This window comes from Oleiharenicola lentus (assembly GCF_004118375.1).
Lineage (GTDB): Bacteria > Verrucomicrobiota > Verrucomicrobiia > Opitutales > Opitutaceae > Lacunisphaera > Lacunisphaera lenta.
The window spans coordinates 1,490,654-1,547,399 of record NZ_SDHX01000001.1 but is presented as its reverse complement, the minus strand read 5'-3'; the positions used below and the strand labels follow the sequence as shown (position 1 = coordinate 1,547,399).

General features: G+C 64.3%; 52 protein-coding genes and 4 tRNA genes (2 of these 56 cut by a window edge). 27 read left to right on the top strand and 29 right to left on the bottom strand.

Annotated features, from left to right (window positions below):
* From tkt to rpsP, 4 genes are all read right to left on the bottom strand, one after another.
* On the bottom strand, positions 1–1,223 hold the 5' portion of the coding sequence (gene tkt, locus ESB00_RS06475; RefSeq protein WP_129046898.1) for a transketolase. Its footprint begins 766 nt before the window's first position; the window shows 1,223 of its 1,989 coding nt (coding positions 1–1,223); the start codon lies at positions 1,221–1,223; its stop codon lies off the left edge, out of view.
* A 148-nt stretch (positions 1,224–1,371) separates the two neighbouring features.
* A complete protein-coding gene (rplS, locus tag ESB00_RS06470; RefSeq protein ID WP_129046897.1) occupies positions 1,372–1,737 on the bottom strand; it encodes a 50S ribosomal protein L19 in 366 nt (121 codons plus the stop codon).
* The gene (gene trmD / locus ESB00_RS06465; RefSeq protein ID WP_129046896.1) at positions 1,734–2,411 is read right to left on the bottom strand and encodes a tRNA (guanosine(37)-N1)-methyltransferase TrmD; all 678 of its coding nucleotides are present in this window, start codon (positions 2,409–2,411) and stop codon (positions 1,734–1,736) included. The genes rplS and trmD overlap by 4 nt, the downstream gene beginning before the upstream one ends.
* A gap of 68 nt (positions 2,412–2,479) precedes the next feature.
* On the bottom strand, positions 2,480–2,737 hold the full coding sequence (gene rpsP, locus ESB00_RS06460; protein WP_129046895.1) for a 30S ribosomal protein S16: 258 nt from the start codon (positions 2,735–2,737) through the stop codon (positions 2,480–2,482).
* Positions 2,738–2,865: 128 nt separating this feature from the next.
* Between rpsP and ychF the strand changes: the two genes are divergently transcribed.
* The 3 genes from ychF (at position 2,866) to ESB00_RS06445 (ending at position 8,558) form a co-directional block, all read left to right on the top strand.
* Complete coding sequence (gene ychF, locus ESB00_RS06455; protein ID WP_129046894.1) at positions 2,866–3,969, top strand: redox-regulated ATPase YchF; 1,104 nt, start codon at positions 2,866–2,868, stop codon at positions 3,967–3,969.
* A gap of 244 nt (positions 3,970–4,213) precedes the next feature.
* Positions 4,214–6,127, top strand: a complete 1,914-nt coding sequence (locus ESB00_RS06450) for an autotransporter-associated beta strand repeat-containing protein (RefSeq protein WP_164976073.1) — start codon at positions 4,214–4,216, stop codon at positions 6,125–6,127.
* Between the two features lie 112 nt (positions 6,128–6,239).
* Positions 6,240–8,558 (top strand): beta strand repeat-containing protein, encoded by a 2,319-nt coding sequence (locus tag ESB00_RS06445; RefSeq protein ID WP_129046892.1) that lies wholly within the window; start codon positions 6,240–6,242, stop codon positions 8,556–8,558.
* Here ESB00_RS06445 and ESB00_RS06440 read toward each other — a convergent pair.
* Genes ESB00_RS06440 through pxpB form a run of 3 tightly spaced genes read right to left on the bottom strand, consistent with a single transcriptional unit; the run spans position 8,539 to position 10,994 of the window.
* Positions 8,539–9,288, bottom strand: a complete 750-nt coding sequence (locus tag ESB00_RS06440) for a 5-oxoprolinase subunit PxpA (RefSeq protein WP_129046891.1) — start codon at positions 9,286–9,288, stop codon at positions 8,539–8,541. The two genes, ESB00_RS06445 and ESB00_RS06440, sit on opposite strands and share 20 nt — an antisense overlap.
* Positions 9,289–9,294: 6 nt before the next feature.
* Positions 9,295–10,287, bottom strand: a complete 993-nt coding sequence (locus tag ESB00_RS06435) for a 5-oxoprolinase subunit C family protein (RefSeq protein ID WP_129046890.1) — start codon at positions 10,285–10,287, stop codon at positions 9,295–9,297.
* Positions 10,284–10,994, bottom strand: coding sequence for a 5-oxoprolinase subunit PxpB (pxpB, locus tag ESB00_RS06430; RefSeq protein ID WP_129046889.1), 711 nt, complete (start codon positions 10,992–10,994; stop codon positions 10,284–10,286). The genes ESB00_RS06435 and pxpB overlap by 4 nt, the downstream gene beginning before the upstream one ends.
* Positions 10,995–11,121: 127 nt before the next feature.
* On the opposite strand from pxpB, the gene ESB00_RS06425 reads away from it, so the two are divergent.
* The 3 genes from ESB00_RS06425 (at position 11,122) to ESB00_RS06415 (ending at position 15,069) form a co-directional block, all read left to right on the top strand.
* A complete protein-coding gene (locus tag ESB00_RS06425; RefSeq protein ID WP_129046888.1) occupies positions 11,122–11,778 on the top strand; it encodes a hypothetical protein in 657 nt (218 codons plus the stop codon).
* A 2-nt stretch (positions 11,779–11,780) separates the two neighbouring features.
* Complete coding sequence (locus tag ESB00_RS06420) at positions 11,781–12,956, top strand: cytochrome c biogenesis ResB family protein (protein ID WP_129046887.1); 1,176 nt, start codon at positions 11,781–11,783, stop codon at positions 12,954–12,956.
* A 196-nt stretch (positions 12,957–13,152) separates the two neighbouring features.
* Complete coding sequence (locus ESB00_RS06415; RefSeq protein ID WP_129046886.1) at positions 13,153–15,069, top strand: cytochrome c biogenesis protein; 1,917 nt, start codon at positions 13,153–13,155, stop codon at positions 15,067–15,069.
* 269 nt (positions 15,070–15,338) lie between these two features.
* Here the strand turns inward: ESB00_RS06415 and ESB00_RS06410 are convergent, their stop codons facing one another.
* Both ESB00_RS06410 and ESB00_RS06405 read right to left on the bottom strand, forming a co-directional pair.
* A complete protein-coding gene (locus ESB00_RS06410) occupies positions 15,339–16,259 on the bottom strand; it encodes a ThuA domain-containing protein (protein ID WP_129046885.1) in 921 nt (306 codons plus the stop codon).
* 326 nt (positions 16,260–16,585) lie between these two features.
* Positions 16,586–18,757: a cytochrome b/b6 domain-containing protein gene (locus ESB00_RS06405; RefSeq protein WP_129046884.1), complete on the bottom strand. Its 2,172-nt coding sequence runs from the start codon at positions 18,755–18,757 to the stop codon at positions 16,586–16,588.
* A gap of 248 nt (positions 18,758–19,005) precedes the next feature.
* On the opposite strand from ESB00_RS06405, the gene ESB00_RS06400 reads away from it, so the two are divergent.
* Both ESB00_RS06400 and ESB00_RS06395 read left to right on the top strand, forming a co-directional pair.
* A complete protein-coding gene (locus tag ESB00_RS06400; RefSeq protein WP_129046883.1) occupies positions 19,006–19,221 on the top strand; it encodes a hypothetical protein in 216 nt (71 codons plus the stop codon).
* On the top strand, positions 19,218–19,517 hold the full coding sequence (locus ESB00_RS06395; RefSeq protein ID WP_129046882.1) for a type II toxin-antitoxin system RelE/ParE family toxin: 300 nt from the start codon (positions 19,218–19,220) through the stop codon (positions 19,515–19,517). The genes ESB00_RS06400 and ESB00_RS06395 overlap by 4 nt, the downstream gene beginning before the upstream one ends.
* 81 nt (positions 19,518–19,598) lie before the next feature.
* Here ESB00_RS06395 and ESB00_RS06390 read toward each other — a convergent pair whose 3' ends face one another.
* From ESB00_RS06390 to recN, 8 genes are all read right to left on the bottom strand, one after another.
* Positions 19,599–21,788, bottom strand: coding sequence for a cytochrome b/b6 domain-containing protein (locus tag ESB00_RS06390; protein ID WP_129046881.1), 2,190 nt, complete (start codon positions 21,786–21,788; stop codon positions 19,599–19,601).
* Between the two features lie 267 nt (positions 21,789–22,055).
* Positions 22,056–23,552, bottom strand: a complete 1,497-nt coding sequence (locus tag ESB00_RS06385; RefSeq protein WP_129046880.1) for a NapC/NirT family cytochrome c — start codon at positions 23,550–23,552, stop codon at positions 22,056–22,058.
* Between the two features lie 214 nt (positions 23,553–23,766).
* Positions 23,767–24,105, bottom strand: a complete 339-nt coding sequence (locus tag ESB00_RS06380; RefSeq protein ID WP_129046879.1) for a c-type cytochrome — start codon at positions 24,103–24,105, stop codon at positions 23,767–23,769.
* A gap of 28 nt (positions 24,106–24,133) precedes the next feature.
* Positions 24,134–26,236 carry a TonB-dependent receptor gene (locus ESB00_RS06375; protein WP_129046878.1) on the bottom strand — a complete coding sequence of 701 codons (2,103 nt, stop codon included), beginning with the start codon at positions 26,234–26,236 and terminating at the stop codon, positions 24,134–24,136.
* 27 nt (positions 26,237–26,263) lie between these two features.
* Positions 26,264–27,043, bottom strand: a complete 780-nt coding sequence (locus tag ESB00_RS06370; protein ID WP_218938691.1) for a cytochrome c3 family protein — start codon at positions 27,041–27,043, stop codon at positions 26,264–26,266.
* 270 nt (positions 27,044–27,313) lie between these two features.
* Entirely contained in the window at positions 27,314–28,222 is a 909-nt protein-coding gene (locus ESB00_RS06365; protein ID WP_129046877.1) for a hydroxypyruvate isomerase family protein, read from the bottom strand.
* Between the two features lie 47 nt (positions 28,223–28,269).
* On the bottom strand, positions 28,270–29,451 hold the full coding sequence (locus ESB00_RS06360; RefSeq protein WP_246026418.1) for an aminotransferase-like domain-containing protein: 1,182 nt from the start codon (positions 29,449–29,451) through the stop codon (positions 28,270–28,272).
* Between the two features lie 206 nt (positions 29,452–29,657).
* On the bottom strand, positions 29,658–31,325 hold the full coding sequence (gene recN / locus ESB00_RS06355) for a DNA repair protein RecN (protein ID WP_129046876.1): 1,668 nt from the start codon (positions 31,323–31,325) through the stop codon (positions 29,658–29,660).
* Between the two features lie 139 nt (positions 31,326–31,464).
* On the opposite strand from recN, the gene ESB00_RS06350 reads away from it, so the two are divergent.
* The 9 genes from ESB00_RS06350 to ESB00_RS06300 all read left to right on the top strand — a co-directional run bounded on the left by ESB00_RS06350 (position 31,465) and on the right by ESB00_RS06300 (position 39,138).
* Positions 31,465–31,541, top strand: a tRNA-Val gene (locus ESB00_RS06350).
* A gap of 496 nt (positions 31,542–32,037) precedes the next feature.
* Positions 32,038–33,906 (top strand): ATP-binding protein, encoded by a 1,869-nt coding sequence (locus ESB00_RS06340; protein WP_129046875.1) that lies wholly within the window; start codon positions 32,038–32,040, stop codon positions 33,904–33,906.
* A 45-nt stretch (positions 33,907–33,951) separates the two neighbouring features.
* Positions 33,952–34,578, top strand: a complete 627-nt coding sequence (gene pyrR / locus ESB00_RS06335) for a bifunctional pyr operon transcriptional regulator/uracil phosphoribosyltransferase PyrR (protein WP_246026417.1) — start codon at positions 33,952–33,954, stop codon at positions 34,576–34,578.
* Positions 34,579–34,589: 11 nt separating this feature from the next.
* Positions 34,590–35,537 carry an aspartate carbamoyltransferase catalytic subunit gene (locus ESB00_RS06330; protein ID WP_129046874.1) on the top strand — a complete coding sequence of 316 codons (948 nt, stop codon included), beginning with the start codon at positions 34,590–34,592 and terminating at the stop codon, positions 35,535–35,537.
* Positions 35,538–35,639: 102 nt separating this feature from the next.
* Positions 35,640–36,929, top strand: a complete 1,290-nt coding sequence (locus tag ESB00_RS06325) for a dihydroorotase (RefSeq protein WP_129046873.1) — start codon at positions 35,640–35,642, stop codon at positions 36,927–36,929.
* Between the two features lie 237 nt (positions 36,930–37,166).
* Entirely contained in the window at positions 37,167–37,403 is a 237-nt protein-coding gene (locus tag ESB00_RS06315; RefSeq protein ID WP_129046872.1) for a type II toxin-antitoxin system HicB family antitoxin, read from the top strand.
* 16 nt (positions 37,404–37,419) lie between these two features.
* Positions 37,420–38,058: a hypothetical protein gene (locus ESB00_RS06310; protein ID WP_129046871.1), complete on the top strand. Its 639-nt coding sequence runs from the start codon at positions 37,420–37,422 to the stop codon at positions 38,056–38,058.
* A 38-nt stretch (positions 38,059–38,096) separates the two neighbouring features.
* Positions 38,097–38,450 (top strand): VOC family protein, encoded by a 354-nt coding sequence (locus tag ESB00_RS06305; RefSeq protein WP_246026416.1) that lies wholly within the window; start codon positions 38,097–38,099, stop codon positions 38,448–38,450.
* 70 nt (positions 38,451–38,520) lie between these two features.
* A complete protein-coding gene (locus tag ESB00_RS06300) occupies positions 38,521–39,138 on the top strand; it encodes an energy transducer TonB (RefSeq protein ID WP_129046869.1) in 618 nt (205 codons plus the stop codon).
* A gap of 212 nt (positions 39,139–39,350) precedes the next feature.
* Here the strand turns inward: ESB00_RS06300 and ESB00_RS06295 are convergent, their stop codons facing one another.
* From ESB00_RS06295 to ESB00_RS06285, 3 genes are all read right to left on the bottom strand, one after another.
* Positions 39,351–39,728, bottom strand: a complete 378-nt coding sequence (locus ESB00_RS06295; protein WP_129046868.1) for a hypothetical protein — start codon at positions 39,726–39,728, stop codon at positions 39,351–39,353.
* A gap of 70 nt (positions 39,729–39,798) precedes the next feature.
* Entirely contained in the window at positions 39,799–42,357 is a 2,559-nt protein-coding gene (locus ESB00_RS06290; protein WP_129046867.1) for a M16 family metallopeptidase, read from the bottom strand.
* A 22-nt stretch (positions 42,358–42,379) separates the two neighbouring features.
* Positions 42,380–42,808, bottom strand: coding sequence for a Minf_1886 family protein (locus ESB00_RS06285; protein ID WP_129046866.1), 429 nt, complete (start codon positions 42,806–42,808; stop codon positions 42,380–42,382).
* A gap of 159 nt (positions 42,809–42,967) precedes the next feature.
* Between ESB00_RS06285 and ESB00_RS06280 the strand changes: the two genes are divergently transcribed.
* On the top strand, positions 42,968–43,510 hold the full coding sequence (locus tag ESB00_RS06280) for a Fur family transcriptional regulator (protein WP_129046865.1): 543 nt from the start codon (positions 42,968–42,970) through the stop codon (positions 43,508–43,510).
* On the opposite strand, the gene ESB00_RS06275 is transcribed toward ESB00_RS06280, so the two are convergent.
* Together ESB00_RS06275 and ESB00_RS06270 are read right to left on the bottom strand one after the other, a co-directional pair.
* The gene (locus ESB00_RS06275; protein ID WP_129046864.1) at positions 43,493–43,852 is read right to left on the bottom strand and encodes a (2Fe-2S) ferredoxin domain-containing protein; all 360 of its coding nucleotides are present in this window, start codon (positions 43,850–43,852) and stop codon (positions 43,493–43,495) included. The two genes, ESB00_RS06280 and ESB00_RS06275, sit on opposite strands and share 18 nt — an antisense overlap.
* Before the next feature lie 9 nt (positions 43,853–43,861).
* A complete protein-coding gene (locus ESB00_RS06270) occupies positions 43,862–44,593 on the bottom strand; it encodes a superoxide dismutase (protein WP_129046863.1) in 732 nt (243 codons plus the stop codon).
* Positions 44,594–44,693: 100 nt separating this feature from the next.
* Here ESB00_RS06270 and ESB00_RS06265 point away from each other — a divergent pair, with 100 nt between their 5' ends.
* Both ESB00_RS06265 and ESB00_RS06260 read left to right on the top strand, forming a co-directional pair.
* Complete coding sequence (locus tag ESB00_RS06265; protein ID WP_164976072.1) at positions 44,694–45,431, top strand: PilZ domain-containing protein; 738 nt, start codon at positions 44,694–44,696, stop codon at positions 45,429–45,431.
* Positions 45,432–45,443: 12 nt separating this feature from the next.
* Positions 45,444–46,199 (top strand): PilZ domain-containing protein, encoded by a 756-nt coding sequence (locus tag ESB00_RS06260; protein WP_129046861.1) that lies wholly within the window; start codon positions 45,444–45,446, stop codon positions 46,197–46,199.
* 5 nt (positions 46,200–46,204) lie between these two features.
* Here ESB00_RS06260 and gatB read toward each other — a convergent pair whose 3' ends face one another.
* The 3 genes from gatB to gatC are packed head-to-tail and all read right to left on the bottom strand — an operon-like array spanning position 46,205 to position 49,413.
* Positions 46,205–47,650 (bottom strand): Asp-tRNA(Asn)/Glu-tRNA(Gln) amidotransferase subunit GatB, encoded by a 1,446-nt coding sequence (gatB, locus tag ESB00_RS06255; RefSeq protein ID WP_129046860.1) that lies wholly within the window; start codon positions 47,648–47,650, stop codon positions 46,205–46,207.
* Positions 47,650–49,119, bottom strand: a complete 1,470-nt coding sequence (gatA, locus tag ESB00_RS06250) for an Asp-tRNA(Asn)/Glu-tRNA(Gln) amidotransferase subunit GatA (protein ID WP_129046859.1) — start codon at positions 49,117–49,119, stop codon at positions 47,650–47,652. The genes gatB and gatA overlap by 1 nt, the downstream gene beginning before the upstream one ends.
* A gap of 3 nt (positions 49,120–49,122) precedes the next feature.
* Entirely contained in the window at positions 49,123–49,413 is a 291-nt protein-coding gene (gene gatC / locus ESB00_RS06245) for an Asp-tRNA(Asn)/Glu-tRNA(Gln) amidotransferase subunit GatC (protein ID WP_129046858.1), read from the bottom strand.
* A 126-nt stretch (positions 49,414–49,539) separates the two neighbouring features.
* Here gatC and ESB00_RS06240 point away from each other — a divergent pair, with 126 nt between their 5' ends.
* Positions 49,540–50,295: a PilZ domain-containing protein gene (locus ESB00_RS06240; protein ID WP_129046857.1), complete on the top strand. Its 756-nt coding sequence runs from the start codon at positions 49,540–49,542 to the stop codon at positions 50,293–50,295.
* A 76-nt stretch (positions 50,296–50,371) separates the two neighbouring features.
* Here the strand turns inward: ESB00_RS06240 and pheT are convergent, their stop codons facing one another.
* The 4 genes from pheT to rpmI all read right to left on the bottom strand — a co-directional run bounded on the left by pheT (position 50,372) and on the right by rpmI (position 54,654).
* A complete protein-coding gene (gene pheT, locus ESB00_RS06235; RefSeq protein ID WP_129046856.1) occupies positions 50,372–52,837 on the bottom strand; it encodes a phenylalanine--tRNA ligase subunit beta in 2,466 nt (821 codons plus the stop codon).
* Between the two features lie 8 nt (positions 52,838–52,845).
* Positions 52,846–53,889: a phenylalanine--tRNA ligase subunit alpha gene (pheS, locus tag ESB00_RS06230; protein ID WP_129046855.1), complete on the bottom strand. Its 1,044-nt coding sequence runs from the start codon at positions 53,887–53,889 to the stop codon at positions 52,846–52,848.
* Between the two features lie 96 nt (positions 53,890–53,985).
* The gene (rplT, locus tag ESB00_RS06225) at positions 53,986–54,372 is read right to left on the bottom strand and encodes a 50S ribosomal protein L20 (RefSeq protein WP_129046854.1); all 387 of its coding nucleotides are present in this window, start codon (positions 54,370–54,372) and stop codon (positions 53,986–53,988) included.
* Positions 54,373–54,459: 87 nt separating this feature from the next.
* Positions 54,460–54,654, bottom strand: coding sequence for a 50S ribosomal protein L35 (gene rpmI, locus ESB00_RS06220; RefSeq protein WP_129046853.1), 195 nt, complete (start codon positions 54,652–54,654; stop codon positions 54,460–54,462).
* Positions 54,655–54,918: 264 nt separating this feature from the next.
* On the opposite strand from rpmI, the gene ESB00_RS06215 reads away from it, so the two are divergent.
* The 6 genes from ESB00_RS06215 to ESB00_RS06190 all read left to right on the top strand — a co-directional run.
* Positions 54,919–54,993: transfer RNA gene (locus tag ESB00_RS06215), tRNA-Lys, on the top strand.
* A gap of 52 nt (positions 54,994–55,045) precedes the next feature.
* A tRNA-Thr gene (locus tag ESB00_RS06210) sits at positions 55,046–55,120 on the top strand.
* 73 nt (positions 55,121–55,193) lie between these two features.
* A tRNA-Gln gene (locus tag ESB00_RS06205) sits at positions 55,194–55,267 on the top strand.
* A 259-nt stretch (positions 55,268–55,526) separates the two neighbouring features.
* Entirely contained in the window at positions 55,527–56,177 is a 651-nt protein-coding gene (locus ESB00_RS06200) for a MotA/TolQ/ExbB proton channel family protein (RefSeq protein ID WP_246026415.1), read from the top strand.
* 48 nt (positions 56,178–56,225) lie between these two features.
* Positions 56,226–56,654: an ExbD/TolR family protein gene (locus tag ESB00_RS06195; RefSeq protein WP_129046852.1), complete on the top strand. Its 429-nt coding sequence runs from the start codon at positions 56,226–56,228 to the stop codon at positions 56,652–56,654.
* 58 nt (positions 56,655–56,712) lie between these two features.
* Positions 56,713–56,746 carry the beginning of an ExbD/TolR family protein gene (locus ESB00_RS06190; protein WP_129046851.1) on the top strand. Its footprint extends 398 nt past the window's final position, so 34 of the gene's 432 nt are visible here — the first part of the coding sequence; it begins with the start codon at positions 56,713–56,715; the stop codon falls past the right edge of the window.

Here is a 56,746-nt window from a genome sequence, read left to right as displayed (position 1 = left end):
TAGCGCAGGTTGCGGCCGGCGCGGTTGGCCTTGTCGAAATCCTTGTCGGAGGCGATGTAGTTGAGCGTCGAGCCGTGAAGGTCGGCGGAACCGGAGATGAGCAGCGGCAGCGCGGCGGCGACGGGCTGGAGCACGTCCTTGCCCGCGGCACGGGTGGCGAGCTTGGCATCGGCGGCAAAGGCCGGGATCTTGGCCAGCAGGTCGGCGGCGTTGAGCTTGTCGTTGCGCGAGTCGAGCAGCGCGGCCTTTTCCGGGTTCGCGGCGCGCCAGGCCTCGTAGGTCTTGCGCCACTTGCCATAGGCACGCTTCAGGCGGGTCTTGTGCGCCTTGAAATACTCGCGCACCTCGGGGCTGACATAGAAGTGCTCGGCGGGGAGACCGAGGCCCTTGCGGGCGCCCTCGGAGAACTTCGCGCCGCCCTCGCCGTGGCCCTTCGAGGTGCCCTGCACCTCGGGAATGCCCTTGCCGATGATGGTCTTGGCGATGATGAGCTGCGGCTTGCCGGTCTTGGTCTTCTTGGCCTTGTTGATCGCCTTGGAAATGGCGGCGAGATCGTGGCCGTCGGCGAGCGTCTGCACGTCCCAACCGATGGACTTGAAGCGCACGGCGACGTTCTCGCTCTGGGTCTTGTCGGCCATGGCGTCGAGGGTAACGTCGTTGGCGTCGTAGATGAGGATCAGGTTGTCGAGGCCCTGGTGGCCCGCGAAGGCGATGGCTTCCATCGCGACGCCTTCCTGCATGCAGCCGTCACCGGCGAGGCAGACCACATGGTGGTCGAAGATGGCGTGCTCGGCGGTGTTGAAGCGCGCCTCGGCCATCTTGCCGGAGAGGGCGAAACCGACGGCGTTGCCGATACCCTGACCGAGCGGGCCGGTGGTGCACTCGACACCGGGCGTCTCGTGGAACTCCGGGTGGCCGGGGGTCTTGCTGTGGAGGACGCGGAAGTTCTTCACCTCGTCGAGGGAGAGGTCGTAGCCGCTCAGGTGGAGCCAGCTGTAGAGGAACATGGAGCCGTGGCCGGCGGAGAGCACGAAGCGGTCGCGGTTGAGCCAGCGGGGTTCGTCGGGGTTGTGGACCAGCGCGTGGCCGTAGAGGACGGCGCCGATCTCGGCGGCGCCGAGCGGCAGGCCGAGGTGGCCGGAGGAGCACTTGTGCACGGCGTCGATGGCGAGGCCGCGGGCCTGGTTGGCAGCTTGGGAGAGAATCTCAGGGTTCAGTTTCATGAAAGTCGCAGGTGGGAGTGGAGTTCTGAGTAAACGGGCGCAGCGCCGTCGCTGCAAAGCCGAATTTGCGTCACAAGTTAGCGCAGGGAGGCGGACATAAAAAAAGCGAACCCGGTGGGTTCGCTTGATAGGTTCATTGCTGCAATGCTCAGGCCCTCGTATCCTCGAGACGCTTTTCTTTGACGGCCATGGCGGCCTTGCCGGAGCGGTCGCGGAGGTAGTAGAGGCGGGCCTTGCCCGGCTCGGACTCCTTCTCGACCTCGATCTTCTCGACGTTGGGCGAGTTGACGGGGAACACGCGCTCGACGCCCTCGCCGTAGCTGATGCGGCGGACGGTAAAGGTCTCGTGGATACCGCTGCCTTTGTGGGCGATGACGACACCGGCGAAGATCTGGGTGCGCTCCTTGTCACCTTCGCGCACCTTCGTGTGCACGCGGACACCATCGCCCACCTTGAAGGGGGCGGCGGCGGTTTTCACCTGAGCGGCGGTGATGTCTTTGATGATCTGGTTCATGGCTGTTTGTTGAGTAAATCGGGTCGAATTTTCGCTGTTTTTGCCAACTGCTGCGCGTGCCGCCACTTCTCGATTTTGCCGTGGTCGCCCTGAAGGAGCACTTCCGGCACGGACATGCCGCGGTAAACGGCGGGACGCGTGTAATTGGGAAAGTCGAGCAAGTTGCGGGTGAAACTTTCGCTGGTCAACGACTTTTCTTCTCCGAGCACGCCGGGAATGAAACGCGCCAGCGCATCAATGACCACGGCGGCGGCCAGCGTGCCGTTGGTGAGCACGTAATCGCCGATGCTGATCTCCTCATCGATGATCGCGTCGCGGACGCGCTGGTCGATGCCCTCATAGTGGCCGCTGACAAAGATAAGGTGTTGCTGCTTCGACAGCTCCTCGGCCTTGGCGGTTGTAAAAGGCGCCCCGTCTGGGGTCAGGTAGATGCGACGGCAACCCGGCGTCTGGAGTTCCTCGACCGCCGCGAACAGCGGCTCGCACTTCATCAGCATCCCCGCCCCACCCCCGAACGGACGGTCGTCGGTCGTCTTGTGCTTGTCGGTCGCCCAGTCGCGGGTGTTGCGGACGTTGATCTCGAGCAATTTCGCCTCACGCGCCCGGCCGAGCATGCTCTCGGAGAGGAAGCCGTCGAGCATGGCGGGAAACAGCGTGAGAACGTCGATGCGCACGGGGCGAGTTTCCAATAAAAAAGGTCCGGCGCGAGCCGAACCTCGGGAAATCAGGACTGGCGGGATGCTCAGGCCTTGGCGGCTGCGGAGCGCTTGGCACGCTTGATCAGCGCGTGGAGCGTGTCGCTGGGCTTCGCACCCTTGGAAAGCCAGTAGTCCACGCGGTCGAGCTTGATGGTCAGCTGGTTGCCCTTGGCGCGCGGGTTGTAGGCGCCGAGCTGCTCGACGGCGTCGCCATCGCGGCGGGAACGGGCCTCGGCGACGACCACGCGATAGTGGGGCTCGTTCTTGGTGCCGAAGCGGGAGAGGCGGATTTTAAGGGCCATTGGATGTGTCTGTTTACGAAACGGGAAGCGGTTCTAAGTTGGAAAAGGGGCAGAATGGACGGAACAACTTTGCCCTTGTCAAGCCCCCAGTGCCACCGCTGCATCCGACCCTTAACGCACCCAATTTTATGCTCAAAGCCGGTATCGTCGGTCTGCCCAATGTGGGCAAATCCACCCTCTTCAACGCCCTCACCCGCTCCCGCAAGGCCGAGGCCGCCAACTATCCGTTCTGCACCATCGACCCGAACGTCGGGGTCGTGATCGTGCCCGATGACCGCGCCTATGTGCTGAAGGACATCGCCAAGACCAGCGTCGTGGTGCCCGCCGCGATCGAGTTCGTGGACATCGCCGGCCTCGTGGCCGGCGCCAGCAAGGGCGAGGGTCTCGGCAACCAGTTCCTCGCCAATATCCGCGAGGTGGACGCTATCGTGCAGGTCGTGCGCTGCTTCGAAGACAGCGACGTCGTTCACACCATGGGCGGCGTGGACCCTGTGCGCGACATCGAGGTCATCACCACCGAGCTCGTGCTCGCCGACCTTGACGCCGTCGCCAAGCGCATGCCCAAGACTCAGAAAAGCGCGAAAGCTGGCGACAAAGAGGCCATTATCGAACTCGCGCTCCTGCAGAAACTCGAACCCCACCTCAACGCCGGCAAGACCGCCAACACGCTCCCGGCCTCCGACGACGAGAAGGCCCTGATGAAACTCTTCCAGCTGCTCACGGCCAAGCCCGTGCTCTTCGCCTGCAATGTCGCCGAGTCCGACCTCGCCACCGCCGAGCAAAACAAATTCGTCCAGAAGGTCGCCGAATTCGTCCGCACGCACCACGACGCCGCCTACGTGCCGATCAGCGCCAAGATCGAGGCCGAACTCATCGACCTCCCGCCCGAGGAAGCCAAGGCGTTCCTCAAGGATCTCGGCGTGGACGACTCCGGCGTGTCTTCTCTCATCCGCGGTGCATATTCGCTGCTCGGCCTGCAAACCTACTTCACCGCGGGCGAGAAGGAAGTCCGAGCCTGGACCATCAAGAAAGGCTGGAAGGCCCCGCAGGCCGCCGGCGTCATCCACACGGATTTCGAGAAGGGTTTCATCAAGGCCGAGATTGTCAGCTACGAGGACCTGACCCGCCTTGGCTCGGTGGCTGCCGCCCGCGACGCCGGCAAATACCGCTTGGAAGGCAAAGAATACGTCTTCCGGGACGGGGATGTGGCGCTGTTTCGATTCAATAACTGATTAACTGGAGGGGGATTGTGACGTTCCATGGTTAGTGGGTTGCAAATTAGGGTGTTTTACCTAGTTTCACTCAGTAATCATGGCAGTTCCGCTCATCCCATTCCGCTCATCCGGCAGACTACTCAACCGGGTAGTAGCGGCTGCGGTCTGCTTGCTCGCTGCGACGCTTCAGGCCCAAGTCGTGTGGGACAACGGGAATGGTAACAATCAGTGGGGCACTGGCGCAAACTGGAGTACCAACGCCGTGCCCACGGCCGCTTCCAACGTCCAGTTCAATGCGACCGACGACAACGCCACGGTGAGCAACATTTCACTCGGGGGCAACCGGGTGGCCAACAGCCTGACCTTTAACAGCGTTAACGATAATTTCAGCCTGCTCAATGGCAGCGGCTCACGCACACTTACCCTAACCTCCGGCGACATCACCCGGACCGCCGGCAGCAGCGGCACGCAGACGCTCGCGTTCACCACGCTCGCCCTGGGTGGAGACGCCGCCATGAACATCAATGGCACGGGCAGCCTTGTCATCACTTCAACGGTGGCAAACAGCGGCGGCACACGCTCCCTCACCAAAAGCGGCACGGGCGAACTGGTCCTCTCCGGTGCCAACACCTTCTCTGGCGGCACCACCCTTTCTGCCGGCACCCTCTCCGTCGGTAACAACAGCGCATTGGGCAGCGGTGCCTTGACAATCAACGGCGGCACCCTGTCCGCCACGGGTGGTAGCCGCACCGTTGCCAACAGTGTCAGCGTCGGCGGAGATTTTGTCATCGGAGGCGCCTCCGCCCTCACCCTGACGGGGAATATCAACCTCGGTGGCGGCACCCGCACCATCACCGTCAACAACACGGCAACGACGACCTTCTCGGGCAACATCACCGAACCGTGGTATAGCGGCATCACCAAGGCGGGTTCGGGCGAGTTGGTGCTCAGCGGCACCAACACCTTCACCGCCCCCACCACGGTGAGCGCCGGCACCCTGACCCTGGCGAGCAACTCCGCTTTGGGCGCCAGCAACTGGGGCAACACCGTCGCCTCGGGCGCCACGCTGGCCCTGACCAACAACATCACGGTGACGGAAGGCCAGTTTTCGATCGAAGGCACCGGCGTGGCCGGCAACGGGGCCGTCCGAAACATTTCCGGCGACAACACCCTCAACGCCGCCCTCGGCCTCGACGGCAACGCCACTCTCAATTCGACCGCCGGGTCGCTGACCGCCACGGGACAGCTCGGCTTGGGCAGCAACACCCTGACCGTGACCGGCGCGGGTAACACCAACCTGTTGGGCCAGATCAACGACAGCGGTGGCATCACCAAAACCGGCACCGGCTCCCTGACTCTCGGAGGCACGGCGGACAATTCCTTCTCCGGCACCCTCGCGGTCAACGACGGCACCGTCGCCCTCGCGAAGACCGCAGGTACCAACGCCATTGGCGGCGGCACGGTGAACATCGGCGACAACTCCGGTGCCGCCGGCTCCGCGGTACTGCGTCTCGACGCTTCCAACCAGATCGCCGACTACGCCGGCCTCATCACCCTCAACTCCGACGGCGTGCTGCAGCTGAACAATTTCACCGAAAACATCAACACGCTCGCCGGCACGGGCCTGATCGACCTCTCCACCAGCGGCTACCTCGGCGTGGGTGTTAACTCCGGCTCCTCCACCTTCGGCGGCGACCTCACCGGCAGCGGCACGTTTGCCAAACTCGGCTCCGGCAACCTCACCCTGACGGACGATATCAACTTCGACGGCACCTTCCAGCTGGCCGGCGGCACGCTCACCCTGAGCAGCCTGACACTCTCAGCCGACACCCTTTTGGTGAGCGCCAACTCCATCATCGATTTCGGCGGCGCCGCCTCGATCCTGGATTTCACCAACCTCACCATCGCCGACGGCGTCACCCTCACGATCCAAAACTGGACCGATGCCACCGATTTCTTTTACGCCCAAAACTGGACCGGCGCCTCCTTCAGCGTTTCTGGCACTGCACCCATGAACCAGGTCGTTTTCTCCGGCTTCAGCGGCAACGACACGAAATGGCAAAGCTACGACCGGCAGATCACCCCGGTGCCGGAGCCGTCCACTTATGGCGCCCTGCTGATCGGCGGCCTGGCGGCGGTCACCGCCTTGCGTCGCCGCCTGCAACGCAAGTGCTGAAGGCCTCCGGTCGCCTCCGATTGCGTCCTTGTCTGGCTGCCTCGGCCCGGGTATAGTTCCCTTACAAGGGGACATGCACGCAATGGGCCGACAATTTTCTCCAGGCTGCGTCTTGTCCGGTGAATTTCACCGGGCGTGGCGGCGCTCCTTGCTCTTCCTCAGCGTCGTGAGCTTCGGCCTGACCACGACAGCGCAGGTCTGGACCGGCGGCGTCTCCACCACCTGGTCCAACGCCAGCAATTGGAGCGGGGGCGTGCCCGGCGGCGCGGCCACCGCCACGTTCAACAGCAACACGGCCCGCGACCCCAACCTGACCGCCGCCGCCACGGCAGGCCGCCTGTTCTTCGATGTCGGCGCCGACGCGGAGATTTTCACCGGGTCCGCGCTCACGCTGAACGGCATCGCGGACAGCGGCATTCTGAACCAATCCGGCCTCACCCAGACTTTCAGCAACACGGTGGTGGTCGGGGGCGCCCAGACCTGGGATGCCGACAACGGCGACCTGAGCTTCGCCGCCGTCACCCTTAACAACACCCTCACGCTGACCGGCGCCTCGGCCTTCCTCTTCAACGGCACCCTCACCAACAGCGGCGGCAACCGCACCCTGACCAACAACGCCACCGGCAGCGTCACCTTCTCCGGTGCGGTCAGCCTCTCCAACAACAACACCGGCCGCACCCTCACTTTCGGCGGAACCGGTGACACGCTCGTCAGCGGCGCCATCGGCAACGGTGGCACGGGCGCCGGCAACATCATCAAGACCGGCTCCGGCACCCTCACGCTCAGCGGCGCCAACACCTACACCGGCACCACCACCGTCGGCAGCTCCGGCGGCGCGAGCGGCGGCACCCTCCGCACCGGGGCTTCCAACAATCTGTCCAACAACACCTTCACCGTCTTCGCCGGCACCCTCGACCTGAACGGCTTCAACGATACGATCGGGGCGCTCAATCTGGGCGGAGGTGCCGCCGGCACGAGCGCCACCGTCTCCACCGGTGCAGGTACTCTCACCCTCGGCGGGAATGTCACCTACACCGCCACCAACAACCCCGACGGCGCCACCATCAGCGGAAACCTCAATCTCGGCTCCGCCAACCGCACGTTCACGGTCAACAACAGCACCGCCGCGGACCCCGATCTCACCGTGAGCGCCACCATCACGGGCGCCAACCGCAACCTCACGGTCAACGGCGCGGGCAACACGCTCATTTCGGGCGACATCGCCACCGGCTCCGGCACGCTTACCAAGCAGGCGGCCGGCACCCTCACCCTCTCGGGGGCCAATTCCTACACCGGGCTCACCACCGTCTCTGGCGGCGTACTGAACATCCAACACTCCTCCGCCCTCGGCACCACGGCCTCCGGCACCACCGTGGCCTCCGGAGCCGCCCTGCAACTCGAAGGTGGCATCGCGGTCGGCGCGGAGGCGCTCACGCTCAGCGGCACGGGCATCGGTGGCACGGGCGCGCTGCTGAATGCGGCGGGCGCAAATTCCCTGGCCGGCAACATCACCCTCAACGCCAACACCACGATCGGCTCCGCCGCCGGCACTCTCAACCTCGCCGGCGGTATCTCCGGCAACACCCGCACGCTCACGGTGACGGGCGACGGCGACACCACGATCGGGGGCGCCATCACCACCACGACCGGCGGCCTTATCAAGAACGGAGCCGGCACTCTCACGCTCGCGGGCTCCAACACCTACACCGGCGCCACGACCGTCAACACCGGCACCCTCCTGCTCGGCGCTTCCGACGCCATTTCCAACTCTTCCGCCCTTACCGTCGCCAGCGGCGCTACCTTCGATCTCAATGGTTTCAGCGACGCCGTCGCCTCGCTCGCCGGGGCCGGCACCGTGCTGCTCGAGGGCAGCGGCTCGCTCACCACCGTCGGCAACGCTTCCACCACGTTCTCGGGCGTTCTCTCCGGCGACGGCACCTTCACCAAGCAGGGCACCGGCATCCTCACCCTCGACAACACGACGGACTTCGATTTCGACGGCACCTTCAACCTGGCCGGCGGCACCCTGCGCCTCAGCGACCTCGCACTGACCCTCGGCACGCTCAACATCACCGCCGATAGCATCATCGACTTCGCCGGCGTCTCCGCGCTGAACGTCACGAACTTCAGCATCAGCGGCGGTGTCACCCTTACCGTGCAAAACTGGACCGACGCCTCGGACTATTTCTTCACCCAGTTCTGGACCGGGGCGAGTTTCGACGCGACCGGCGTGAATCCGATGAACCAGGTGACCTTCACCGGTTTCGACGCCAACGACACCAAGTGGCTGAGCTACGAGGACAATCCCGGCACCGGCTTCCACCAGATCACCCCCGTGCCCGAGCCGTCCACCTATGGTGCACTTCTGCTGACCGCCACCGGCGGTCTGCTCGCCTGGCGCCGCCGCCGCCTCAGCCGCCAACGCAACTGATTTCGACCCCGACCGCGGCCAGCTCACGGCGCAAACGCTGCGCAAACGCCACCGGATGCGCGCCGTCGCCGTGCAGGCAAATCGTGTCGGCCCGGATCGGCACCCGGCTGCCGTCCTTCGCCGTCACCTGGCCTTCACGCACCATCTGGAGCACCTGGGCGACCGCCACCGCCTCATCGTGAATCAGCGCATTCGCACGCGAGCGCGGCGTCAGCGAGCCGTCGGGCTGGTAGGTGCGGTCGGAGAAGACCTCGCTCTTCACGATAAAATCGGGACGGGCGTGCGCAACACGTTCGAGTTCGCTTCCAGCCAGCGCATAGAGAATCGGATTATCCGCGGCAACCCGGAGAGCCTGCACAACGGCTTCGGCGAGCTGCCGGTCCCGCGACACCATGTTGTAGAGCGCGCCGTGCAGTTTCACATGATGCATCTGCGCTCCGCAACCAGCCGCAATTTCCTGGAATCTCCGTACCTGCTTCAGGACCAGTTCGGCGACCTGCGGCGGCGTCACGTCCAGTTCCCTGCGGCCAAAGTTTTCGCGATCCGCAAAACCCGGGTGCGCACCGATGGCCACGCCGTGCTTCAAGGCCAGCGCAATCGTTGCCCGCATGGTGGTCTCGTCACCCGCGTGCCCGCCGCACGCGATGTTGGCCGACGTGATCAGCGGCATCAGCGCGGCATCGTGCGCGCCGCCCTCGCCCAGATCACAGTTGAGATCCACGCGCCGCATCGCGCCTCAGCCGGTCAGCCGCGCCAGACCCATGCGTACGCGGCCGAGGTCGCGTTCGCGCTGCAGCTGGAGCTTGAAGGCCACCGCCAGCGGCATGCGCTCGAAGCGCACCTTCTCGCCGGGCCGCAATTGGGTGAAGCGGCCCACGTCCACCGAAGCCACGGCGGCGATGCGCGGGTAACCGCCCACCGACTGGCGGCTGGGCAAAAGCACGATGGGCTGACCCGAAGGCGGCACCTGCACGATGCCGGTGTTCACGGCCGAGGAAATCATCTCGCGCGGCTTGTGCAGGGCCAGCTCCGGCCCGTGCAGCCGCACGCCCATGCGGTCGGCTTCGCGCGTGGCTTCCCACTCGGAGGCAAAAAGAGCTTTCTGCGCATCGTTGTTGAACCAGTCCCACTCAGGTCCAATCACGGCGCGCACCGTGCCGGCCGGAGCCTGCGGACCGAGGGTCTCCGGGCGCACCGTCCACACGGTCGCCCGCGCCTCTCGCTGCCCGAGCGAGGCCAGCACCGTTGTCGCCCACTCGCCGGGCGCGAACGCCTGCAGCCGGTCGCCGGCCGCCAGCGGACGGCCGTTGTTGTGACCGCCCAGTCCGGCGCGGCGGTAGGTCGAGCGGCTGCCCATCACCAGCGGCACATCAAGTCCGCCGGCCACCGCCAGCCACGCCCGCAGACCGCGCCGTGCCACGCCGAAGCTCAACGTCTCTCCCGGCTCGACCCGCACCGCGCGGTCGCGCAACAGCGGACGCCCCCCGATCGTGGCCTCGAAGTCTCCTCCGTTCCACGCGACGAGCGCCGCCCGCTCGAACTGCAAATCGGGTCCGGTCTGCGCCATTTCGAGGAGCGCAGCGTTGTCGTCGTTGCCGACGATCAGGTTCGCCACGCGCGCGGCAAAGGCGTCGAGCGCCCCGCCCACGACCACGCCGTATTGCTGGTAGCCGGGCCGGCCGAGATCCTGGACCGTCGTGAGCAGACCGGGTTTGAGCACACGGATCATCGCGCCTCCTCCTCCAGCCGCTTGAATTCCTCCGGCGTGATCGCCTTGAAGCGCACCTCGTCGCCCGCCTGCAGCAGCACCGGCGGATTCAGGTCGGGCCGGAACAGTTTCAAGGACGTGCAACCGATGAGATTCCAGCCGCCCGGCGTGACCTGCGGGTAAATGCCGGTCTGTTCGCCACCGATCGCCACCGTGCCGGGAGGCACGGCCATGCGCGGCTTCGCGTGGCGCGGCGTGATGAGTTCCTTCGGCAAGCCGCCGAGATACGGAAACCCCGGCGCGAAACCGATGAGATGCACGAGATACTTCGCCGCACTGTGCCGCTTCACGACCTCCTCCGGGAACAGCCGCGCCTGCGCCGCCACGCGCCCGAGGTCGGGCCCGTATTCGCCACCGTAGCACACCGGAATCTCGACGGTGCGCGGCTTGCCCGCCTTCGCGCTCTTCGGCGGATTCTTCAGCCGCTCGCGGACCCGGGCCGTCAGCCACTCGACGACCTCGTCCTCCGGCGCACCGGCCGCGACCACGCGGGCAGTGTCGAAAAACACCGTGACCGTCGTGTAGGCGGGCGTCACCTCGCTCACGCCGGGCAGGGGCTCGGCACTAAGAGACCGCCATGCCGCCTGCACCTGGCGATGGGTGGACTCGTTGATCGAGTCTCCCAACGTCAGCGTGAGTGCGCTGTCTCCAAGCGGTGTGATTTGCATGCGTCCAAGATGAACAGGGAGAGCGGCTTCGCAGTCAAAATTTCTCTGCTAATCGGCCCTGGCCGTCGCGCTCATAATTTCCGGTTAGGGTTGCTGTTCAACGCGGAATCTTATGCTAAATGAGGCCATGTCCCCACGCCCCCTCGCTTGCGCACTCCTGCTCGCCCCGCTGCTTTTCACCGCCTGCAAGGACCGACAGATCACCGCTTACCGGGCGCCCAAGGACCCGGCGCCGGCCGTCGTCCCACCCGCTGCGACCGGAGCCCTGCCCGACGGCCACCCGCCCGTGGCCGGCAATTCCGGCGGCACCGCCCCGGCTCCCGCCGGCGACATGGCCACCATGGCCAACACCGCGGTGCCCACCGCCGGCGGCTCCGATCTCAAATGGACCGCCCCCTCCTCCTGGACGGCCAAGGCCGGCTCCTCGATGCGCAAAGGCAGCTTCGCCGTGAAGCGCGACGGGGCTGAGGCCGACTTCGCCATCACCGCCTTCCCGGGCGACACCGGCGGACTGCACGCCAATCTCAACCGCTGGCGCGGCCAGGTCGGCTTGCCCAATGCAGCTCCGGCCGAGCTCGACGCCTCCATCCAGCACCTGGACGGCCAGGGCGGCATGCATTTTGACGTCGTGGACCTTGTCGGTCCTTCCGGCACCCGGATGCTCGGCGCCATTACCAGCTACAACGGCAACAGTTGGTTCTTCAAACTGATGGGGCCCGACGCCCTGGTCGCCGGCGAAAAGCAGGCGTTCATCGATTTTCTGCACACCGTCAAGACCCCCTGAGCATGCACCCCCTCCTCCGCCAATTCCGCGACTTCTTCGTCTCGCTCCAGCTCACGGTGGTGCTGCTCATCCTGTCCCTGCTGCTCGTCTTCGTGGCGACGCTGGACCAGGTGAACCTCGGCATCTGGGCCGTGCAGGAAAAATACTTCCGCAGCTTCTTCGTGCTCTGGCGGCCGCCGGGCACCGACATACCGATACCTGTTTTTCCCGGCGGCTACTTCATTGGCGGCCTGCTCCTCATCAACCTCGTCGCCGCGCATATTTACCGCTTCGCCTTCACCTGGCGGAAGCTCGGCATCCAGCTCGCCCACGGCGGCCTCATCCTCCTGCTCGTCGGCGAACTGATCACCGGCATCATGCAACAGGACAGCTCCATGCGCCTGGAGGAAGGTCAGACCAAGTCCTACGCCGAGAGCTTCCGCGAGCACGAGCTGGCGATCATTGACCGCAGCAATCCGGAATACGACGAGGTCGTCGCCATCCCGGAGGCCGTGCTGGCCGACCAGAAGTCGCTCCAGCACCCGAAGCTGCCCTTCCAGGTTACGGTGAAAGCCTACTTCGCCAACGCCACGCTCCAGATGGGCGATCCCGCCGCCCGCCCCGGTCTGCCCGTGGCCACCCAAGGCATCGGCACCCGCGTGCAGGTCATCCCCCTGCCCCTCACCTACAAGCCCGATGAGAACAACCTGCCCGCCGCCTTTGTCGAGATCACCGGCCCTTCCGGCTCGCTCGGCACCTGGGCCGTGTCACCCGCTGTCGGCATGCCGCAGACCTTCAACTTCGAGGGTCGCACCTGGGAGGTCGTCATGCGACTCAAGCGCCACTATATGCCGTTCTCCATCACGCTGCACCAGGTGACCCATGAGAAATACCCGGGCACGGAGATCCCCAAGAACTTCGCCAGCCGCGTGCAGCTCAAGGACCCGACCGCCGGTGAGGACCGCGAGGTCGTCATCTTCATGAACAACCCGCTACGCCACGGCGGCCAGACCTTCTACCAATACCAGATGAACGCCGCCGGCAAGATGTCCGCCTTCCAGGTCGTCAACAACCCCGGCTGGCTCTTCCCCTACATCGCCTGCATCCTGATGGGCATCGGCCTCACCTGGCAGTTCTGCCTTAGCCTCCTCAACTTCATCCGCAAGCGGAAGGCCGCTGCTCCCGCGGCAAACGCCTGAACCACCCAGAGACTACCCGGATGAACACGGTTCAACTCATTCCCGCGTGTCATTCTGAGCGTAGCGAAGAATCCAAGTTCACGCGTGCGGCTGGATCCTTCGCTTCACTCTGGAAGACAGCTTCGGTCCCTTTGGCCCATTTCCGTGTATTCCGTGTGTTCCGTGGGCACTCCCTCCCCGCTTAAAATTCTCCCCCATGAAACGTTTTCTCCCTCTCGTCATCCTCCTGCTCGGTGCCGCCTACCTGCTGTCCACGCTGCGGCCGGAGAAGAACACCACGCAGTTCGACCTCGCCGGCTTCGGCGAGGTGCCCGTGCTCGTCAACGGCCGCATCAAGCCCCTCGACACCGTCGCCCGCACCTCCCTCCTCACCCTGCAGGGGCGCCAGCGCGTCAGCTCGCCCGAGACCGGCACCCTCGTCGATTCTCCGGCCGAGTGGCTGGCCACCGTGTTCTTCAACCCGACCAAGGCCGACGACCTGCCCACCATCAAGATCGAGTCCCCCGAGGTGCTCACCCTGCTCGGCCTCGAGGAGAAGGACACTCGCATCGACTACGACAGCACGGTCAAGAAGACCTTCGCCGTCCTCGGCTTCCTGCCGTCGTCGAAGTCCCGTTTCTCCTACAACCAGCTCAAGGCTAAACTCCCCGAGCTCGACCGCCAGGGCCGACTCGCCGAACCGGTCGAGGCCCAGCTCCGCACGCCGTTCCAGAAACAGGTCATCACCGTCCGCAACCGCGTCATCCTCTACCTCCAGCTGCGCCTCGCCGTGCAGATGCCGGAGTCCACGAGTTTCCTGACAGAGCTTGAACTCTTCGAGCGCGCCCTGCCCGCCGGCGTCGCGGCCGTGCTCGCCCGCCAGAAGAACGAGGCCCACGACGAAAACGCCCTCAAGGTCATGAAGGAGATGGCCGACCGCTTCGCCTACATGGAGCAGCTCGGCCACCTGCGCCTCGTGCCGCCCGCCGCCGGAGACTCCGATCCGACCCACTGGGAGCTGACCGGCACCAAGCTGCTCGAATCCTTCGGCACCGGGAAGATCGACCCGACCGTCATGAACTACGCCCGACTCGGCGAGGCCTGGCGCAAGGGCGACACCGCCACCTTCAACCGGATCGTCGGCACGCTGCACGACGAGATCACCCCGCGCTACCCCGAGGCCATGCGCAAGAGCGACATCGAGTCGCGCTTCAACGCCGCGGGCCCGTTCTACAGCAGCATGACGCTCTACGTCTGGGCCTTCTTGCTCGCGATCATCTCTTGGCTCAAGTGGCCGCAGGAACTTGGCCGCGGCGCCATGTGGCTGCTCAGCCTCGCTTTTGTCGCGACGAGCGCCGGCATCTTCGCCCGCATGTGGCTGGAGGGCCGCCCACCGGTCACCAACCTCTACTCCTCCGCCCTCTTCGTCGGCTGGGGCGCCGTGTTCCTCTGCCTCATCCTGGAGTGGGTGTTCAAGAACGCCATCGGCAGCGTGGCCGGCGGCCTCATCGGCTTTGCCACCCTGCTCATCGCCCACCACCTTTCTTTCAGCGGTGACACGATGGAAATGATGCGCGCCGTGCTCGACTCCAACTTCTGGTTGGCGACGCACGTCATCATCATCACCATTGGCTACTCGGCCACCTTCCTCGCCGGCTTCCTTGCCGCGATCTACATCCTCCGCGGCCTGTTCACCAAAACGCTCGACAAGGCCACGGCCGACGCCCTCACCCGCATGGTCTATGGCATCGTGTGCTTCGCCACGCTCTTCAGCCTCGTGGGCACCGTGCTCGGCGGCATCTGGGCCGACCAGAGCTGGGGCCGCTTCTGGGGCTGGGACCCGAAGGAAAACGGCGCCCTGCTCATCGTGATCTGGAACGCCGTCATTCTCCACGCCCGCTGGGGCGGCCTCGTGAAGCAGCGCGGCCTCATGGGCCTGGCCATCTTCGGCAACATCGTCACGAGCTGGAGCTGGTTCGGCACCAACATGCTCGGCGTCGGCCTCCACAGCTACGGCTTCATGGACGCCGCCTTCTATTGGCTCATCGCCTTCGTCGCCAGCCAGGTGCTCATCATCGCCCTGGCCGTCATCCCGCAGGAGAAGTGGCGGAGTTTCCGCAACGCGGTCGCCTGACCTCCCCTCTGTAGCAACAAGGGTCGGACCTTGGGCCGATCTCATGCACGAAAATAGCGCAGGCCGAGAGCGCGGACGAGGTCGTCGCAAGCGACGACCCTACAAATCAAATGGAGGGCCGGTCTCAGCACCGGCCGCGGTTGGTCAGCAAATCAACCCTCCAAGTTATCGAAGGGCCCGCGTCTCTGCGGGCCGGCTTGGTCCCCTTGGTGGAGGGCACATCTCCCGATGTGCCGTGGCCCAGCGTGAGCTAGGCCCTCCAGAACAGATCACTGCTTCACTTCCGCCGGCGGCGCCTGGATCGTCGCGTGCTGCGGTGCGACCTTCTCCAGGTTCGGCGTCACGTCGGCTTCGGCGCGATTGCCGGCCCACTTGAGCATGCCGGCGAGCATGGACTGGAAATACGCGCTGTCCCACACGTCCTCCCGGTGGCCCATGGCATTGTAGGCCACGCGGCCCTTGCCGTGCGGCCGGGCCCAGGCCAGCGGATACGGCGGACGCGCATAATCGCCACCCTCCATCCCGGCCGTCTGCATCACCAGCAGCACGCGCAAATCGGGCATGAAGTCCTTCAGCGTATACCACTCCTCGTTCACCTTAAGCTCGTCGCCGAAGCCGTCGAAGCCGGGGAACTTCCGGTCCGTGATCGTGGCGATTGCCACCTGTTGCGGGCCGTGGCGGATGAATTCGCCGCCGAGCATCTTCACGAAGGGATCGGCCGCCGCGCCGTAGTTGCGGTAGCGCTGGAGCCGGCGCGGGTTGTTGCCGCCGCCACGCTCCATCGTGTGGAAGGTGTCGCTGCACGCGTGGAGGCCGACGAAGCCGCCGCCGTTGGCCACGAAGTCAAAGAGCGCGCTCAGGCCGGCGGTCGTGATGCCGGGATGACGGTCGTTGCCCGTGCTGGTCAGGTCGCCGCTCGTGTAGAACAGCAGCACGTCGAACTGCGCCAGGTATTCCGGGGAGAACTTGGACCCGTCCTTGCTGGTCGTGAACACGATGTCCTCACGCTCGCCGAGCTTCGTGAGGATTTTCTCCGAGTAGCTCGGGTTGCCGTTGTCCTGCTTGATCACGCTGTGCTCGTAGCCCGAGGACTTCGTGAAATAGAGCACGCGCAGCGGGGCGGCCGAAGCCGACACGGCACACGCCAGCAATGACAGAATAACCAATGACCGGGGGTAGCGGAGTTTCATGTTCGTTGAATGAAGTCGCTCACCCCCGCAACGCAACCGACAATCCACCCCTCGAACGAGGGGGCGCAAGCTGCTGGTTAGGAAATCGAAAATCGCACTGAATTCTGAGACTCACGACCAAGACGAAGCCTGATTGGGTGGGTCCTCCCAAAGACGTCCCTACCGTCATCCTGAGCCGTGCGAAGGATCCAGCAGCATAACCGCCAGCGGACATCATCTTGGATCCTTCACTCCGTTCAGGATGACAAACAGCGTGTCATTCTGAGCGCAGCGAAGAATCCAGTCCGCCCAGCCACACCATTCCCTTCCGGCACCGACCTGACCAATCAATGCCCCAGCCGCGAGACCATCGCATACACGATTAGCGCCAGCAGCACGAGGCCGGTGCCGAAGAAGATGAAGCCCCAGGCCTTGGCGATGTTCTTGCGGCCTTCCCAGTCGTCGGACTTCACGCGATAGACCTGAAGTTTGCCGGCGGCGACCAAGCGGTCATACCAGCGCTTCCGCTCGTGCAGCATCTCGGTCTTCGAGATCCGGCCCGAGAAGATCACCGTGTCCATCGGGAACTTCTCGATGCGGAAATGCGTGTTGAAGAAGTGGAATGAGAAGATGAAGCCGGCCGCGAGCAGCGCTTCGTCGGAGTGCACCACGAGCGCGATGTTGATCACCCAGCCGGGGAGGAACTGCGTGAAGAAGCCCGGGAACCACATGATCAGGCCCGAGAAGCCGATGATCGCCACGCCCCAAAACACGGCGAAGTAGTCGAAGCGCTCCCAGTAGGTCCAGCGGTCGAACTGCGGGCGCGGTCCCTTGCCGAAGAACCATTTCTGGTGAGCGATAAAGTCGCGCCAGTCCTGCGGCGACGGCACCATGGAGTCGGGATGGAAGATGAGGTCCAAGAGCCGCTTGAAGGTGAACTTGCCCGTGACCGGATCCTTCAGGCCGCCGCGGTTGCGCCAGAAGCCGCGCACCAACGCCGCGAGATGCAGGAAGAAATAGGCAAAGGTGACGACTGCCGCGTAGTGGTGCAGCGTGCGTGCCACTTCGGCATTGCCCAGCAGGCGGAACATCAGCTTCGCCCAGTCGGTGTAGTAGAACTTCAGCGGCATGCCGGTGATCACCAGCGCGAGGAAACTGGTCACCATCATCAGGTGCAGGAAGCGCTCGAACGGCGTGAAGCGGGTGTAGTTCTCGTCGTCGGTGTGGGTCTGCACCACCGCGGCGCGGAACGATTTCGTGTCGTGCAGGTAGAGGTAGATCGACCGGAAGAGCCAGAAGGCCGTGTGCAGGCCGAAGAAGCCGAACACGCCGATCAGCAGCGAGGTCATGAACCAGAACACCTTGTTCAGGATCGGGTAGTTGACCTCGTCGAGCGGGTTGGCGTGCGGCTGGTATTGGGTGAACTTCGGCCCGACGCCCGGGTGGCACTGCTGGCAGGTGGCGAGGATCTTGTCCTTCGACAACCGCGAGCGCTCGTCGCTCACCGGGAACACGTCGTGATGGCCGTGGCAGTCATAGCACGCAGCCACATCCGACGCCACGTTCGGCTGGCCGAGGGCCATGGCCTTGCCGTGATAGGTTTCGCGGTAGTGCTCGAGCCGGTCCTCGTGGCACTTGCCGCAGCTCTGGTCGCTGTTGGCCTTGAAGTGCGCGTTCGTGGGTTTCTCGATGTCGTGCGCGCTGTGGCAGTCGGTGCAGACCGGCCCCTTGCCGTCGCCCTTGCGCAGCAGCTGCCCGTGCACGCTGGCGTTGTAGGTTTCCTCGATGCCGAGGTGGCAGGCGCCGCAGGACTTCGCGATGTTGGCGTGGTGGGTGTGCGATTCCTTGTCCACGCTGCGCTTGATGTCGTGGACGCCGTGGCAGTCGTTGCAGCTCGGGGCGACGATCAGGCCCATCTGCGTGAGCGCGCGGCCGTGAATGCTGTCGAGGTAGTGGCCCGCGGCCTTCGTCTGGCCCATGCGGTAGTCCTTGGTGATCTTGTCGTCGTCGTGGCAGGTGCCGCAGGTCTTCGCCAGGTTGAACTTGAAGACGGGCGAATCGGCCTGTTTCACCGGCACCAAGTAGTGCGTGCCGTGACAGCTCGCGCAGGATGCGGCGTCGGACGAGCCCATCTCGTGGCTCATGCCGTGAATGCTCTTGGCGAACTGGTTGACCGCCTTGTCGTGGCAACTCGCGCACTGCGCCGGTGGCAGCTTCGAAGGGTGCTCGGGCTCGGTGATCGTGTTGTGACAGTCCACGCAGTTTAGCTTCCCGTGGACGGACTTCGTGAACAGTTCCGGGCGCACACCGATCCATTCCTTGGGCTGGCCCTTCTTGCGCGGTTTGAACTCCGCCTCGTGGCAGTCCAGGCACTCGCTGTTCGGCACAACGGTCGGCGCGGCCATCTCCGCTGGCTTCAGCACCGCTTCCTCGGCGGCACTCAATGCGGATGACGCAAGTCCCCAAACGCCGGCCAACAACAGGACGACGCGGGTGAGCGATGACGATACCTTGCCCATGCAATTTCCAGCCTACCGCAAACCCTGCACACCCGCTCCGCAGTCCTTGCACGCCCGTAGGCGTTAATTGCGGGCATCAGCCACGCACCTGCTAAACAGTGCGAGCGGGCTTACCCCGCGATGCCTGATTCTATCGCGGCATAAAGCCGCTCCTGCCCTACACAAACCGATGCAAGATCACAAGGGTATCGGCCCCGGCGATTGAAACCGGGGTTGATTTTCCGGCCGGATCAGGCGATGTTAGCCGCGTGAAAGCCGCCGAGATCATCGCCGAGATCAAGGGTCTGCCCCCGGAGGGCTTGGCCGAGGTTTCCGCCTTCATGCTGAAGGCCGAGCGCGAGGATCCGGCCCTGCAGGTCGCCCTGCAACGCAAGCACCAATCAGCCACGGGCCAAGTGGTCAGCCGTCCCTATGCCGAGGCACTCGCCTCCGCTCGGGCCGCGCTTGACCGGGCCCGTGAATGAGAATCGTCCTGCACCCGGAGGCGGATCGGGAATTCGCCGAAGCCGCCCTTTACTACGAAACCAAACGTCCAGGCTTGGGCGCAGACTTTATCCTGGCCGTGGATGAGGCGGTCGCCGATCTCCGGGACTTTCCGTATCGCTGGCGGATCATCGAGGACGGCGTGCGGCGCGGACTCATCCGCCGCTTTCCCTACGCCTTCTACTACTGGGAAAAACTGGCCGGCGAAGAACTGGAAATCCTGTCCATCAGCCACAGCAAACGTCACCCACTCCACTGGCTTGGTCGATACGTGTAGTTCACAGATACTTTCACCACAAAGACACAAAGAGAGGGATATCTCCGAATCTTGGTGCCTTTGTGGTTCAAAGATTCAGGGCTACTGCGTGGGCGGTCCGGGTGGCGGCTTGGCTGCCCGCTTCTGCGCCTGCTTCATCTCTTCCAACTGCAACGGATGCTCCTCCAGCATCTCGGCTTCGGACATCCGGCCGGTGAGCCAGGCGAGGTTCATCGGATAGACGTCGGGGTTGAAGATCACGAAGTAGAAATGCCAGAAGATGATCGCGAGCGTGGCGAGGATGGCCTCGTAGTAGTGGATCGTGCGCGAGACGTCGAAGCCGAGCTTCGAGAAGAGGTTGATCGAGGTGTTGTCGAACCAGAGGAGGGCGCCGGTCACGCCCATGAGCAGCGTGCCCCAGACCATCGCCCAGTATTCGACCTTCTCGATGTAGCTGAAGCGTCCGAAGGCCGGCTTGGTCGGCGCGAGGCCGAGGTTGTATTTCAGCACGCGCCATGGATCGAGCACATCGCGCCAGCGCGGGAGCAAGTCGAGGAAGAGCTTCCGCCCGGCCGGAGCGAAGGCGAGGTAGCCGATGTGCCAGGCGCCGGCCACGAGCATGACGACGCCCGCCACGCGGTGGATCAGGCTCCGCCATTCGAAGGCCCGGTCACTGACGCCGCGCAGCGCCACCACCCACCACGCCTCGGGGAAACGCAGCATGAAGCCGGTGATGACCAGCACGACGAAGCTCACGACGAGCGCCCCGTGCTGCCACCGCTCGTGCGCCGTCATGCGCAGGTAGAGCCGGTGCGCGACGTGTGGCTCTTCGATCTCGCCCTTCTGAATGGCCAGCTTTCGCCGGATCTTCTTCAGGAAATCCAGCCCGTTGTGCACCAGCATGCCGCCGATGGTCACGGTGATCAGAATGAGATAGAACGTCGCGATCCAGTAGAGGATCGGCGAATCGGCCTTCTGCTCGTCGCTGGAGTGGACCGCGCCGATGGTGAAACGCTCCCCCGCCCCCGGATGACACTCGCCGCAGGTCTGCATGAGGTTGGCCTTGTGGACGCTGGAGCTCGGGTCGTCCTGCGACTTGATCACATGGCTGCCGTGGCAGCTCGCGCAGTTTACCACACTCACCGCCCCACCCCGCACGGCGAGGCCGTGGTAGCTGTCGCTGAAGGTCTTGAAGGTGTCGCTGGCGAGCCCGTAGCGACGCGTGAGCCGCACCGAAGCGTGGCACTCGGCGCAAACCTGCTGCGCGAGGTTGGTCTTGTGCACCGGCGAGGAGGGATCGGTGTGCGGCTTGATGTCGTGCTCGCCGTGGCAGTCCGTGCAACCCGCGGAATCAAGGTTGCCCTGCCCCAGCGCGACGGCGTGCACGCTCTGCCGGTAGCCGTCGGCCTCCTTCTCGTGGCAGCGCGCACAGGTGTCGGTGAGGTGCAGCCGGTTGACCGACGCGGTGCCGACCGCGGCCTTGTTCATCGCATGCGCCCCGTGGCAGTCCACACAGGAGGCGGAGTTCTCCTTGCCCGCCAGCAGGGCCGAGCCGTGCACGGAGTGGTTGAAACCGGCGACAAACTTCGCGCCGAGGAGCGTGCGCTGCACGACCTCCTCTTTCCTCACGTGGCAGGATTCACATTGCTGCACCTGGGCCAGCTTCAGCTCCACCGGCAGGCAGCCGGGGCCAACGCTGGCCACGCGTTCACGGTGGCAGGAGAGGCAGTCGGGCTCGACGGAAAGCGTGGTGCTGCTGCGCAGCGCATGCGCCGAAGCGAGGTAGCCGTCGCGGGCCTTTTCGTGGCAGCGACCGCAGGCTTGGGTCTGGCTTTCGCGGCGGAAGGCAAAGGCGGCATCCTTGACCGGCAGCATCTCGTGAGGGTCGTGGCACTGCGCGCAGGCCGTGTCGTCGCCCGCCGGCACGGGCGCCTCGGCCAGTCGCGGGTGGAAGGCGTGCTTGGCCGCGGTGTCCTGGTGGCAGGCAGCGCAGTCCACCGCTGGCAGCTTTGACGGGTGCTCGGGCTCGGTGATCGCCGTGTGGCACTCGATGCACGCCAGGTCCTTGTGCGCCGAGTGCGCATAGGGCTCCGGTTTGATGCCGATCCACTCCTTGGGTTGACCCTTCTTCCGCGATTTGAACTCGGCCTCGTGGCAGTCCATGCACTCGCTGTTCGGCACAACCGGCGGACCGGCGGGCTTCCTGTAACCGGACGGCTCCGCCGCGCGGGCCGCAGTCAGGATGACCAGCAGGCCAGCGATCACCCAACGGGGTGCACGCAGGAGTTTCATCGTCCGACTGCATCATCGCACCAAGGCCAGCTGCGCGCTCCGCAGGCGTTGGCGGGGGCGGAGCGTAGATTGTGCGGGAGGCGACGATGTAGGCCTGAATCTCCGAGCTGCGCCTGTCTGTGTAGGGTCGCTGCTTGCGGCGACTTCGCGCGTTAGGTCGGCGCAAGCGCCGACCCTACAGGCCATTCAGGGTGGAGGTGGAGCCCGCGCTCCGTCGCGGCCTGGTGCGGAAACCCGCGCGGAGCGCGGGTTCCACCTGTAAACCGATTACTTCCCCTGGATGCCGCCGTTGTGGCAGTCGGCGCAGGTCAGCTCCTCATCGTAGGGGCCGCTGGGGTGCTCGAACTCCAGGCCGGAGGCGCTGATGCTGGCGAGCTGCTCGCCCTTGCCCTGCGCGAGGATGGTGTGGCAGGAGTTGCAGTCGCTGGCGCGGACGGTCTCGCCCTTCTCGGTCTTGTGCTTGTCGTCGTGGCAGCGGAAGCAGCCAAGCCAGTCCTTGTGGCCGATGTTGTTGGGATAGACGCGCCAGTCGGCCTTGCGCTCGGGGAAGATGGTCTTCGCGTAGATTTCCTGGGTGGCCGCGATGGTGGCCGGAAGGTCGGCGTGGTCCTTGTATTTGGCCCGGAGGAACTCGGCGATCTTGCCGGGCGCCTCGGCGCTGGTGGCGATGTCCTCCTGCAGGAGGGCCTGGACCACGGTCCGCTTCACGTTGGGCAGCTTGCCGCTGATCGTGCCGAGCGCCATGGCGTGCTCGACCGACTCGTTGGCGGTCGGGAAGACGTGGGCGGGGCGGTTGTGGCAGTCCATGCAGTCCATCGTGCGGACCGTGCCGGCGGGCGGCTCGCCCTTGAAGGTCTCGTTGCGGAAAATCTTCACGGTGCCGTCCTTCTTGTCGGTCACGCGCATCCACACGATGTCCTGTCGCTTTTCGTCGGCGGCGTAATACTCGACCGAGCTGTCCGGGCTGACGTGCCAGTGGATGCCGCCGAGCGGACTGCCGGGACGCCCGGAGTTCACGTGCATGAGCATGCGCACGGTGTGGCTGTCGTTCTTCCGGTTGGACAGGTAGTGATCGAAGACCATCTCGACGTTGCCGTGGAATTTCTCGGGCCAGTGGCACTTCTCGCAGGTCTCGCGCGCCGGGCGGAGGTTGTGCACGGGCGTGGGGATCGGTCGCTGGTAGTTGTCGAGGGTGAAGCCGATGAGCTGGCGCGTGCCGTTGAGCTTGGCCTCGATGAAGGCCTGCGCGCCGGAGCCGACGTGGCACTCGACGCAGTCCACGCGGGCGTGCGCGCCGCGCTGGTAGGTCTGGTATTCGGGATTCATCGCCGTGTGACAGACCTGGCCGCAGAACTGGTTGGACTCGGCGTAGTGGTAGGACTGGTAGCTGCCGAAGGCGCTGAGGAGCAGAAACACCACGCCGCCGCAGCCAAACAGGATGAGCAGTCGCCGCTGCGCCCGGTTGTTGAAGTCGAGCCGCCACTTGTCGGGCTGGGTCGTGTGCTTGAGCATCCAGCGGCGCTGCGCCCAGGCCCCGAAGAAGGCCATCGCGATGCCGGCGATCAGGAAGCCGGGGGCGACGATGTAGCTGAAGATGCCGAGATAGGGATTCTGGTTGGAACCGGTCAGGTCCATCCAGGTGAGCAGCGCGAACGAGAACAGCGCACCGATGGCGAGGACCGCGCCCAGGGCGCTGATCCAGTTGTTGAAATGCGAGCGCGGCCGCAGGGGCGCGACGGATTCGGACGGGGATTCGTCACTCATGGCGTGGAATGGTGGTGGAGGTGATTCGTCCTGATATCTTGGTCAGCGCGAGGATCCCCCTTTCGCCGGGGGACAAAGCAATCCGACTGGATCGTCACGGTCCGCGCTGCGGACCTCGCGATGACATGGCCTTGAATTTGCGGGACGCTGAAACAAAAAGCTCCGGCGCGAAGGGGCAGGTTTTCACGCCGGAGCAGGGGTAGATGTCTGCCGCTCAGGCCTTCAGCTTGCGGATGAAGGCGACGAGGTCCTTGGCCTCCTGGTCGGGATTCTCGAGCTCTTCCTTGAAACCCTTCATGCGCTCCTTGCCGTTCTCCTTAACGCCATCGAGGATGGCCTGGAGCATGGCGTCGTCCTTGAGTTCGGCCTGCACCGCGGCGTCGGTGTAGTCGCGGATCTTGAGTTTCTTGCCCTGCTTGGTCTGGGCCTTGCCGTCTTCGCCGTGGCAGGAGGCGCAGTGGTTTTCCCAGTTCTCGGCCGCCGTGGCGGCAGCGAGGCTGGCGGCGCCGGCAAGGGCCAGGCCGAGGGTGACGAGCTTCATCGTGGTCTTCATGGGATTGGCAGTGGGTTGAGAGTTGGGCTCAGAAGCGATACTGCAGCTTGCCGTAGATCAGGTGGGCCTCGTAGTCGGCGTAACCGCCGTTGGGCACATCCTCATTCTTGGCGTAGGCGTATTTTAGCGAGACCGAAATGTTCCGGTCAAGCCGGCGGGTCCAGGTGGCGGAGGCCAGCTGCGTCGTGTATTCGGAGCCGTAGGCGACGGTCCGGTCGGAGTTGTTGACCCAGCTGTCGCGGGACTCCGAGACGGTGTAGTCGAGGTAGAGGTCGCTGTCCTCGTCGAGCGCGTAGCCGGCGCCGAGACTGCCGTAGGTGTAGTTGGCGTCGCTGTTCTTGACGAGACCACCGGCCGCGCCGGTGAGGGTGGCGGCGGGGGTGCGCAGCGTGTCCCAGACCACGTTGATCGTGGCCTGCACATACCAGCGGTCCTTCGGCATCCAGCTCAGGGACTGGGCGAAGACGTGGGTCTCCATCTCGGCGCTCTCGGCGAGGGCGAGGCCGATGTCCTGGGTGTTGATGGTCGTGACCTGATAGTCGTAGCGGGTCACGGAACGCACCTTGTCGCCGAGCTTGGTGCTGAACCGGACGTTGAAGTCGTTGGTCTCGAAGTCCTGGTTGGCGATGTAGGCCGGGTAGCGGTCGGCGCTGCTCACGGTGTTGTCGCGGACGGCGCGGTAGTCGTTGGTGCGGCCCTTGTAGTAATACTGCACGGCGACGGTGGTGCCGGGGCGGACATACCAGTTCGCGGTCGCGGCATACTTCTGGGTGTCGCGCTCAAACTCGGAGTCGCGGTCGATGCTGATTGCGGCGTGCGAGGTGCCGGGCTCGAGCACGCGCAGCTCGGTCAGGTCGCCCTCGGACTTGGTCCACTCGCCCTTGAAGCTGAGGGAGAGGTTCTTGATGCCCGCGTAACGGGCCTCGAGGCTCTCGGAGATGACCTTCCAGTCCTTTTCGCTGTCGGCGCCGACGGCCTCCATGGTGGGAGGACGGCTCGCACCGCTGCCGACGTTGGTCTCCTCGAAGTGGACGAAGTTGGTCCAGTCGATGGACTCGAAGCGGAAGGCGGGCACGATGACCAGGCGTTCCTTGGGCTCATAGCGGGCGCTGATCGTGCCGACGGTCTGCTTCATCTCGGATTCGCCGTGAAGGTCGAAGAAACCCTCGTCGCGTTGCTGGCGGTTGGCAAAGGCCGGGTCATACACCGGATCGTAGTCGGCGCCGTAGATGCGGCTGCCGCTGAGCGTCGTGTCGATGGTCGTGCGGGCGACGGCGGTGGTCACCATGAGCTTGTCGTGGATCTTGTTCTCGTAGGAGCCGCGCATCTGGAAGAGGTCGTAGTCCTGACCCTCCTTCGCGGTGATCTTGCGGTCGAGACCGGTCTCGTTGGCGCGGCGGCGGATGTTGCGGGAGTTCTCGTAGTCACCCTTGTCGGCGCGCACGGCGAGCGACCAGGTGCTGTTGTCCTTCGTCTGCTTGACGTTGGCGGACAGCTGGTGGCGCTTCTCGTCGAGCTTTAAGAAGGTCGGCAGCAGGCCGCGGGTCGCGGAGGCGCTCACCGCCAGGCCGGTGTCGCCCCAGGAAGTCGAGTCCTTGGTGCCCTCACGGGTGAAGAGGTCGTAGCGCAAGTTGAACTGCGGGCGATCCTCGACCGTGTAACCCAGCTCAAGCCAGAGGTTGGCCCGGTCGGTGAACAGGTCCTCGTCGTAGAGCGGGAGGATGAAGGCCCGCGACGGCAGGTAGCCGCCGCTGCCGTCATACCAGACGCGGAACTCCTTGTAGCCGAACTTGAGGAAACCGAGGTCGTCCTTGGTGATCTTCAGGTCGAACAGGTAGTCGTTGTTGCCCGCGAGCGCCCGGGCGTCGAGGGTCAGCGTCGTCGTGTCGTTGAGGGCCTTGGTGTAGTGGAGGGCCTCAATGCCGCCGAAGCCGTCCTTTTCAAGCTGCTGTCCTTTCTGGAAGGACGGCTTGTCGCCATCAAGGGAAGCGGCGCCGACCGAGAAATCGATGTAGTTCTCGAGCGGCGGTTCTTTCTTCTCGGCGGCGTTCAGGGCGACAAGGCCGCAGAGCACCGCGCACAGCGCCGCAACCGGCCGGCGTGACTGGGAGGAGGGAGAGATCGTGTTCATCACAGTATCCTGGTTGGAGGTTGCGGGTTAGAAGCGGAGGGAGGAGCTGACGTGCGAGCCGTGGATGGCCTCGTGGCAGCCGGCGGACCAGCAGGTGCCGCGGGAGAGGAACGAGGCGTGGTCACGACCGCCGATGAGGATGACGCCCGGCGCGGTCTGCTGCTGGAAGTGGCACTGCAGGCAGAGGTTGGCGTTGCGCGCCTTGAGCATCTTGGCGTTCATGGAGCCGTGCGGGCTGTGGCAGGTGACGCAACCCTCGCGGGAAGCCTCGTGCTCGAACACATACGGGCCGCCCTGGGAGGTGTGGCACTTCACGCAGGACTCGTTGAGGCTGGCGAAGTTCGTGCCGCCCTCGGTGATGGCATCGCCGCTGTGCGGGCTGTGGCAGTCGCTGCAGCCCATCTTGCCGGCGAGCACGGGGTGCGCGTTCGGCAGGGCGAACTCGCCGCGCTTGTCGAGGTGGCACTGGAAGCAGGTCTCGGGGGAGCCCTTCGGGTTGATAATCGTGCCGAGCTCGCCGCCGGACTTCACGTGCAGGGAGGCGGGACCGTGGCAGGATTCGCACCCGATCTCCTGGCCGTTGCCGCCGGGGGCAAACAGCTTGGCGTGGGTGGCGTCATGAAATTCGGACGTCACGCTTTCGTGACAGTCCGCGCATTTGCCCGATCCGACGAAGGTGGCGCCGGGAACCTGCGGCGGCACGATCATGGTGCGCTGCACCATGACGCAACCGACCAGCAGCATTCCCCAGATCGCGGTGCCTCCGAAGATCAGGGCCGATTTGGACCAACGCAGTTTGAGGCTCATGATTTCAGTGTTTGACGAACGTTAGAGGTGCTTGGGGTGAAAAGTGAAAAGTCGATGTCTGATTTATCGTCGCCATCTTCCCAGATATGCAGTTTTTGCACTCCGCACCCCTTGCGCACGTGTGTTCATTCCTTGCGCAATCCATGCATGATGGTGAGCGCATGCCGGCGGGGTTTTCGCTCCCAATCTACCGCGCAACGACCCTGCTGAAAAGAAAAACACCACCTGATTACAGGTGGTGTTTGCGGCGGTTGAGATGTCCTGGGAGGCTCAGACGTCGCAGACCTGCACGCCGTGCTTGAGCGCGGCGAGCGCGGCCGCGGTGTCCTTGCCGCGCGGGATGAATTCCTGACCGACGAAGCCCTGATAGCCGGTTTCCACAATGGCGCGCATGATCGCGGGGTAGAACAGCTCCTGCGTTTCATCGAGGTCGTTGCGCCCGGGCACGCCGGCCGTGTGGTAGTGCCCGAAATATTGGTGGTTCTGCCGGATCGTGGCGATCACGTCGCCCTCCATGATCTGCATGTGGTAGATGTCGTAGAGCAGCTTGAAGCGGTCGGAGCCGATGCGCTTGCACAACTCGACGCCCCACGGCGTGCGGTCGCACATGTAATCCTTGTGGTTCACCCGGCTGTTGAGCAGCTCCATCACGAGCGTGACGCCGAGCTTCTCGGCAAGCGGCACGATGCGCTTCAGGCCGATCACACAGTTCTCCAGGCCCTGCTCGTCGGACATGCCGTCGCGGTTGCCGGAGAAAACGATCAGCGTGGGCATGCCGGCCTCGGCGGTTTCCTTCAACCGCACCTCGTAGGCGGCCACGAGGGCGTCGTGGTATTCGAGACGGTTCCACGCCTTGGTGATGCCACCCACGGAAACCTCGCCGGCCTTCGTGTTCGGGTTGCTGACGAGCGCGCAGGTCAGGCCGTATTTTTTGAGAACGGGAAATTCCTTCGGTCCGAGCAGCTCCACGGACTGCAGGCCCATGGCCGCCGCGGCGGCGCAGAATTCCTCGAGGGGGATGTCCTTGAAGCACCACTTGCAGACAGACTGCTTCACGCGACCCTTGCGGGCGGGCGCCGGGGCGGCGTCGGAGGCGTGGAGAAGGCTCATGCTGGTGGCGAGGACGGTGCCGGCGCCAAGCTGTTTGAGGGCGGTGCGACGCGAGACGGGGTGGGTCATGCCCCGAACTAGAATCACTTGCCGCCGCGTGGCAACCCTGCAGCGCGTCAGCCGCGGCAGAGCGCCGCGAGCCGGCTCACGCCCTCGCGGATGCGCTCGGGCGTGGAATTGGAATAGTTCAGGCGCAGGTAGTTTTTCCCGGCGTCGGCGGGGAAGAAATCCCGGCCGGGCACGAAGGCGACCTTCTTGGCGATGGCGCGTTGCAGGAGCTCCAGCGCGTCGAGGTTCGCCGGTCCCGTAATCCAGAGGAACATGCCGCCCTCGGGCTTGGTCCAGCTGAAGCCCGCCGGCATCGCAGCGCGGAGCGCGCCGTCGAGCACCTCGTAACGTTCGCCGTAGGCGCGGCGGATTTTTTCCAGATGCGCCGTCTGGTCGAACTTGGTCAGGTAGGTGTAGGCCACGAGTTGGTCGAAGCTCGAGGTGTGGAGATCCGAGGCCTGCTTGAGGATGAGGAGGCGGCTGAAAATCTCCGGCGGCGCCACCACCCAGCCGGTGCGCAGGCCGGGGGCGATGGTCTTGGAAAACGTGCTGGCGTAGAGCACCTGGCCGGCGGTGTCCCAGTGCTTGATGGGCGGGATGTCGGCACCGTGGTAGCGGAGTTTGCCGTAAGGATCGTCCTCCAGCACGAGCAGCTTGTGCTCCGCCGCGATGCGGGCCAGCGCCTCGCGCCGGGCGGCTGTGAGCGTGATCCCGGTGGGATTCTGGAAGTTGGGGATCGTGTAGAGAAACTTGGGCCGGTGCTGCTTGATCAGCGCGGGCAGCGCCTCGGGAATCAGGCCGTGCTCGTCGGTCGGCACCGGCACGAACCGCGCCTCGAAGGTCTGGAACGCCTGGATGGCCGCGAGGTAGGTCGGGTTCTCGGTCAGCACCACGTCGCCGGGGTTCAGGAAGAGCTTGCCGGCGAGATCGAGCACCTGCTGCGAGCCGTTGGTCACCAGCACGTCGTCCATCGCGGCCTTGATGCCACGGCGGCCCACTTCGGCGGCGATCCATTCGCGCAAACCGGGATAGCCCTCGCTCTGGCTGTATTGCAGCGCACGGCTGCCGTGCTGCACGAGCACCTCGTCGGCCGCGGCGCGCACCTCGGCCACCGGAAACAGCTCGGGCGCGGGCAGACCGCCGGCAAACGAGATGACCTCGGGCTGCGCGGTGACCTTGAGGATCTCGCGGATCGTCGAGGGACGCATCTGCTCGATACGGCGGGCGAAGAGCGGGGTGTGGTCGGACATGCAGCCCCAACCCATCACATTCCGGCGCGCCACGCCAGCCCTTCGTGTGGCACAATGGCCGGGAAATACAGCGGCGGGCTGGATCGGAAATGAGGAGACGCAGGCTTCCGCACGATTGGTAGGGTCGTTGCTTGCAACGACCCTACCAATCGTGCGCGAGGTCGGACCAAGGTCCGACCCTACAGGCAATCCGAGAGAAAGCCCCCTCACCCGCGCAGCTTCAACAGCTCCTCGGCGTGGGCCTGGGCGCTCTTGGCGGTGCGGTCGCCGAGCATCCTCGCGAGCTCCCCCACCCGGCCCTTCCGGTCGTCGTGGATGGATTCGATGCTCACGGAGGCACGGTCGCCGCTCTGGTCCTTGATCACCACAAAATGATTCGCCGCCTGTGCCGCGACCTGTGGCAGGTGCGTCACGCAAAGCACCTGGTGGCGCTCGGCGATGTCGGCCATCTTCTCGCCCACGATGCGGCCGATCTCGCCGCCGACGTTGGCGTCCACCTCGTCGAATACGAGCAGGGGCACGTCGTCGATCTCGGCCAGAACGGCTTTCAGCGCGAGCATGACACGCGCGAGCTCGCCGCTCGACGCGATGCGGCTGAGCGGCAGAGGCGCCTCGCCAACATTGGGCGAAAACAGAAACTCCACCCCGCAGTCGCCGTGCGGCCCGGGCTCGGCCAGCGGCGTGAGCGCCACACGAAAATCAGCCTTCTTGAAACCGAGCTGGACGATGACCTTGGCCGCAACTTTGGCGAGCTGCTGCGCGGCCTTGTCGCGGGTGGCGCGGAGTTCCGCGGCGGCGGCGCGGGCCTGTTTCTCGGCGGCGGCGATCCGTTTCTCCAATTTGGCCAGCGTGCCCTCGATGTCGCCCTGCTGCTCGAGACGGCGGCGCATGTCGTCGCGCGCGGCGAGCACGGCCTCGACCTTGGCGCCGTGCTTCCGCTTCAGCTCCAGCCAGGAATTCATCTTGGTCTGCAGTTCCTCCGCCTGCTCGGGATCGAAGTTCAGCGAGGTCGCGAGCGAGGAAAACTCCGCGTCGAGGTCGCCCAGTTCCAGCGAGGCGGACTGCAGGCGGTCGGCCAGCGCCTTGCTGGTGGCGTCAAAGGCCTCGAGCTGACGGGCATCGCGCAGCAATTGGGCCAGCCGGCCGAGCAGGCCGTCCTCGCCGCTGAGTCCGCCGCTGAGGCGCGAGGCGAGCTGCATGATTTCCTGCGCTCCCTGCTGGCGCTGGAAGTCGCGTTCGAGGGCGGCGATGGCCTCCTCGGTCAGCTCCAGGGCGTCGATCTTGGCGAGTTGCAGTTTCAGGAAATCAATCTGGTCGGATGACAGTTTGTCGGCGGAGCGCAGGCGGTCGCGCTCCTCGATCAGGTCGCGCCATTGGCCGAAGAGCGCCTGGTATTTCTCGAGGATGCCGCTGTTGCGGGCGAAGAGGTCGAGCAGCTCGCGCTGGCCGTTTTCCTTGAGCAGCCGACGCGGCTCGCCCGGGCCGTGGAAATCGATCCACTGCGCGCCGAGTTCCTGGAGGGCGCCGAGCGTGGCGAGGCCGCCGTTGACCGACATCTTCGGCGCCTTCTCGCGCGGGAGACTGCGCTTGATGATGAGCACACCGTCGTCGCAGGGCGGCAGGCTCAGGTTGGCCAGCACCATGTCGAGCCGGCGGGTGTCGGAGAAAAACAGCGCCGCCTCGACCTCGCAGGCGTCAGCGCCCTGGCGGATGATGGTCTTGTCCGCCCGCGCTCCGGCCAGCAGCGACAGCGCGCCGAGCAGGATGCTCTTGCCCGCGCCGGTCTCGCCGGTCACCGCGGTGAAACCCGTCTCGAAATCCAGCTCGACCTCGTCGAGGAGCGCCAGATTGCGGATGCGGAGGGATTGGAGCATTTTGAAAGCACGAATGGACACGAATTAACGCGGATTCAAGCGTCGCCATGTCCCGCGCGCAGGTCTCCTGACAGGTTTTCGCGTTGATGAAATTTCCCTTGCGCCGCCCGGTCCGAACCGTTGACTCCTGACCCTTCACGGACCCTTAGCTCAGTTGGTTAGAGCGTTTCCTTGACATGGAAAAGGTCACTGGTTCGAGTCCAGTAGGGTCCACCAGCCTTCGCTCTGCGAGCTACGACTCGGCAAGCCAGCCAAGGGAAGGCGTTGATCGACAGAAAGAACTGCGATGCGCTTCACGTAGGCTGCCACGCCAAATCCCACCGGGCGCAGGCGGGCCTCAGCAAGCGCTCCGCAGAACCCAATAAGTAATGATGGGCCGAATCACGTGAACAAATTCGCCTAGGTCACTGTTCTGAAATCCTTGCTCTGCTCCGGAGGCTTTTACGTCGGCCTCAGCGACGATTTGGTGGCACGACTCGCGAAGCACAATGCGGCGGTGTCCCACACTCGGCCAAAGCCCGCCTGTGGTGGATCAAAACTACGGTAGCGTTCCGGGATCGGAAAAAGCAGCGGTATTCGAGAAATACCTAAAAATCGCCATGGGCCGGGCATTCGCCAAGAAGCGCCTTTGGTCCCTCATCCCCCCGTCATAGCCTAGATTCAGGTCGTATAAGTCTTTTCGCGCGAAGGTGTGCTGCCTAGCCTTCGTTGCATGGACTCCAAGGCGCCCGTCTCCATCCCCGACACCGCGCAACGGGTCGAAGCTGAACTGGTGCGCCAGGGCTTTTTCGACCTGCCCTCCGGCTTGGCCGCCACGCTGATCGCCACGGGTGGACTGGCCTGGGTCGCCGTGCAATCGCCTTCGCCGACGCTCGTTTGGAGCTGGTTGGGCTCCATGGTGCTGCTGGCGGGCGCCCGCGGTCTCCTCACCGTTTACTATCGGCGGCAACCGCCCAAGCCCGGCCGCCAGCATCTTTGGGTCGCACAGTTTTCCCTGGGAGCCGCGCTCACCGGATTGGGCTGGGGCTTTGCCGCGTGGTTTTTCTACCCGATCCTTGGTCAAGAGGAACTGCCACTTCTCATCCTGATTCTCGCCGGCATCACCGCCGGTGCCACCCGCTCGCTCGGCCCGATCCTGCCCGCCTGCTGGTCGTTCCAGGTCCTCAGCCTGCTGCCGCTCATCGTCCGCATGCTGCAAGTCGGCACAACCACCCACACCATCATGGGCGCGTTGGCCGTATTCTACATGGCCTTCCTCATCGCGATGGCCCGGAGCTACCATCAGACCCTCAGCAACTCACTGCGGCTGGGCTTCGAGTCCGCAGCCTTGGCCGCCGAACTCGACGCAAGGCAACGCCAGGCCGCCGCCCTCAATCGCGAGCTGAGTGCCGAGGTCGCCCACCGCCGCCAAGCCGAGGCTGAACTGCGTTCCGCCAAAGAGCGCGCCGAAAGCGCCAACCAGGCCAAGAGCGACTTCCTCGCCACGATGAGCCACGAGATCCGCACGCCGATGAACGGCATCCTCGGCATGCTCGACCTCCTTAACACCGCCAGCCTCACCGCCGCCCAGCGCGAGCAGGTCGAGACCGCCGCGCGCTCGGCCGACTCGCTGCTCCGCATCCTGAACGACATCCTCGATTTCTCCAAGATCGAGAGCGGACGCCTCGACTACGAGTCCATCCCCTTCCGCCCGGCCACCGTCGGCGAAGACATCATCGCGCTCATGCGGCCGCGCGCCGCGGCGAAGTCGCTCGAACTGAAATTCTCTGCCGACGAGGCGGCCCGCACCCGCGTCCTCGGCGACCCCATGCGCGTGCGCCAGGTGTTGCTCAACCTCGTGGGCAACGCTGTGAAATTCTCCGAACATGGCGACATCTCCCTGGACATGTCGGGCGACACCGCCACCGCCGGCACGCTCCGCCTGACCGTGCGCGTGCGCGACCATGGCATCGGCATGGACGAGGCGACCCGCGCGCATCTTTTCGAACCGTTCAGGCAGGCCGACAGCTCGATGAGCCGCAAATACGGCGGCTCCGGTCTCGGCCTCGCCATCTCGCAACGTCTGGTGCAGGGCATGGGCGGCACGATCACCGTGCAAAGCAACCCGGGCGAAGGCTCGGTCTTCGAGCTCACTCTCACCCTGCCAGTCGCCAAAGGACGCGAAACCTCCCTCCCCTTCGCCACCAACGCACCCTGGCCCAGGCATGTAGATGCCCGCATCCTCGTGGTGGAAGACGATGTTGTGAACCAGCGCGTCATCACGCTCATGCTCCAGCGCCTCGGCCTCCAATGCCACGTCGTGCCCGACGGCCAGGCCGGTCTCAACGCCCTCGAGGCGGGCCAGTGGGACCTCGTGCTCATGGATTGCCAGTTGCCCGGCATCGACGGCCTTGAGACGACCCGCCGCGCCCGCCTGATGGCGGCCGGCCGCGATCTGCCGATTGTAGCCCTCACCGCCAACGCCCGCCCCGAGGACCGCGCGGCATGCCTCGCCGCCGGCATGGACGATTTCATCACCAAGCCCGTGCGCACCGAGACGCTCCAGATCTGCCTCGCTCGCTGGCTGCATCCGGTGCCCTGAGGAGCAGGTCAATCCCCGGCAACGGATACGCCCCCCCGACGGCGCGTGACCGCCTTTGCGCTGGACGAGTCCAGCGCCTGCGCCCACAAACTCCGGCTCGTGGCCACACCTCCGAAGCACGACGCCCAGACCATCCACCAAGCGATCGACCGCGTTGCCTCCGCCATTGCCACGCGCCACGCCGGCACGAAACGCCTGCTGATCCTCGGTATCGCCAACGGCGGCGTGGAATTCGCCCGCCGCCTCGTCACCGCGCTGAAAAAAGCCGGCCTCCAGCCGGGCACCGGCACGCTCGACATCTCTTTTCACCGCGACGACATCGGCGCCAACCCGATTCCCAAGGAACACGCCCCGACGATCATCCCGCACGACGTCAACGGCGCCTCCGTCATCCTCGCTGACGACGTCCTCCACTCCGGCCGCACCGTGAAGGCCGCACTCGACGAGCTCTTCGACCACGGCCGCCCCGCCGCCGTCGAGCTGGCCGTCCTCGTGGACCGCGGCGGCCGCCTGCTGCCCGTCGCCGCCGCCTACACCGGCATCGCCCTCGTCGCCTACGACGACGAGAAGGTGCGGGTCCGCCTCGACCCCGCGTCTCCCGAACTGGATACCATTCTCACCGAACCAGCCTCGGCCGGTCGGAAATCAAAAATCGTAAATCGTAAGTCGTAAATTTTCCTCCCGTGCCCTGGCATCGCAAACATCTCCTCACCATCGAGGAACTCAAGCGCAGCGAGATCGAGCAGATCCTCGCCACCGCCGGCGCCTTCCGGCGCATCCTCGACCGCAAGGTCAAGAAGGTCCCCGCCCTCCGCGGCAAGACCATCGTCAACCTCTTCCTCGAGCCCAGCACGCGCACGCGCATCTCCTTCGAGATGGCCGCCAAGCTCCTCAGCGCCGACGTCATCTCCTTCGACGCCGCCGCCTCTAGCACGACCAAGGGCGAAACCCTCCGCGACACCGCCCAGAACATCCAGGCGCTGCACGCCGACATGATCGTGCTCCGCCACGCCGCCTCCGGTTCCCCGCTCTACCTCAGCAAGGTTCTGGGTATCCCGGTCGTGAACGCCGGCGACGGCGCGCACGAGCACCCGACGCAGGCGCTGCTCGACGTGTTCACCATGCGCGAGAAGCTGGGCGACCTGAAGGGCCGCAAGGTCGTCATCCTCGGCGACATCCTCTTCAGCCGCGTCGCCCGCTCCAACATCCACGCTCTCACCAAGCTTGGCGCCGACGTCACCATCGTCGGCCCGTCCACCCTCGTCCCGCACTGGTTCGAGTCCCTGGGCGTGCGTGTCTCGCACAACCTCCGCGAGGCCCTCGCCGACGCCGATGTCGTCATGCTCCTCCGCATCCAGCATGAGCGCCAGGGCGTGAGCCATTTCCCGTCGATCGGCGAATACACCAGCATGTTCGGCCTCAACTACACCCGAGCGAGCTGGGTGAAACCCGGCGCCATCATCATGCACCCCGGCCCGATCAACCGCGGAGTCGAGATCGACTCCGACATCGCCGACTCCGACCGCAGCGTGATCCTCCAGCAGGTCACCAACGGCATCGCCGTCCGCATGGCCGTCCTCTACCTCTGCGCCGGCGGACAACCGGAGGCGGTCACCGTGCCGGTGACCTGAAATCGCCAAGTAACAAGGACCAAGTGCCAAGTATCAAGAATCCCACCCACTGCCTTCCGCACCCTTCCTGTTACCTGATACTTGTTACTTAATACTTTCCCCATGCCTTTCCTCCACATTAAGAACGGCCGCGTCATCGACCCCGCTTCCAAGCGCGACGCCAAGGGCGATGTCTTCATTGCCGACGGCAAGTTCGTGAAATCCCCCACGCCGGCGCAGAAGAAATCCGCGCAGGTCATCGACGCCAAGGGCCTCGTCGTGTGCCCCGGCCTCGTGGACATCCATGTCCATTTCCGCGAACCCGGCCAGACGCACAAGGAGACCATCCTCACCGGCTCGCAGGCCGCCGCCGCGGGCGGGTTCACCACCGTGGTGTGCATGCCCAACACCTCGCCCGTCGTGGACAACGCCGGCACCGTCACCCTGATCAAGGCCGCCGCCGCCGCCGCGCCCGTCCACGTCTATCCCACCGGTTGCATCACCGTCGGCATGAAGGGCCAGGCCCTGGCCCCGCACGGCTCGCTCCAGAAGGCGGGCGTCGTCGCCCTCACCGACGACGGGCTCTGCGTCCAGTCCAACGAACTCATGCACCGCGCGGTCGAATACGCCAAGATGTTCGGCCTCTCCATTCTCGACCACTGCCAGGACGAGTCCATGACCGAGAAGGCCGTGATGAACGAGGGTGTCGTCTCCACCCGCCTCGGCCTCAAGGGCTGGCCGCACGCCGCCGAGGACATCATCGTCGCCCGCAACATCATCCTCTCCCGCTACACCGGCGCGCACATCCACATGCAGCACATCAGCTCGGCCCACTCCGTCGAGCTCATGCGCCAGGCGAAGAAGAACGGCGTCAACGTCACCGCCGAGGCCACGCCGCATCACATCGCCTTCACCGAGGAGGCGCTCGGCACCTACGACACCCACTTCAAGATGAACCCGCCGCTCCGCACCGAGGCGGACCGCAAGGCGATCATCGCCGGCCTGCGCGACGGCACGCTCGACTGCATCGGCACCGACCACGCCCCGCACGCCCCCGAGGAAAAGGACCGCGAGTTCGACTACGCGCCCAACGGTATCATCGGCCTCGAGACCGCCCTCCCCGTGTGCCTCGACATCCTCGTCAAGAAGTCGAAGTTCCAACTCAGCCACGTCATCGACCTGATGACCCGCAAGGCCGCCGACATCCTGAAGCTCCCCGCCGGCACCCTCGCCCCCGGCGCCACCGCCGACGTGTGTATCTTCGACCCCGCCGAGACCTGGCTCTACAACACCTACGGCGCCTTCTCGAAGTCCATCAACTCCCCCTGGGACAAACAAAACCTCACCGGCCGCGTGAAGACCACGATCGTCTCGGGCAAGGTCGTCTATCAGAACGGCAAGATGCTCGTCTAAATATTCCCTGGAGGTGGGGTGCCCTCACCCCGCAATGTCCGATGCCTCGCAAAATCCACCAACTGATCACGGATCTGACCCAAGCCGGATTCGTGGCGGTATCCGGTGGTAAAGGGTCGCACCGCAAGTTCCGCCATCCCCGGCTGTCCGGCTCGGTATTTTGAGTGGCAAAGCCGGTGCCGACGCGCATCACTACCAAGAGAGACAAGTCAGCAACGCCATCCGCGAGGCCACCCGATGAAACCCGAAGACCGCTATCTCAAATTCGTCCGCTGGAGCGACGAAGACAGTGCCTACGTCGGCTACTGCCCCGACCTCTTCCCCTGGGGCGGTGTGTGTCACGGCGCTACCGAGGAAGCCACCTACCGCAAACTGCGGATTCTGGTTCGTGAGGAAGTCGCCCAACTCAGCCGCAAGCGTCAGCTCCTCCCCGCCCCGAACACCCGCGCCATGCGGGATGCCGTGCTGGTCTGAAACAGGAAAGTAGGCCATGCTGCTGACAAAGCGATATGCCGCAGTCCTCTTCACCGCAATGGCCTGTTGGACTGGCCTCTTCGCCGAGATAAGCTTTGAATTGCCGAAGGGCAACAAACGGTATCCCGATTACCCCATACCCGAGGCAGAGAAATCATTCACGACGGATTCCAGTGGTATTCGACGTGTGACGTTGCCCGGTGAGCGACTTTCCAAGCCAATTGTCGTCACGCCACACCATAGCACCTCCCTTGATTCGCCTTGGGTAATTTTGGCCAGATACCTTCAAATCGCCACGAGCGGTTCCTTGGAGAAAATTCTTCCTCTCTATGACGAGCCGTCACAGAGAGCTATTCGCACGATGCCCACCGCGAACCTGGCAAAGCTCCCTGAGCTCATAAGCCGCATCGAACGCTATGAATTCTGGCTCCTGATCTATAGGGACGACTACGTCATTGCCTACGGTTACCTCGTCACTCACGAGCAGAGAGATCCCACCCACGTCACCTTCCGTAAGTATGGAAACGAATACAGGATGATTGCTGGCGTTCCGCCATATAGTGCCGCCTACGACAATGCGTTCATGAACCTGCTGGCGGATAAGGGATTCAATGTCGTGAGCGGAACGGCCGTGGACTCGCCAACTCGTCTTTAGTCTTAGTGCCCTCCCCTCGCCTCACCTCCTCCGCGTCCGTGTTACTCGTCCGTGATGTCGTGACCGCCGCGAACCACTACCGCGATGCGTTGGGCTTCACCTACGAGCGCTTCTGGGGCGAGCCGCCGGACTTTGTGATTCTCAAACGCGACGGCCTGCACCTCATGCTGACGCTGGCGCCGCGCGGCACGGCGATCGTGCCGCATTGGCAGGTGAAGTCCGGCATGTGGAACGTCTATTTTTGGGTCAACGACGTGGACGCCCTCTTCGCCGAGTTTCAGCAGCGCGGAGCGAAGATCGACTACGGCCTCGGCAACAAGCCTTACGGCGTCCGCGAATTCGGCGTACAGGACCTCGACGGCTACGACCTGGGCTTCGGGCAGGTGCGCTGAAGGCTCGACCGGGTTGGGCCGGCTTGAAAACGAATTGCCCGGCCCCCCGCCGGCCTGCTTGCATACTGCCATGAGAACTATCACCCGCCTGCTCTGTGTTTGCCTGCTGCTTGGTCCGGCCCTGATCGGAGCCGCGGACAAGAAGGAGAAAAAAGAACCCAGCCTGACGCTGGAGGATGTCATCTTCGACGCCAGCTACCTCACCAAAATGCTGGGACCCAATACCCTCATCGTGCCCGCCACCCCGAATACCGGCCTGAGTCCGGAACTCATGGCCGCCCTGAACCAGTCGGGCGTCACGGCCAAGTCCCGCGCGTTTCTGCTGCCGGAGGGAGCCCAGGCCCCGGAAGTCAAATCGTCGCTACCCTACGCATTCCCGAAGAGCCTGCGCCAAGGCAAACAGGAGGGCCACGCGCGGTTTCTCGTGCTGGTGGGAGCCGACGGCGCCGTAAAGACCATGCATTGCTATGACTTCACCCACCGGCTCTTCGCACTCGCGGTCGCCAAATCGCTGGTGAAATGGAAATACCAGCCGGCCACGATCAACGGCACGGCCGTGCCCGTCGTGCTCGACTATCCAGCCGAGTTCCGCGGCGACGGTTACGACAACAAGTTCAATTCCGGTCCCGACCGGAATCCCATCGAGCAACCGGTGCGCGACCCCAACCGCCCACCACCGGGGGGCTGAGTGCCGGCGTAGATCCGCGCCACCCCGCTTCATGGAAGGGACCCAAACTTCCGGAGCGCAAATCCCTTTCTGAGCGGGGTGCCCGCAGGGCGGGTGATGGAAAGAGGTCCGTCGGTCTGTGAAACTTCCGGACTTACCGCGGCCCTTCGAGCCGGCATAAAAAAGCCCCGGCGCTAGGCCGGGGCTTCGTGGAAGTAACGTGAATCTCGGGATTACTTCGCCATTTCGGCTTCCTTCGCCGCTTTCTTCTCCGCCTTGGCCGCATCGCGCTCGGCTTTGCGGGCATCTTTTTCGGCCTGTTCGTCAGCCTTCTTCTTCGCCCGCTCCTCGGCGTCGAGTTTGCCGTCCTTGTTGGCGTCGTATTTGTCGAGATTGGCCTCGCGGGTCTCCTTCGCCTTGGCCTTGGCTGCCTCCTTGGCCGCGGCTTTTTCCTCCTCGCTCAGTTTGCCGTCCTGGTCGGCATCATGCTTCTGCTGGTTTTTGGTCAGCTTCTTTTCGGCGGCCTCCTCCGCGTGGAGGGCGGCCGGCAGGACTGTCAAGGCAAGCGCCAGCAAGGCCGGCGCGAATTGGGGTAAGGATGATTTGATCATGACCGGACCAGATAATCCGATCCGGCCTCGAGGCGAAAGCCGCCCCGCCACCTAAAAACAGGCGCGGGAATCAGGGTTTCACCACCAGTTGCACGCGTTGACCGCGCTCGAAGTAGCGGCGGGCGAAGGCCGTGAGGTCGGCCAAGGTCACGGCATCAACGCGCGCGTCGTAGTCGCGCCAGTCGTTAACCGGCAGGCCGTAAACACCGTTGAGGGCGGCCCCCATGGCGCGGGCGCCGTTGGTCTGCAACCCCATCCGTTTGGCGGCCTTCAACCGCACCTGGCAGCGGTGCAGTTCCTCGGCGGCCACCCCGCCGGAACGGACGCGCTCGATCTCGAGATTCAATTCGTTGATGACCTCGCCGTGACGTTCGGGGCTGGTGCCGGCGTAAAAGTAGAACATCGCGCGGTGCAGGCCGACGATGCGGCTGGACCGCACGAAGTAGGCCAGACTCTTCTGTTCGCGCACGCGCTCAAACAGGTTCGAAGACATGCCGCTGAAGAGCTCATCGGCCACTTCGCTGACGATGTAATCGGCCGCCAGCAACCCGGGGCCCGGGAAAGCCTGATACACGACGGCCTGCTGGCGCGGCTGGATTTCGATGAAATCGCCTGGCGCGACCGTCAACGCCGCCTGCGGCCGGGGCGCCGAGCCCTTGGGCAGCTTGCCCAGGAAGGCCTTCAGGGCCGGCACGAATTTCCTCGCCTCGAAATCCCCCGCAACCGCGAGCACGGCGTTGCCCGCAACGATGAGCCGCGAGTGCAGGGCCTGCAGATCGGCCACGCTGATAGCCTTGAGGCCGGTTTCGTCGCCCCCGCTCTCGATCGCGAAGGGATGCGCGCCGAAGAATTTTTCGCGGAGCCGCTTGCGGCCGACCGTGACCACGTCGTCGAGGCTCTCCTGGAGCGCGGCGAGCGCGGAATCGCGCTCAATGGCGAGGCGGGTGGCTTTGAAGGTGGGCCGCAGCACGGCGTCACTGATCAGCTCCAAGGCCAGGGCCGAGTCGCCAGGCAGCACTTCGGCGGTCAGACCGAAGCTGTTGTTGCCCGAAAACTCGTGGAAGGAACCGCCCACCGCCTCGATCGCAGAGGCCACCTGCTCGGCGGTGCGTCGGACGGTATCCTTGGTGAGCAACGCCGCCAGGAGGGAATTCGTGCCGCGCCGGCCGGCCGGCTCGAACATCGGTCCGCCGGCGAAGGCGAGCCGGAGGTGCAGGTTGGGCAGATTACGGTTGGGCTGGATCAGGAGGCGGGCGCCATTGGGCAGTCTTATCTCCTCGAAGTCCAGAGACACGGTTGGTCGGGATACCGACCCGCTTCGCTCATCCGACGCGCCAACCGGATTCGATGACACGACGGTCAGGTGTTCCGGCACGAGGTAGGTGCGCATGACCTGCTTCAGTTTTGCCGGAGTGAGCGCGAACAGCCGCTCGAAATACTGGCGCGTGTAATTGACGTCGCCGACCACGACCTCGCCGGCACCAAGCCGCGAGGCCTGGCCGGACATGGTCTTGCGCATGTTCACTTCGGAGGTCACGGCCTGACGCACGGCCTTCGCGAGGGCCGCGGCGCTCACGCCCTTGGCGGCAACGCGGTCGAGCTCGCGCAGAATGGCCTGCTCGGCAGGCACGCGTTTGTCCGGATCAGCGAGATAGGAAACATAGAACAAACCGCCGGTGCCGGGGCTCCAGGACATGGCGTCGATGGTGTGGACGAGCCGGGCCTTTTCGCGGATGGCCTGCCAGAGGATCGAGCTGTCGCCGTGGCCGAGCACCATCGCGAGCATGTCGAGCGCGGGGGCGTCGGGATGTGCGAGGCCCGGGATCTGCCAGCCAAGGCCGGCGCGGGAAACCTTCACGTCCTCGTGCAGATGCATGTCGCGCCGGGCGAGCTGGACGGCTTCCTCGGGCACCAGCACGGGAGCAAGCCGCGCGCGCGGTGCCTGGCCGAAATGTTCGGCGATGCTCGCCCGGGTGGCCGCGACCTCAAAGTCACCCACAATCACGAGCACCAAATTATTGGGCACATAACGGGCCCGGTAGTAGCCGAGCAGGTCCTCGCGGGTGCTGGCGGCAAAGACCTCGCGGTGGCCGATGATGGGCTGGCGGTAAGGGTGCGTGCGAAAGGCCGTCTCGAAGAGGGCCTGCGAGAGGCGCTGGTCGGGGTCGTCGAGACACATGTCGATCTCGCGGAGAATGACGTCCTTTTCCTTCGCCACCTCCTCGGCCGGCAGCGTCGAGCGGAGCACGGCATCGGCCAACAAGTCGATGGCGACGGCGGTGTGGTTGCCGGGCACGTCGATGTAGTAGACGGTGCGGTCGAAGGTCGTGTAGGCGTTGATGTAGCCGCCGTGGGCCTGGACGGTCGCCGAAATTTCGCGCCCGGCGCGGCGCTCCGTGCCCTTGAAGAGCATGTGCTCAAGGTAGTGCGAGAGACCGGCGCCAAGGTGCGCACCCTCGTGGATGCTGCCGGTCTTCACCCACACCTGCACCGAGCTGACCGGCGAGGAGTGGTCGGGCTTGAGCAGCACGGTCAGACCGTTGGGCAGCGTGTAGCGTTCGATGGATTCGCGCCAGAGACTCTCGAGCAGGGCAAGGTCGCGCGGGCGGGCGGAGCAGGATTTCGGCATTGAGCGTAAACGGAAGAGAGGTTCAGGCCTGATCAGCGGGGCGGCGCACCCGGCGGTTTCCCGCCGGCTGATAAGGCTTCACGAAAGCCTCTTCGAAATCGTAGATCTCCGCAAAATCCTCGCGCCGGTCGCTCTCGGTTTTGCTGAAGACATTATACTCGATCAGATTGAAAACGATGTCGCCGAAGTCGGAGCAACGACGCACGCCCCACTTGTTGAGCACGGTCTTGGCGAGGGGGCCGTATTGATCGAGTGCGTAGTGACGGATGCCGTTCAGCAGTTCGGCGCCGGTGACATGCTGCGCTTTGCCGGTACGCTCAGGTTGCTTGCGCTTCACTTCCTTGACCGTGTGGTCGAGCCCCTGGCGGACAAACTCGTAGGCTTTGCGATCAAAGCGCGTGTCTTCCTTGCAGATGAGTCCGACAATTTCGGCAAATTCGAGGTCTTGCATTTAAGTTCGTTGGAAAGAGTAGCTAGCACAGCCCAACGGTCGTCGCAACCACTCAGCCGGGGCCAAAATTCGTCGGATTATCTTACGCTTTTTGAAGATTAATTCGTAAACTTAGTCTCGCATATCCAAGCATTTCGGGCAAATTTTGGCCCGGAAGAAATGATCGCGGCCACACAGACCAACCATCCACACGCCGGCGTTCAGGAACCCCGTAGCAAGGAGTCGTTCCTGAACGAAGCGTGCAACCGCATCCGCAATGCGGGCATGCGGGTGACCAAACCGAGGGTGGCCTTGGTGGAGGCGCTGCTCAAGCAAAGCGGGCCGGTCAGCATCGAGCGGATCCATCAGGAAGTGGGTGTAAACTCCTGTGATCTCGTCACCATTTACCGCTGTCTGGCGGCGTTTGAGGAACTGGGTTTGGTGCGCCGCAGCTACCTGCACAACGGCACCTGCCTCTACGAACAGACTTTCGACACCGCGCGCCACTACCACATCGTCTGCAAGACCTGCGGTAAAACCGAGAAGGTTAACTACACCTTGGCGAACGACGTCGAGCAGCAGCTCAAGGACCGGGGCTTCGAGCAGGTCAGCCATGTGCTCGAGTTCTTCGGTGTTTGCCCGGAATGCCAGCTGGCGGCCAAATCGCTCGCCCGTGGCACCTCCGTGTCGGTGCCGACGACGATTTCAAGCCCGCAGGTCTGAACGGGTCGGGTCGCCGTCGAGCGGCTGCACCGCTCTGACCCACTCTGCCACCGGTTTTCCGCCTACAAGGTGCTCGCGACGGATGCGATCGAACCGCTCGGGCGTCACCTGCGCATACCAGACACCCTCGGGATATACGACCAGCCAGGGTCCTTCATGGCAGAGCCGGAAACACGCGGCCTTTGTCCGGAGCGCCGGCACGGCGCACTCTTTCAACGAGGTCTTCAGATGCTCCCACGTCTTCAGGCCATCCTCCATGGCGCAACAATCGGGCCCGGCGCACAGGAACAGGTGACGCCTGGCCGCCGGCAGGCCGATTTCCTTAAAGCTCTTGGCACCCATGGCCGAGCTTCAGCCGCGGCGCGCGGCCGCATAATTCGCCTCGGCCTGCGTCCAATTCAGCACGTGCCAGAACGCCGCCACAAAGTCCGCGCGGCGGTTCTGATAGTGCAGGTAGTAGGCGTGCTCCCAGACATCGAGCCCGATGACGGGCGTGAGTCCCTCGGAAAGCGGAGAGTCCTGGTTGGCCGTCGAGTGGATGACCAGTCCGCCGTCCGCCTTGACGCTAAGCCAGGCCCAGCCGCTGCCGAAGCGTTTCATGGCGGCGTCGGCAAAAAGTTTCTTGAAAGCGTCCATCGAGCCGAAGGTCTCCGCGATCGCGACCGGCAGTTGCTGGATGGACATGCCTCCCGCAGGCGAAATGAGCTTCCAGAAAAACGTATGGTTCACATGGCCGCCGGCGTTGTTGCGGATTCCGGTGCGGATGGCCTCCGGCACGCGGGCGAGATCGCGCACCAAGGTCTCCGGCCCGAGCGCCAGCAGGCCGGGGTGGTCCTTGAGCAGATTCTTCGCATTGGTGATGTAGGCCTGATGGTGCTTGGTGTGATGGATCTCCATCGTCAGCGCATCGAAGTGCGGCTCCAGCGCAGCGTAGGCGTAACCCAGGGGTGGAAGCTCCCAGCCCAGCGGGGCCGGCTCCGTCGCGGCACGGGCCCGGGACAGACCGAAGCCTGCCAGCGCGGTGGCGGTGCCGATGATTTTGAGGGCGGACCGACGCGAGACCGGGGCGGGGTTGTTTGTCATGCATGGCACCATGGCCCGATCCTAACGCCGCGCAAGAACGGGCCGCCGCATGCGCGGGCTTGTTTTATCCGGGGGAGACCACTAGCTGTCCCGGGTGCTATTGTTCAGCCGCATACTCGGTTTTGAGGAAAACCACATTCGGGAGATAGAGCGCCGCCGGGAACAACGTTACGTGCCGGGCAAGGTGTTCCCGCTGCAGGCCACCATCGACGTGGATGGCGAACCCCGCAGTGCGAAGATCATGGACCTGTCGCCGGGCGGCGCCGGCCTGCGCGTGGCCGGCCCAGCCTATACGCGCGGATCCCTGGCCAAGCTTCACCTGATGATCGACGACTCGTGGGTCGAGTTTGCCTGCACCATCGCGCATGTGCGCATCCTGCCTTCGGGCTGTCGCCTGGGACTCACGGCCGGATTCGCCAGTTTCGATGAGAAAAAGGCCTACCTCCAGCTGCTCCAACCCATCGCCATCGGCAGCGTCTTCCGGGTAACCCCACCCGAAGAAGTGCGCCAGCTGGATCCCGGCATGCACAAACTGGTCTTCACCGGCAGGCCAGGCACCGAGCTCAATGTCTGGCGGCAAACCGACGACGCGGGTCCCTTTCACAGCCTGCACTGGCAGATGGACGACTATATCGTGCAGGCCACCGTCGGCGCCGAGATGCAGGTTTACTCCCGCAAATACATGATCGCGCCCACCCGGGCCAAAGCCAGCGGTCCCGCCTACCGAAAACTACCCGCCGACGTCCAGGCCGAGATCAGCCGGCTCTTCCGGTGGACCATGCTCAATCTGCCCAAGGACGTGCCCGCCGACGTTCGCACCTTTGTGCAAGGATTCTGACCCGCCTTCACCGTGCTGCTTTTCCGCCGCATATTCAATTTTGAGAAACCCAAGGTCGAGAAACTCGCCGACCTGCGGCTCAACCAACGCTACGCCCCGGGCGCGGCTTTTCCGCTCCAAGCCTGGCTGATCGGCCCGAATTTCGAATTACCGGGCAAGGTCGAAAATCTTTCCGGCAACGGCCTGGGCTTGCTGACCACAGACCATGATTCCGGGCTAAGGCACGGCCAGGGCGTAAAAGTTCGCCTCGCCCTCGCAGATTTTCAGCTGACCCTGTCCGCGAAGATCGCGCACCTGCGCCCCGTCGCCCGGGGCCAGTATTGCGGACTTGGCCTGCAGTTCGGCGACTTCCTTGAGCAAAAATCATGGCTCCAATTGCTCCAGCCGGTGGCTATCGGCCAGTCGCTCCGGGGCGTGCCACCCGAGCGCGTGGCGCAGAACGAGCCGCAGTTCATCAAGCAGGTCTTCCGCGGCGAGGAAAACTCGGCTCTGACGGTCTGGCTCGAAAAATCCTTCGGCACGCCGCTGCACAGCTTCGAGTTCGAGACGCACGACTACTTCTGCCGCGCCGACGCGAAGCTCGGGGTGCTCGAGGCCTACGTGCGCGAGGCCACGGATTCGCACAAGGGCAAGCTCAGCAACCCGGTCTTTGACACCAGCGGCGGCCTCAACGACGAGATCCGCCAGCTCTTCCTCTGGATCCTGCCGAACCTCTCGCGCGAAGTCCCCGACGACGTCCGCGCCTTCCTCCAGCGCTTCGCCGCGTAGTCAGCTCAGGCGCCGAGCTGCTTGCGGACAATCTGGTCGACGAGCTGCGGGTTGGCCTTGCCCTTGGAAGCTTTCATGACGGCGCCCTTGAGCGCATTAAGCGCCTTCTCGTTGCCGGACTTGAATTGGGCCACGGCCTTCGGGTCGGCGGTGATGGCATCGGCCACCCACTTCTCCAACTCGCCGGTGTCGCTCGACTGCTTGAGGCCTTGCTTCTCGACGATAACATCGGGCATTTCGCCGGACTGGAACATCGCCGCGAAAACCTCCTTCGCGATGCTGCTGGAAATGACGCCGCTTTCGGTGAGCTTGACCAAGGACGCGATGTGCGCGGGCCGAACCTTGCTGGCGGAGAGTTCAAGCTGCGCCGCGGCGAGCTCGCCGAGCAGGTTGTTGCAGATCAGGTTCGCCGCCGCCTGAGGTTTGGCACCGAGCGCGACGGTTTCCTCAAAATACGCGCTGTAGGCGGTATCGGGCACCAGCACGGAAGTTTGCGTGTAGGGCAGGCCGAATTGATCCAAGTAACGCCGCTGGCGGTCAAAGTGGTGCTCGGGCACCGTGGCCTTGATGCGCGCCTTCCACGCCTCGTCCACCTTCACCGGCATTAGGTCGGGATCGGGGAAATAGCGGTAGTCATGGGCCATTTCCTTCGAGCGCAGCGACTGGGAGGCGCCGGTCTGGCCGTCGTAATCGCGCGTCTCCTGAACGATGACGCCGCCGGCCTCGACGACGGCAATCTGGCGGCGGATTTCATGGGCGATGCCGTCGCGCACGAACGAGATGGAGTTGAGGTTCTTCAGCTCGACCTTGGTGCCGAGCTTCGTCTCGCCGACCGGCCGGATGGAAATGTTGGCATCGCAGCGCATCTGGCCCTTCTCCATGTCGCAGTCGGAAATGCCGCCCTGCACGAGGGCGATGCGCAGCGAGGTCAGGAATGCAAAGGCCTCGTCGGCACTGCGCAGGTCGGGCTCGGACACGATTTCCATGAGCGGCGTGCCGGCACGGTTGTAATCCACCAGCGACTCCACGGCGCCGTGGTTGAGCTTGCCGACGTCCTCCTCGAGGTGGATGCGGGTCAGCGCGATCTTCTTGTGCTCGCCCATCACGTTGCGCGAGGGCCCGGGCAGCTCGATTTCGACCGCGCCGCCGAGGCAGATCGGCTGGTCGTATTGCGAGATCTGGTAGTTCTTGGGCGAGTCGGGATAGAAATAGTTTTTCCGGTCCCACTTGCAAACCGGGGCGATGTCGCAGCCGAGGATGAGGCCGGCCTTGATGATCTTGTCGAGGGCCTCCTTGTTCAGCACCGGCAGCGCCCCGGGCAACGCCAGCACGACAGGATCGACAAGCGTGTTCTCCGGCTCGCCGTAACCGGCGGCGACGCGCGTGAACATCTTCGACGCCGTGCGCAGCTGCACATGAACCTCCAGACCGATGACGGCTTCGTATTTCATCAGAGTGAGGGATGGAAGTTCCGCCAGTCGTGCGCCTGTTCGTAGTGGCGGGCGATGGCGAGGAGGCCAGATTCGTCGAAAGGCCGCCCGATCAGCTGCAGGCCGATGGGCAGACCGCCGGCGGTGAAACCGCAGGGCACCGAGATGCCCGGCAGGCCGGCGAGGTTCACGCTGATCGTGTAGATGTCGGTGAGATACATCGCAAGCGGATCGGACGACTTCTCCCCGATCCTGAACGCGGGAGTCGGCGACGTGGGCGAGAGCAACGCATCGCAGTCCTTCAGCACGGCGGCGAACTCGTTGCGGATAAGCGTGCGCACCTTCTGGGCGCGCAGGTAATAGGCATCGTAGTAGCCGCTGCTCAGCACGTGGGTGCCGAGAATGATGCGGCGCTTCACCTCGTCGCCAAAACCCTCGGCGCGCGACTGGAAATAGAGGTCCACGACATCCTTGGCCTTGGCGGCGCGGTGGCCGTAGCGGATGCCGTCGTAGCGGGCGAGATTGGACGAGGCCTCGGCCGTGGCGATGAGGTAGTAAACCGCGATGGCCTGCTCCGCCGCCAACGGCAGCGATACCTCGCGGATTTCGCAGCCGGCCTTGCGGTAGTGCCCAATGGCCGACTGCACGGCGGCTCCCACCTCAGGGTCGAGACCGGCGCCAAAGAACTCTTTCGGCACGCCGATGCGCCACGGGCCGGAGCGCTTCGCCATCTCTGCGCGGTAATCGGGCACGTCAGCCTTAAACGAGGTCGAGTCACGCTCGTCGTGTCCGGCGATGGCCTGCAGCAACACCGCGGCATCATCCACCGTGCGACTGAGCGGACCAATCTGGTCAAGGGACGACGCGTAGGCGGCGAGCCCGAAGCGGGAGACCAAGCCGTAGGTCGGCTTGAGTCCGACGATGCCGCAAAGCGCCGCCGGCTGGCGGATGGAGCCGCCCGTATCGGAACCGAGCGTGAGCGGCAGTTCGCCTGCGGCGACGGCCGCGGCTGAGCCGCCGGAGCTGCCGCCGGGCACGCGCGTGAGGTCCCACGGGTTGGCCGTCGGGCCGAAGGCGGAGTTTTCCGTCGAGGAGCCCATGGCGAACTCGTCCATGTTGAGCCGGCCGAGCGGAATCGCGCCGGCGGCTTTCAGGCGGGTCGTGACAGTGGCGTCGTAAGGGGAAACGTAGTTCGCCAACATCTTGCTGGAACACGTGAGCGGTTGCCCCTCGACGGCGATGACGTCCTTGAAACCGACCGGGATGCCGTCGAGCGGTCCCCTCGCCTGCCCGGCGGCGCGACGGGCATCAGATTCGCGGGCGGCGGCGAGCGCGGCCGCTTCATCACGGGAATTGAAGGCTTTCACCTGCGTATCCACGGCTTGCACGCGGGCGAGGCAGGACTGCACCAGCTCGACCGACGAAAGCTGTCGGGTGGCGAGCAGTGCCGCCAGCTCGGTGGCGGAAAGATAGGTAAGATCGCGCGCCATGGCTTATTCGACGACCTTGGGCACGACGATCATGTTCTGCCGCTGCGCGGGAGCGTTGCGCAGGGCCTGCCCGGTCGTCAGGCCGGAGCGCGGCTCGTCGGTTTGCCAGACATTGAAAACCGGGGCGGCGTGAGCCATGGGCTCGACGCCTGCGACATCCACCTGCTTGAGCTTGTCCACGTAGTGCAGGATGTCGCCCAATTGGCGGGCATAGCGGGCCTTTTGCTCGTCGGTCAGGGCGAGGCGGGCCAGGTTGGCCACGTAGTCGATGTTGAGGTCGGATCCGGCGCTCATGGAAGGGTCAATGACGCCCACCAAGCAGGCGGCGGATGCGTCCCATGGCAATCGGCAAAAGTCGCCCGAGACTGGACAGCGCTCTGGCAGCTTGACGGCTACACATCTTCGGCGTCGGCTGGCGGCATGCTGCTTTTCAAGAAGATCCTGGATTTCAAGAAACCCGAGATTGGAAACTCTGACAAACGCGGCGCCAAACGCTATCCCGTCGGGGTGAAATTCGCCCTGAAGGCCAAGCTCTCCCTGCCTTCCCGGGATGGAGACGGCGGCCTGCTGACCGGCCATCGCGCCGGATCCACGGATTGGGGTGGCCAGCTGGTTGATCTTTCCAGCAACGGTGCCAACATCCGCCTTCACCCGGCCGCCTCCGCCTCACCCGGCGATGTGTGCCAGCTGAAACTGGAGTTGGAGAACCTGCTTTTCGAAATCGAGGCGCGAGTCGCCTACTTCCGCGCCGGGGCGCAGTTTGTCAGCTGCGGCCTGACCCTAGCCTTCCCCGATTCCTATGCGCGCAGGGCTTTTCTCCAGCTGATGGAGCCGGTCGTGGTCGGCTCAACCCTGGAGCCGGTGAGCCGGGTCAAACAGGACATCCCCGGCTTGCTCAAGGAACAGTATCGCGGCGAATCCGAATCGGAGCTGAATGTCTGGCGCGACAGCAACGGCAAGAACGCCAAACTCTTCGAACTGCTCATCCACGACTATGTCATCCGCGGCAACACCGAGGTGCCCGGTCTCAAGGTGGGCCGGCGCGACGGCACCAATACCGCGATGGGAGCCGGCCACAAGGACGAGATCCGCCGCCTGTTTCAGTTCGTCACACAAAATCTTAACAAGTCGGTGCCATCGGAGGTCCGGAAGTTCCTCGAACTCTTCGCGGCCTGAGCAGGGTGCAATGATGGTGGGCTAACGCCCGGGGCGAGAGCGCCCCGGCTCCATTCCGCCAGCCACACCGCGCGCCTCAGGCGCGCACGGTGACACTGCCATCAGCGGCGATCTCCTGCTGTATCTTGGCGAAGACCGCGTTGACCTCGTCGTCGGTGAGCGTGCGTTCGGCCGAGCGGAACGAGAGCGCGAAGGCCACGCTCTTCTTCCCCTCGGGGAGACCCGAGCCCCGATACACGTCAAAGATCTCGACCCCCTCGACAGCAAAGGCGGTGCCGGCAGCCGACCGGGCGGTCTGGAGCAGCTGGGTGCGCACCTCCTCAGCCTGGCGCGCAACATCCATCACGAGCGCCAGGTCGCGCAGGGCGACGGGCTGCAGACTGAAGTTACGGTAACGGCGGCGCGCGCCGTCGGCCGTGAGATTTTCCGGCAGTATGGCGAGCATGCCGGACCAGACCTTGCCCTCGACGCCCGCGGCGCGGACCATCGCGAGATTCAGCAGGCCAAAGCGCGCAGACCAACCGTGCTTCATTTCCCCGGCAGCGGCTGCATGGCCTTCCTGCCACCCCCAATAGGCGCCGGACACCGGCACGAGCGGCTGCGCCGAGAGGTCAATCCCCGCCTCGGCGGCGAGAATCTCCATGTGGCGCTTAACGGTGTAGAAGTCCGGCTGATCACGAACGAGCCAGGAACGGGCCTTGGGATTCTCGGCCATGATGAAGCCGACGCCGGCGCACTCGTGCACCGTGCCGTTGATTTCCATGAACACGCGGCCGGTTTCGCAGAGGCGGGAGACATGGTTGCCGCGCGACTGGTTGAGCTTGAGCGACTCAAGCAGGCCGAGCACCAGCGTGGGGCGCAGGTGCGACTGCTCCTCGACGAAGGGATTGAGCAGACCGAGTTCCTGCACGGCCGTGTCGGAGACCCAGGTCTTGAGCTCCTTGGCCGAGCGCAGCGTGTAGTTCACGCACTCGTGGAAATGCTGCCCGACAAGGTAGTCCGTGACCTTGCGGTTGAACACGACGGTCGGCGCATCCTCGGCATCCACCAAGGCCGGGCCGACGGCCGGTGCGGCGGGCACCTTTTCAGTGCCGTAAACGCGCAAAACTTCCTCGACGAGGTCGATCGGACGGTCGAGATCGGCGCGGTAACTCGGGATGGCCACGGTCCACGCAGGGCCGCGTTTCTCGGTCGGCTCCTCGTGAGTCACAACGAGGTCGAGCGCCTCGAGTGCGGCGCGCTGTTCGTCAGCGGGAATTTCGAAGCCAAGCTTCTCGTTGATGTAGGCGGGCGTGACGACGATCTCGCGCTGCCACGGCACGTCGCCACCGACCTTGAACGACGGTCCGACCACGGTGCCCCCAGCCGTTTCGAGCAACAGGTCCACGGCGCGCTGCGCCGCTTCCAGCGTGCTGTGCGGATCCACGCCGCGTTCGAAGCGGTAGGAAGAGTCTGACGCGAGTCCGAGTTTCTTGGAAGTGGCGCGGATCAGTTGCGGGCGGAAATACGCCGCCTCAAGCACGATGTCGGTCGTGGTTTCGTCCACGCCCGCATCCGCGCCGCCCATGATGCCGGCCACGACGAGCGGCCTGGACTCGTCGGCGATGACCAGCATGCGGTTGTTGAGCACGCGTTCCTTCGCATCGAGGGTGACGAGCTTCTCGCCGTCGTGGGCGTGGCGGATGATGATCTTGCGACCGCCGATCTTCTTGGAATCGAAAACGTGCAGCGGCTGGCCCAGCTCGAGCATGACGTAGTTGCCCACGTCCACGAGGTTGTTGATCGGGCGCAGGCCGATGGCCTTGAGACGCTCCTGCATCCACGCCGGGCTCGGGCCGACCTTCACGCCGGCGATGGCGATGCCGATGTAGAGCGGGCAGTCCTTGGGCGCCTCGACCTTGATGTCGGCAAGGATGTCGGGGCGGGAACCGTGCGTCTCGCCGCGGAACTTGATCGAGGGGTAACTGACGTCCTTGCAAAACCAGGCGGCGAGTTCGCGCGCGATGCCGATGTGGCTGAGTGCGTCCGGTCGGTTCGGCGTGATCTCGATGTCGAGCACGGTGTCGCCGCCGGGGACGGCGTCGTTGATCGGCTGGCCGATGGGCGTGATCGCCGGGAGAATCAGCAGGCCGGCGTGGTCGCCGGACAGGCCGAGTTCGTCGGGAGCGCACATCATGCCCTGCGACTCGTGGCCGTAGGTCTTGCGCAGGGCGATCTGGAACCCGCTCGGCAGAACTGCACCGGGCAGGGCCACGGGGACGCGGTTGCCGGCATCGCAGTTGGGTGCGCCACACACGATGGTGCGTACGCCGCCGTGGGCGGCACCAACCTCAACCGTGCAGAGAGAGATGTCCTTCTTGAGGTTCGGAATCTTGGTGCGCGTGAGGATTTCGCCCACGACGACGTTTTGCAGCGGCGGCAGACCGGTGCTGGCCACGCCCTCGACCTCGAAGCCGAGGAAGGTGACGGCGCGCTTCAGCTCGTCGGTGGAGACACCGTCGAGGTTCACGTATTGCTTGAGCCAATTGAGGGAAATTTTCATCGGGCGTCTCAGGCGAACTGCTTCAGGAAGCGAACGTCGTTCTGGTAGAAATAGCGGATGTCATCGATGCCATAGACGAGCATCGCGAGGCGCTCGAGGCCCATGCCGAAGGCATAGCCGGTCCAGACCTCGGGGTCGTAACCAACGGCCTCGAACACCGACGGATCAACCATGCCGCAGCCGCCGATCTCGATCCACTCCTTGTTCACCTTGGGCAGGTGCTTGGCGGAAAGGTCCACCTCGAAGGAGGGCTCGGTGTAACCGAAGTAATGCGGGCGGAAACGGGTCTTGGTGTCCTTGCCGAGCAACGAGGCGAAGATGTAGTCGAGCAGCGCCTTCAGGTCGCGCACGGTGACGTTTTTGTCCACATAGAGACACTCGAGCTGGTGGAAGTTGGCGCTGTGCGTGGCGTCGGTGGTGTCGCGGCGATAGACGCGGCCGGGAGACACGATGCGGATGGGCGGCTCGCCCTTGAGCATGGTGCGGATCTGCACCGACGAGGTGTGCGTGCGCAGGAGGTATTTCTCGCCGGGGACCTTGCGGGCGATGTTGCCGAACTTGGCGTTCTCCGGAAAGTAAAACGTATCCTGCTCGGCGCGCGCCGGATGGTCGGCGGGAGTGTTGAGCGCATCGAAGCAGTAATACTCCGTCTCGACCTCCGGGCCGTCGGCGACCGTGAAGCCCGCCTTGCGCAGGATGCGGCACATCTCCTCGCGCACCTGCGTGAGCGGGTGCATGGTGCCGGGACCGGGGTCGGGCGACGGCAGCGTGGGGTCCACGATGGGCCCGAGCTGCGCGGCGATCTCGGCGGCGGCGATACGCTCGAGCGTAGCGTCGAGCTGCGCCGACAGCTGCGCCTTGGCCTCGTTGACGAGCTTGCCCATGGCGGGGCGCTGCTCCTTGGGCACCGCGCCCATCTGTTTCATGAGGGCGGTGAATTCGCCGTTGGGGCCGACGTAGCGGGCCTTGGCGGCTTCGAACTCGGCGCGCGTCTTGAGCGCGGCCAGCTCGGGCTGGGCCTTGGCGAGGATCGCGGAGATGGTTTCTTGCATGATCGGGAAAAAGAAAAAGGACGGGCTCCGAAGAGACCGTCCTTCTGTGAAATGGTCTTTCGACCGGAAGGCGAGCCCCGAGAGGCTCGCGCGGGATCAGGCCTTCTGGAGGGTGACGCCCGGCTTGCTCTTCAGCGCGGCCTTGGACTTCTCGACCAGGGCCTTGAAGGCGACGGCGTCGGCGATCGCGATCTCGGAGAGCTGGCGACGATCGAGCTCGATCTTCGCAGCCTTGAGACCCTCGATGAAGCGGCTGTAGCTGAGGCCGGCCTCGCGGCAGGCGGCGTTCAGACGCACGATCCAAAGGCCGCGCATGTTGGCCTTCTTCTTCTTGCGGTCGATGTAGGCGTATTGCCAGGCATGCTGGACCGCTTCCTTGGCGTAGCGGAACAGCTTGGACTTGTTGCCGAAATAGCCCTTGGCGTATTTCAGCACTTTCTTGCGGCGCTTGCGCGACGCGGGGGAGTTTGTGACACGAGGCATGTTGTTTTAGTGTTTTGGGCGCCGGCGGGTCGTCTCGTTAGGATTCACCCGCCTGGCGGAGTTGTGGTTTTCGCTTCGGCTGTCTGATTAGAGCCCAAAGGGCAGACAGCGCTTGAGCGGCTCGGCATGACCGGGGGCCACCAGCTTGTCGCGGGAAGCACGGCGTTTGGACTTCGTGCTCTTGGCGGCCAGCAGGTGACGGAACCCGGGCGTGCGCCGGATCAACTTGCCCGTGGCGGACAATTTGAAGCGCTTGGCAACGGACTTTTTGGTCTTTTGCATGGGATGAGTTGGCCAAAACAGAGAAGGCCGGAGGGCTTGGCAAGTATTTTGTCTGAACGATGAATGCGAGCAACACCGTCGGCCCGAGCGCTTCGGGCGCAGGCCGGCCATGAATGGATTGAGCCAATTTAACGCCCAGAAATTCGGCCGGAGAATAACACTTTCTCACGGCGCGAATCAGCCCCAGAACATTCCTGATGATCCCGCAGGAAAATAGGTTGACATGCATCCTGCGTTAATGAGGTTCTGGCCCTCCATTTTTGCGGCTTCCTAGCTCAATGGTAGAGCAGCTGACTCTTAATCAGTAGGTTCGGGGTTCGAGTCCCCGGGGAGCCACCAAATTTCGGGTTGTTTGCCAATTATCCCAATTTTATCGTGCCCGGCACGCAACGCCGGCGTAGCTCAATGGTAGAGCACCTGTTTTGTAAACAGGCGGTTGCGGGTTCGAATCCCATCGCCGGCTCCACTTTTTCAGATTTCACGGCTGCGCCAGCGTCCACTACCCCCACGCAATCGTCATGCCGCACGAATTTTCCCACTGCCCGATGGTGTAATGGTAGCACGAACGACTCTGACTCGTTCTGTCTAGGTTCGAGTCCTAGTCGGGCAGCCAATTTCCCTGATGAGCTGCATGAATTCGTTTGCTGCCTCACAAGTTTCGAGGCGCTGGCACAGAAACCGCATTGACAGTGCAAACTCCTTTTAAGCAGCATTTGTATTCACGAGTTAATTGCACATGTATTAGTAAGCTCCAGTCGGGTGCTTGACCCCACACTCACCTCGCCCACTGGCTGCCGCTCCCCTTTCCGACAGGAAAACTATAATCCCCCGCTCAGTCATAAAATCACACTCGCACTATGATCTCTGCATCCATGCCCCTCGCGTTCCTGATGAACCAGACTCCGATGGAGTTGTTCAAGCACGGTGGCCCCATCATGTGGCCCATCCTGCTTGTCTCGTTCCTCATGATCACCGTCGCCATTGAGCGCGTGATCTTCATCATCCGCGAGAATGCCCGTCGCCAGCCCGAGGTCGTCGAGAAGATCTTGGAGCGCGTCGAGGCCAACGACGTCCCCGGCGCGGTCGAACTGGGCAAGAAGAGCAACGACTTTGTCGCCCGAATCCTCGTTTACGCCCTCACCCACAAGGAACACTCTCTCGGCAACGCCTTCACCCGCGCCGCCAACCAGGAAATGCAGCGCTTCAGCCAGGGTCTCCCGACGCTCGACACTTGCATCACCGCTGCCCCGCTCCTCGGCCTCCTCGGCACCGTGACCGGCATGATGGCGACCTTCGGCGCGCTCGGCACCAGCGGCGACGTGGCCAGCGGCGCCAGCGCCATCATGGGTGGTATCGGTGAGGCGCTCATCGCCACCGCCTGCGGTCTCGCCATCGCCATCATGGGCCTTCTGCCCTTCAACTATCTCAATGCCCGTCAGGAGGAAGCCCGTCACGAAGTCGAGGACGCTTCCAACTCCCTCGAAATCATCATCAACAAGTCCGAAAGCGCCAACGCCCGCTAAGGGGCGCTCGCTTTCGAGACTTTCTTCAACCTCTAAACACTTACTGTCATGCACGGTGGTGGCGGCGGCACAGGTCCGGGTGGCGTCAAAAAAGCACGTATTGAGATCATCCCTCTCATCGACGTCGTCTTCTTTCTGCTGGCCACCTTCGTTCTCTTCACGCTCTCCCTCAACAAGTCCGACGGTGTTACCGTGGTGCTTCCTGAGGCGGAGATCAGCGATCCACGTGATCCCCAAGGCTCCGTCACCATCAGCGTGACCGACGAAGGGGCGATTGCCTGGAACAAAGATCTCGTGACCCTCGATGACTTTCTCCAGCGACTGCAGCAATATCGGAGAGAGCAACCGGAAGGGCGCATCCTGATCAACGGCGATGAAAGAGCTTTCTTCGCCCAAGCAATTTACGTCTTCGACGAGGCCCGCAAGGCCGGCTTCACCAAGGTCTTCATCGAGACCCGGGCCAAGCAGAAGAAGTAAGGCGCGTTATCCTAATAAATACGCCTCCGGCACGTAATCCCCGTTAGCAGCCCACATCATGGAAGGCACCAAAATAAAAGTTCCGGTCCGCA

Coding starts and splice junctions, on each gene's coding strand:
- rplS (WP_129046897.1), bottom strand. CDS start 1,737: ATGAACCAGATCATCAAAGACATCACCGCCGCTCAGGTGAAAACCGCC.
- rpsP (WP_129046895.1), bottom strand. CDS start 2,737: ATGGCCCTTAAAATCCGCCTCTCCCGCTTCGGCACCAAGAACGAGCCC.
- ychF (WP_129046894.1), top strand. CDS start 2,866: ATGCTCAAAGCCGGTATCGTCGGTCTGCCCAATGTGGGCAAATCCACC.
- ESB00_RS06440 (WP_129046891.1), bottom strand. CDS start 9,288: ATGCGGCGCGTGGATCTCAACTGTGATCTGGGCGAGGGCGGCGCGCAC.
- ESB00_RS06435 (WP_129046890.1), bottom strand. CDS start 10,287: ATGATCCGTGTGCTCAAACCCGGTCTGCTCACGACGGTCCAGGATCTC.
- pxpB (WP_129046889.1), bottom strand. CDS start 10,994: ATGCAAATCACACCGCTTGGAGACAGCGCACTCACGCTGACGTTGGGA.
- ESB00_RS06425 (WP_129046888.1), top strand. CDS start 11,122: ATGTCCCCACGCCCCCTCGCTTGCGCACTCCTGCTCGCCCCGCTGCTT.
- ESB00_RS06420 (WP_129046887.1), top strand. CDS start 11,781: ATGCACCCCCTCCTCCGCCAATTCCGCGACTTCTTCGTCTCGCTCCAG.
- ESB00_RS06415 (WP_129046886.1), top strand. CDS start 13,153: ATGAAACGTTTTCTCCCTCTCGTCATCCTCCTGCTCGGTGCCGCCTAC.
- ESB00_RS06410 (WP_129046885.1), bottom strand. CDS start 16,259: ATGAAACTCCGCTACCCCCGGTCATTGGTTATTCTGTCATTGCTGGCG.
- ESB00_RS06405 (WP_129046884.1), bottom strand. CDS start 18,757: ATGGGCAAGGTATCGTCATCGCTCACCCGCGTCGTCCTGTTGTTGGCC.
- ESB00_RS06395 (WP_129046882.1), top strand. CDS start 19,218: ATGAGAATCGTCCTGCACCCGGAGGCGGATCGGGAATTCGCCGAAGCC.
- ESB00_RS06390 (WP_129046881.1), bottom strand. CDS start 21,788: ATGAAACTCCTGCGTGCACCCCGTTGGGTGATCGCTGGCCTGCTGGTC.
- ESB00_RS06385 (WP_129046880.1), bottom strand. CDS start 23,552: ATGAGTGACGAATCCCCGTCCGAATCCGTCGCGCCCCTGCGGCCGCGC.
- ESB00_RS06380 (WP_129046879.1), bottom strand. CDS start 24,105: ATGAAGACCACGATGAAGCTCGTCACCCTCGGCCTGGCCCTTGCCGGC.
- ESB00_RS06375 (WP_129046878.1), bottom strand. CDS start 26,236: ATGAACACGATCTCTCCCTCCTCCCAGTCACGCCGGCCGGTTGCGGCG.
- ESB00_RS06370 (WP_218938691.1), bottom strand. CDS start 27,043: ATGAGCCTCAAACTGCGTTGGTCCAAATCGGCCCTGATCTTCGGAGGC.
- ESB00_RS06365 (WP_129046877.1), bottom strand. CDS start 28,222: ATGACCCACCCCGTCTCGCGTCGCACCGCCCTCAAACAGCTTGGCGCC.
- ESB00_RS06360 (WP_246026418.1), bottom strand. CDS start 29,451: ATGTCCGACCACACCCCGCTCTTCGCCCGCCGTATCGAGCAGATGCGT.
- recN (WP_129046876.1), bottom strand. CDS start 31,325: ATGCTCCAATCCCTCCGCATCCGCAATCTGGCGCTCCTCGACGAGGTC.
- ESB00_RS06340 (WP_129046875.1), top strand. CDS start 32,038: ATGGACTCCAAGGCGCCCGTCTCCATCCCCGACACCGCGCAACGGGTC.
- ESB00_RS06325 (WP_129046873.1), top strand. CDS start 35,640: ATGCCTTTCCTCCACATTAAGAACGGCCGCGTCATCGACCCCGCTTCC.
- ESB00_RS06315 (WP_129046872.1), top strand. CDS start 37,167: ATGAAACCCGAAGACCGCTATCTCAAATTCGTCCGCTGGAGCGACGAA.
- ESB00_RS06310 (WP_129046871.1), top strand. CDS start 37,420: ATGCTGCTGACAAAGCGATATGCCGCAGTCCTCTTCACCGCAATGGCC.
- ESB00_RS06300 (WP_129046869.1), top strand. CDS start 38,521: ATGAGAACTATCACCCGCCTGCTCTGTGTTTGCCTGCTGCTTGGTCCG.
- ESB00_RS06295 (WP_129046868.1), bottom strand. CDS start 39,728: ATGATCAAATCATCCTTACCCCAATTCGCGCCGGCCTTGCTGGCGCTT.
- ESB00_RS06290 (WP_129046867.1), bottom strand. CDS start 42,357: ATGCCGAAATCCTGCTCCGCCCGCCCGCGCGACCTTGCCCTGCTCGAG.
- ESB00_RS06285 (WP_129046866.1), bottom strand. CDS start 42,808: ATGCAAGACCTCGAATTTGCCGAAATTGTCGGACTCATCTGCAAGGAA.
- ESB00_RS06280 (WP_129046865.1), top strand. CDS start 42,968: ATGATCGCGGCCACACAGACCAACCATCCACACGCCGGCGTTCAGGAA.
- ESB00_RS06275 (WP_129046864.1), bottom strand. CDS start 43,852: ATGGGTGCCAAGAGCTTTAAGGAAATCGGCCTGCCGGCGGCCAGGCGT.
- ESB00_RS06270 (WP_129046863.1), bottom strand. CDS start 44,593: ATGACAAACAACCCCGCCCCGGTCTCGCGTCGGTCCGCCCTCAAAATC.
- gatB (WP_129046860.1), bottom strand. CDS start 47,650: ATGAAATACGAAGCCGTCATCGGTCTGGAGGTTCATGTGCAGCTGCGC.
- gatA (WP_129046859.1), bottom strand. CDS start 49,119: ATGGCGCGCGATCTTACCTATCTTTCCGCCACCGAGCTGGCGGCACTG.
- gatC (WP_129046858.1), bottom strand. CDS start 49,413: ATGAGCGCCGGATCCGACCTCAACATCGACTACGTGGCCAACCTGGCC.
- ESB00_RS06240 (WP_129046857.1), top strand. CDS start 49,540: ATGCTGCTTTTCAAGAAGATCCTGGATTTCAAGAAACCCGAGATTGGA.
- pheT (WP_129046856.1), bottom strand. CDS start 52,837: ATGAAAATTTCCCTCAATTGGCTCAAGCAATACGTGAACCTCGACGGT.
- pheS (WP_129046855.1), bottom strand. CDS start 53,889: ATGCAAGAAACCATCTCCGCGATCCTCGCCAAGGCCCAGCCCGAGCTG.
- rplT (WP_129046854.1), bottom strand. CDS start 54,372: ATGCCTCGTGTCACAAACTCCCCCGCGTCGCGCAAGCGCCGCAAGAAA.
- rpmI (WP_129046853.1), bottom strand. CDS start 54,654: ATGCAAAAGACCAAAAAGTCCGTTGCCAAGCGCTTCAAATTGTCCGCC.
- ESB00_RS06200 (WP_246026415.1), top strand. CDS start 55,527: ATGCCCCTCGCGTTCCTGATGAACCAGACTCCGATGGAGTTGTTCAAG.
- ESB00_RS06195 (WP_129046852.1), top strand. CDS start 56,226: ATGCACGGTGGTGGCGGCGGCACAGGTCCGGGTGGCGTCAAAAAAGCA.